This is a genomic window from Winogradskyella alexanderae (assembly GCF_020166335.1).
Classification (GTDB): domain Bacteria; phylum Bacteroidota; class Bacteroidia; order Flavobacteriales; family Flavobacteriaceae; genus Winogradskyella; species Winogradskyella alexanderae.
Genome location: NZ_JAIUJR010000005.1, coordinates 1 through 57,671, shown reverse-complemented (window position 1 = coordinate 57,671; position 57,671 = coordinate 1). Strand labels below are relative to the sequence as shown.

General features: G+C 34.6%; 53 protein-coding genes and 3 tRNA genes (1 of these 56 running past the window's edge). 22 read left to right on the top strand and 34 right to left on the bottom strand.

All coding sequences use genetic code 11. From position 1 onward, the window contains the following. The 7 genes in view from LBU54_RS08665 to LBU54_RS08635 are tightly spaced (at most 60 nt apart) and all read right to left on the bottom strand, a layout consistent with a single transcriptional unit that may run on beyond the window. Positions 1 to 14, bottom strand: the start of a protein-coding gene (locus LBU54_RS08665; protein ID WP_224528373.1) for a hypothetical protein. 1,681 nt of this gene lie to the left of the window's left edge; the window shows 14 of its 1,695 coding nt (coding positions 1-14); its start codon is at positions 12 to 14; the stop codon falls past the left edge of the window. 38 nt (positions 15 to 52) lie between these two features. Further along, positions 53 to 589: a hypothetical protein gene (locus LBU54_RS08660; RefSeq protein ID WP_224528371.1), complete on the bottom strand. Its 537-nt coding sequence runs from the start codon at positions 587 to 589 to the stop codon at positions 53 to 55. Positions 590 to 630: 41 nt separating this feature from the next. Then, positions 631 to 1,866: a DUF6638 family protein gene (locus tag LBU54_RS08655; RefSeq protein WP_224528368.1), complete on the bottom strand. Its 1,236-nt coding sequence runs from the start codon at positions 1,864 to 1,866 to the stop codon at positions 631 to 633. Position 1,867: 1 nt separating this feature from the next. After that, positions 1,868 to 2,449, bottom strand: a complete 582-nt coding sequence (locus LBU54_RS08650) for an NUDIX domain-containing protein (protein ID WP_224528365.1) — start codon at positions 2,447 to 2,449, stop codon at positions 1,868 to 1,870. A gap of 6 nt (positions 2,450 to 2,455) precedes the next feature. After that, positions 2,456 to 4,414: an AAA family ATPase gene (locus tag LBU54_RS08645; RefSeq protein WP_224528363.1), complete on the bottom strand. Its 1,959-nt coding sequence runs from the start codon at positions 4,412 to 4,414 to the stop codon at positions 2,456 to 2,458. A 37-nt stretch (positions 4,415 to 4,451) separates the two neighbouring features. After that, positions 4,452 to 5,498 carry a hypothetical protein gene (locus tag LBU54_RS08640; RefSeq protein ID WP_224528697.1) on the bottom strand — a complete coding sequence of 349 codons (1,047 nt, stop codon included), beginning with the start codon at positions 5,496 to 5,498 and terminating at the stop codon, positions 4,452 to 4,454. 60 nt (positions 5,499 to 5,558) lie between these two features. After that, positions 5,559 to 6,899 (bottom strand): microtubule-binding protein, encoded by a 1,341-nt coding sequence (locus LBU54_RS08635; RefSeq protein WP_224528360.1) that lies wholly within the window; start codon positions 6,897 to 6,899, stop codon positions 5,559 to 5,561. Between the two features lie 166 nt (positions 6,900 to 7,065). Here LBU54_RS08635 and LBU54_RS08630 point away from each other — a divergent pair, with 166 nt between their 5' ends. Then, a complete protein-coding gene (locus LBU54_RS08630) occupies positions 7,066 to 7,842 on the top strand; it encodes an MBL fold metallo-hydrolase (RefSeq protein WP_224528358.1) in 777 nt (258 codons plus the stop codon). Between the two features lie 194 nt (positions 7,843 to 8,036). After that, positions 8,037 to 8,261: a hypothetical protein gene (locus LBU54_RS08625; RefSeq protein ID WP_224528357.1), complete on the top strand. Its 225-nt coding sequence runs from the start codon at positions 8,037 to 8,039 to the stop codon at positions 8,259 to 8,261. A 55-nt stretch (positions 8,262 to 8,316) separates the two neighbouring features. Here the strand turns inward: LBU54_RS08625 and ettA are convergent, their stop codons facing one another. From ettA to LBU54_RS08585, 8 genes are all read right to left on the bottom strand, one after another. Beyond that, positions 8,317 to 10,008, bottom strand: coding sequence for an energy-dependent translational throttle protein EttA (ettA, locus tag LBU54_RS08620; protein WP_224528356.1), 1,692 nt, complete (start codon positions 10,006 to 10,008; stop codon positions 8,317 to 8,319). A 2-nt stretch (positions 10,009 to 10,010) separates the two neighbouring features. Then, on the bottom strand, positions 10,011 to 10,193 hold the full coding sequence (locus tag LBU54_RS08615) for a CAL67264 family membrane protein (RefSeq protein WP_224528354.1): 183 nt from the start codon (positions 10,191 to 10,193) through the stop codon (positions 10,011 to 10,013). Between the two features lie 104 nt (positions 10,194 to 10,297). Continuing rightward, positions 10,298 to 11,014, bottom strand: a complete 717-nt coding sequence (locus LBU54_RS08610; protein WP_224528352.1) for a pirin family protein — start codon at positions 11,012 to 11,014, stop codon at positions 10,298 to 10,300. A 25-nt stretch (positions 11,015 to 11,039) separates the two neighbouring features. After that, positions 11,040 to 11,942 carry a pirin family protein gene (locus LBU54_RS08605; RefSeq protein WP_224528350.1) on the bottom strand — a complete coding sequence of 301 codons (903 nt, stop codon included), beginning with the start codon at positions 11,940 to 11,942 and terminating at the stop codon, positions 11,040 to 11,042. 25 nt (positions 11,943 to 11,967) lie between these two features. Continuing rightward, entirely contained in the window at positions 11,968 to 12,405 is a 438-nt protein-coding gene (locus LBU54_RS08600; protein ID WP_224528348.1) for a MarR family winged helix-turn-helix transcriptional regulator, read from the bottom strand. A 1-nt stretch (position 12,406) separates the two neighbouring features. After that, positions 12,407 to 12,688: a GNAT family N-acetyltransferase gene (locus LBU54_RS08595; protein ID WP_224528347.1), complete on the bottom strand. Its 282-nt coding sequence runs from the start codon at positions 12,686 to 12,688 to the stop codon at positions 12,407 to 12,409. 3 nt (positions 12,689 to 12,691) lie between these two features. Further along, a complete protein-coding gene (locus LBU54_RS08590; RefSeq protein WP_224528346.1) occupies positions 12,692 to 13,222 on the bottom strand; it encodes an NADPH-dependent FMN reductase in 531 nt (176 codons plus the stop codon). Between the two features lie 9 nt (positions 13,223 to 13,231). Beyond that, positions 13,232 to 13,822 carry an FMN-dependent NADH-azoreductase gene (locus LBU54_RS08585; protein ID WP_224528344.1) on the bottom strand — a complete coding sequence of 197 codons (591 nt, stop codon included), beginning with the start codon at positions 13,820 to 13,822 and terminating at the stop codon, positions 13,232 to 13,234. 156 nt (positions 13,823 to 13,978) lie between these two features. Here LBU54_RS08585 and LBU54_RS08580 point away from each other — a divergent pair, with 156 nt between their 5' ends. Then, positions 13,979 to 15,622, top strand: coding sequence for an acyl-CoA carboxylase subunit beta (locus LBU54_RS08580; protein ID WP_224528694.1), 1,644 nt, complete (start codon positions 13,979 to 13,981; stop codon positions 15,620 to 15,622). On the opposite strand, the gene LBU54_RS08575 is transcribed toward LBU54_RS08580, so the two are convergent. From LBU54_RS08575 to LBU54_RS08550, 6 genes are all read right to left on the bottom strand, one after another. Beyond that, a complete protein-coding gene (locus LBU54_RS08575; protein ID WP_224528342.1) occupies positions 15,619 to 16,956 on the bottom strand; it encodes a M24 family metallopeptidase in 1,338 nt (445 codons plus the stop codon). The genes LBU54_RS08580 and LBU54_RS08575 overlap by 4 nt on opposite strands. Positions 16,957 to 17,042: 86 nt before the next feature. Next, positions 17,043 to 17,225: a hypothetical protein gene (locus LBU54_RS08570; protein WP_224528340.1), complete on the bottom strand. Its 183-nt coding sequence runs from the start codon at positions 17,223 to 17,225 to the stop codon at positions 17,043 to 17,045. A gap of 105 nt (positions 17,226 to 17,330) precedes the next feature. Next, positions 17,331 to 18,194 (bottom strand): N-acetylglucosamine kinase, encoded by an 864-nt coding sequence (locus tag LBU54_RS08565; protein ID WP_224528339.1) that lies wholly within the window; start codon positions 18,192 to 18,194, stop codon positions 17,331 to 17,333. Between the two features lie 74 nt (positions 18,195 to 18,268). Then, entirely contained in the window at positions 18,269 to 19,270 is a 1,002-nt protein-coding gene (gene gap / locus LBU54_RS08560) for a type I glyceraldehyde-3-phosphate dehydrogenase (RefSeq protein WP_224528338.1), read from the bottom strand. 29 nt (positions 19,271 to 19,299) lie between these two features. Continuing rightward, the gene (gene pfkA / locus LBU54_RS08555) at positions 19,300 to 20,286 is read right to left on the bottom strand and encodes a 6-phosphofructokinase (protein ID WP_224528337.1); all 987 of its coding nucleotides are present in this window, start codon (positions 20,284 to 20,286) and stop codon (positions 19,300 to 19,302) included. A 136-nt stretch (positions 20,287 to 20,422) separates the two neighbouring features. After that, positions 20,423 to 24,802 (bottom strand): translocation/assembly module TamB domain-containing protein, encoded by a 4,380-nt coding sequence (locus LBU54_RS08550; protein ID WP_224528336.1) that lies wholly within the window; start codon positions 24,800 to 24,802, stop codon positions 20,423 to 20,425. Positions 24,803 to 24,993: 191 nt separating this feature from the next. On the opposite strand from LBU54_RS08550, the gene tsaD reads away from it, so the two are divergent. The 7 genes from tsaD (at position 24,994) to LBU54_RS08515 (ending at position 30,984) form a co-directional block, all read left to right on the top strand. Further along, entirely contained in the window at positions 24,994 to 26,016 is a 1,023-nt protein-coding gene (gene tsaD, locus LBU54_RS08545) for a tRNA (adenosine(37)-N6)-threonylcarbamoyltransferase complex transferase subunit TsaD (protein WP_224528335.1), read from the top strand. Positions 26,017 to 26,112: 96 nt separating this feature from the next. Continuing rightward, positions 26,113 to 26,739, top strand: coding sequence for a peptidylprolyl isomerase (locus LBU54_RS08540; protein ID WP_224528332.1), 627 nt, complete (start codon positions 26,113 to 26,115; stop codon positions 26,737 to 26,739). Continuing rightward, on the top strand, positions 26,739 to 27,446 hold the full coding sequence (locus LBU54_RS08535) for a 16S rRNA (uracil(1498)-N(3))-methyltransferase (RefSeq protein ID WP_224528331.1): 708 nt from the start codon (positions 26,739 to 26,741) through the stop codon (positions 27,444 to 27,446). Before LBU54_RS08540 ends, LBU54_RS08535 begins: the two co-directional genes overlap by 1 nt. Next, on the top strand, positions 27,446 to 28,081 hold the full coding sequence (locus tag LBU54_RS08530; RefSeq protein ID WP_224528329.1) for a DUF4159 domain-containing protein: 636 nt from the start codon (positions 27,446 to 27,448) through the stop codon (positions 28,079 to 28,081). The genes LBU54_RS08535 and LBU54_RS08530 overlap by 1 nt, the downstream gene beginning before the upstream one ends. A gap of 11 nt (positions 28,082 to 28,092) precedes the next feature. Then, complete coding sequence (locus LBU54_RS08525; RefSeq protein WP_224528327.1) at positions 28,093 to 28,593, top strand: TrmH family RNA methyltransferase; 501 nt, start codon at positions 28,093 to 28,095, stop codon at positions 28,591 to 28,593. Positions 28,594 to 28,713: 120 nt separating this feature from the next. Next, a complete protein-coding gene (locus LBU54_RS08520; protein ID WP_224528325.1) occupies positions 28,714 to 29,802 on the top strand; it encodes an AI-2E family transporter in 1,089 nt (362 codons plus the stop codon). A gap of 3 nt (positions 29,803 to 29,805) precedes the next feature. After that, positions 29,806 to 30,984, top strand: a complete 1,179-nt coding sequence (locus LBU54_RS08515; protein WP_224528322.1) for a THUMP-like domain-containing protein — start codon at positions 29,806 to 29,808, stop codon at positions 30,982 to 30,984. Here LBU54_RS08515 and LBU54_RS08510 read toward each other — a convergent pair. From LBU54_RS08510 to LBU54_RS08485, 6 genes are all read right to left on the bottom strand, one after another. Then, positions 30,974 to 31,390, bottom strand: coding sequence for a hypothetical protein (locus tag LBU54_RS08510; RefSeq protein WP_224528318.1), 417 nt, complete (start codon positions 31,388 to 31,390; stop codon positions 30,974 to 30,976). The genes LBU54_RS08515 and LBU54_RS08510 overlap by 11 nt on opposite strands. Before the next feature lie 112 nt (positions 31,391 to 31,502). Next, a complete protein-coding gene (gene pdeM / locus LBU54_RS08505) occupies positions 31,503 to 32,150 on the bottom strand; it encodes a ligase-associated DNA damage response endonuclease PdeM (RefSeq protein ID WP_224528316.1) in 648 nt (215 codons plus the stop codon). 92 nt (positions 32,151 to 32,242) lie between these two features. Continuing rightward, positions 32,243 to 34,693 (bottom strand): ligase-associated DNA damage response DEXH box helicase, encoded by a 2,451-nt coding sequence (locus LBU54_RS08500; RefSeq protein WP_224528315.1) that lies wholly within the window; start codon positions 34,691 to 34,693, stop codon positions 32,243 to 32,245. 307 nt (positions 34,694 to 35,000) lie between these two features. Further along, positions 35,001 to 35,213 (bottom strand): GIY-YIG nuclease family protein, encoded by a 213-nt coding sequence (locus tag LBU54_RS08495; protein ID WP_317196321.1) that lies wholly within the window; start codon positions 35,211 to 35,213, stop codon positions 35,001 to 35,003. Positions 35,214 to 35,241: 28 nt separating this feature from the next. Next, complete coding sequence (locus LBU54_RS08490; protein WP_224528313.1) at positions 35,242 to 36,831, bottom strand: ATP-dependent DNA ligase; 1,590 nt, start codon at positions 36,829 to 36,831, stop codon at positions 35,242 to 35,244. After that, entirely contained in the window at positions 36,828 to 37,865 is a 1,038-nt protein-coding gene (locus LBU54_RS08485) for a ligase-associated DNA damage response exonuclease (protein ID WP_224528311.1), read from the bottom strand. The genes LBU54_RS08490 and LBU54_RS08485 overlap by 4 nt, the downstream gene beginning before the upstream one ends. 193 nt (positions 37,866 to 38,058) lie before the next feature. Here LBU54_RS08485 and LBU54_RS08480 point away from each other — a divergent pair. The 6 genes from LBU54_RS08480 (at position 38,059) to LBU54_RS08455 (ending at position 41,309) form a co-directional block, all read left to right on the top strand. Then, positions 38,059 to 38,145, top strand: a tRNA-Ser gene (locus LBU54_RS08480). Positions 38,146 to 38,223: 78 nt separating this feature from the next. Then, positions 38,224 to 38,298, top strand: a tRNA-Pro gene (locus LBU54_RS08475). 234 nt (positions 38,299 to 38,532) lie between these two features. Beyond that, positions 38,533 to 38,606: transfer RNA gene (locus LBU54_RS08470), tRNA-Arg, on the top strand. Positions 38,607 to 38,939: 333 nt separating this feature from the next. Then, positions 38,940 to 40,172 (top strand): tyrosine-type recombinase/integrase, encoded by a 1,233-nt coding sequence (locus tag LBU54_RS08465; protein WP_224528309.1) that lies wholly within the window; start codon positions 38,940 to 38,942, stop codon positions 40,170 to 40,172. Further along, positions 40,169 to 41,038: a hypothetical protein gene (locus tag LBU54_RS08460; RefSeq protein WP_224528307.1), complete on the top strand. Its 870-nt coding sequence runs from the start codon at positions 40,169 to 40,171 to the stop codon at positions 41,036 to 41,038. Before LBU54_RS08465 ends, LBU54_RS08460 begins: the two co-directional genes overlap by 4 nt. 40 nt (positions 41,039 to 41,078) lie before the next feature. Beyond that, positions 41,079 to 41,309 carry a hypothetical protein gene (locus LBU54_RS08455; RefSeq protein WP_224528305.1) on the top strand — a complete coding sequence of 77 codons (231 nt, stop codon included), beginning with the start codon at positions 41,079 to 41,081 and terminating at the stop codon, positions 41,307 to 41,309. Here LBU54_RS08455 and LBU54_RS08450 read toward each other — a convergent pair. After that, on the bottom strand, positions 41,266 to 41,655 hold the full coding sequence (locus tag LBU54_RS08450) for a hypothetical protein (protein ID WP_224528304.1): 390 nt from the start codon (positions 41,653 to 41,655) through the stop codon (positions 41,266 to 41,268). The genes LBU54_RS08455 and LBU54_RS08450 overlap by 44 nt on opposite strands. 228 nt (positions 41,656 to 41,883) lie before the next feature. Here LBU54_RS08450 and LBU54_RS08445 point away from each other — a divergent pair, with 228 nt between their 5' ends. Genes LBU54_RS08445 through LBU54_RS08420 form a run of 6 tightly spaced genes read left to right on the top strand, consistent with a single transcriptional unit; the run spans position 41,884 to position 50,452 of the window. After that, the gene (locus tag LBU54_RS08445) at positions 41,884 to 42,771 is read left to right on the top strand and encodes a phospholipase D family protein (RefSeq protein WP_224528300.1); all 888 of its coding nucleotides are present in this window, start codon (positions 41,884 to 41,886) and stop codon (positions 42,769 to 42,771) included. A gap of 8 nt (positions 42,772 to 42,779) precedes the next feature. Next, a complete protein-coding gene (locus tag LBU54_RS08440; protein WP_224528299.1) occupies positions 42,780 to 44,342 on the top strand; it encodes a type I restriction-modification system subunit M in 1,563 nt (520 codons plus the stop codon). A 3-nt stretch (positions 44,343 to 44,345) separates the two neighbouring features. Beyond that, positions 44,346 to 44,834 (top strand): hypothetical protein, encoded by a 489-nt coding sequence (locus LBU54_RS08435; RefSeq protein WP_224528296.1) that lies wholly within the window; start codon positions 44,346 to 44,348, stop codon positions 44,832 to 44,834. Next, positions 44,835 to 46,061: a restriction endonuclease subunit S gene (locus tag LBU54_RS08430; RefSeq protein ID WP_224528293.1), complete on the top strand. Its 1,227-nt coding sequence runs from the start codon at positions 44,835 to 44,837 to the stop codon at positions 46,059 to 46,061. It begins immediately after the preceding gene. A 38-nt stretch (positions 46,062 to 46,099) separates the two neighbouring features. Next, complete coding sequence (locus tag LBU54_RS08425; protein WP_224528292.1) at positions 46,100 to 47,569, top strand: hypothetical protein; 1,470 nt, start codon at positions 46,100 to 46,102, stop codon at positions 47,567 to 47,569. A 9-nt stretch (positions 47,570 to 47,578) separates the two neighbouring features. Next, positions 47,579 to 50,452: a type I restriction endonuclease subunit R gene (locus LBU54_RS08420; protein WP_224528290.1), complete on the top strand. Its 2,874-nt coding sequence runs from the start codon at positions 47,579 to 47,581 to the stop codon at positions 50,450 to 50,452. 247 nt (positions 50,453 to 50,699) lie between these two features. Here the strand turns inward: LBU54_RS08420 and LBU54_RS08415 are convergent, their stop codons facing one another. The 6 genes from LBU54_RS08415 to LBU54_RS08390 form a co-directional block, all read right to left on the bottom strand. After that, positions 50,700 to 51,395 carry an HNH endonuclease gene (locus tag LBU54_RS08415; RefSeq protein ID WP_224528288.1) on the bottom strand — a complete coding sequence of 232 codons (696 nt, stop codon included), beginning with the start codon at positions 51,393 to 51,395 and terminating at the stop codon, positions 50,700 to 50,702. Between the two features lie 162 nt (positions 51,396 to 51,557). Then, positions 51,558 to 52,667 carry a hypothetical protein gene (locus tag LBU54_RS08410; protein ID WP_224528286.1) on the bottom strand — a complete coding sequence of 370 codons (1,110 nt, stop codon included), beginning with the start codon at positions 52,665 to 52,667 and terminating at the stop codon, positions 51,558 to 51,560. 1 nt (position 52,668) lies between these two features. Then, on the bottom strand, positions 52,669 to 53,847 hold the full coding sequence (locus tag LBU54_RS08405; protein WP_224528284.1) for a hypothetical protein: 1,179 nt from the start codon (positions 53,845 to 53,847) through the stop codon (positions 52,669 to 52,671). Positions 53,848 to 54,016: 169 nt separating this feature from the next. Beyond that, positions 54,017 to 54,526, bottom strand: coding sequence for a hypothetical protein (locus tag LBU54_RS08400; RefSeq protein ID WP_224528282.1), 510 nt, complete (start codon positions 54,524 to 54,526; stop codon positions 54,017 to 54,019). 15 nt (positions 54,527 to 54,541) lie between these two features. Beyond that, positions 54,542 to 54,745, bottom strand: coding sequence for a hypothetical protein (locus LBU54_RS08395; RefSeq protein ID WP_224528281.1), 204 nt, complete (start codon positions 54,743 to 54,745; stop codon positions 54,542 to 54,544). Between the two features lie 105 nt (positions 54,746 to 54,850). Next, positions 54,851 to 57,550 (bottom strand): ATP-dependent DNA helicase, encoded by a 2,700-nt coding sequence (locus LBU54_RS08390; protein ID WP_224528279.1) that lies wholly within the window; start codon positions 57,548 to 57,550, stop codon positions 54,851 to 54,853. Positions 57,551 to 57,671 lie beyond the last annotated feature (121 nt).

Below are 57,671 nucleotides of genomic sequence, written 5' to 3'. Positions count from 1 at the left end.
TAAGATTTTATCATAGTTAAGTTTTTGAAATAGAAAAAAGTGTGCTTTCAAATTACATTAAACCTTTATCCTTGAGACGTTCTCGTGCTGATTTTTTGTCTGGTTCAGGATCATTATGATCTTCTTTTTTAACCTCTTCGATCGCCCTGTTATCTTTATTCTTTATGTCCTCGACTATATCTCTACCTTTTTCAACAGCATCTTCTACTAAATCTCCTAAAGTATCACTTTTCTCTTCAACCAACTCCGAGGTTTTTATTACAAAGTGTGCAACATATGTACCAATTAATGTTCCCACGGCAAATGACGAAAAAGCCGATATACCATTATAACTACTAAATACGGCAAGTGGTGTTAAAAATTCAACGACCAAGGCTGTGATTAAAACCAATGCAAATACAAAAATTAATCTTGGTATAAAAGACTGCTTATAAACAAAACCCTTTGGGTCGTCAGGACTCATTTGAAGCTCCTTACTATTTACGATTTTATTTAACCGTCTATAAGCGCCATTGCCATTAGACTCTCGCCAATAAATAAAGATTCCAAACAATATAGCAACAATGAAAATTACAAGTTCTAGTCCCATGACAATGATTTAATACGTCTTATAAAATTAGTCTAAAAAACTTAAATATTGTTACGTATTTGTTCTATAACCCAGTCTCTGAAGGAATCATTCCACATCTCATAGTTCTTATAGAATTGTTCTTTATCATACCAATAAAGGAATAAAACATCTTTTGGCGCAATATTTACAAGTAGTTTGTGGATTAAATCCCTTTGGCCTGCAGAAAGCGAAGAGTGTGGCTGATGTAATGCAAAATAAAGTGGCTGGTCTACAATATCTTCAATCTTATGAGCATTACTTCGCTCTAACTTTTCAAGATATATCTCAACGCTCATCACTCTTTTACGGTCATTTATTTCCAGTTTATTGAGGTATTTTTTGTAGAGTATTTTACTATTTAATATTTCTCTAATAGGATGTTCGGTTTTATCCAACAGTTGGTATAGTTCAAATTTTTTGATTCTATCATAATTTGAAGTCTTTACTACCTCCTCTAGGTTGCAATCAATAATAATATGATCCTTAAGTTTATCAATTAATTGCGGTTGAGAAATATGATAAATTAGAACATCATGTATAGTATCTTTTATGGCCTCCTTATAAACGTCCTTACTTTCAAAGACAACTATTGGTTTAATAAAGTCTCTCAGTAGATAAACCCCTTCAAAAGCTCTAGTATAAAATGATCCTGTTGAAAAATGTAAAGGATGCAAGTGTAATTCTCTTTCTCTAAGGTCTCCATAAGATTTTGCAGACTCTAGAAGTGCTTTATGCAAATCTTCATCTATGAAATTATTGCCTTGGTTAAACTTATCTACCAAGGCCAATTGTTCCTTTTGTTTTTCTTCAAGATTATCAATAAGTCGAAATGTTATACTAACATCCTGATATTTTAAGACATCTAAAGGTTCATAAAATACATCGATATCTTGGTCAAAATCAATACAAATTGCAGAATCCCTTGTTATGTCGTTTATTTTTTTTCCATGTGTCCTAAAAACGTGTTGCATCATCTCCCTATCGAAAGAATGAAATGGCAAATACACAGGTTTTCCTTTTTGTAATGGCGATATGATAATACCGTGTGGATTGGCATCACCATGATTCAAATATTGAACATCTCCTTTCTCCTCTGCGATTTCTGGACTCCAACCAACACCATCTATTGAGAAAGACTTGAGCTTAGTAGCAGTAAACCCAAGTGTATTTAAGCATTTATTATAACGCTCAACTAATTTACCGCTTACTGGGATCAGTTCACTTCTGTATAAATTAGCTTCTTTTAATTTCTTCATCTTATCCCAACAAATTGTTTATTTGAGCATATTGAATTAACATAATGCTTTTTGCATCAATGATTTCTTGGTCTTCAACCATTTTTAGGACGATATTAAAAGGCAGTTCTAAAACTTCAATTTCTTCATTTTCTGACGCAAGTCCACCACCATCACTAATCTTCATTTTAGCACTATATTCTGCAACGTACAGAAACATTTTTTCTGTTAGTGCACCTGGTGAGGTATAAGCACTTAAAACATGTTTTGCCGTTTCGATCTTGTAACCTACCTCTTCCTCTACTTCAGCAATTATAGTATCTATTGGTGAATCTGACTTATCAATAGCACCAGCACAGACTTCAATAGACATACCTTCATTTTTATTATTTTCATAGATAGGCATTCTAAATTGTCGTGTAAGTATAACAGTTCCATTCTTTACATTATAGAGTAAAATTGCAGCACCGTCACCTCTATTATAGGTTTCTCTTGACAGACGTTTCCATTCCCCATTTTTAAACTTAAAATCATAGTCAATTCTATCCAGTTGTGCCCAAGCTTTAGATAGTTTTATATGTTCTATATTTCTCAGATTTTTCATTAAAATCTATCCATTTCCAAATTTATCCCTCGCTTCGGCCTCAATATTAAGCTGATTAATTCTTTCATCCACTTTGCGCTTAAAGTCTGTATCAGCTATAGTGGCTACATTGTCCAAATATCGGATAACCTCCTGACGCCTTATATCAGAGAAATTTAAGCCCTTCATGTTGGCTTTCATTAATTCTTGCAACATATCCAATTTGGTTTGGTAATCCTTTTTAAAATACTTATCTGGATTTTCAAACCAATCTTCTTCCAAATCAAAATCAGTTAAGCGCAATGAGATGGCAGATTGGATATTTCTAACATCTCTTGATGAGAAAAATGGAAAGATATGTTGTATCTCTTTGTACAATGTTGCATAAAACATATGGTCATCCTCTTTGTGCATTTTTTCAACTTTTTCATAGGTCTTAAGTACACGTTCCTCCGTTGGTTTTTCGACAATCTTTAAAATTTCACCCATACTTCTAGCTAGACCTTGATCTGCAAGGTATTGATAAACTTCAGGGTCGTCCATATTTATAAAACCAGGCATTGTATCTTGTAATTTTCGCCACCATAGAAAATCTTGATCCAGAAAATCGTGCTCTGAACGAGCTCCATCAATTTTGAACCTCCCTTGAACTCGTGAAATGACAGCTTTATCTAGCATCTCTGGCAAATTTGTAAAAAGCCCTATTGAACTATTACCATAATTTACCGCGTATGCACCTTCTGTATACCTCAGGAATACGCCTATAACTTCCTTTACACCAGCTGAAACGCCTTGTGCTGTGCGTTCTTGCAGATTGTTTTCGGCGTCATCAATTGGTGCAAATATTAGACGTGTTGGGTCTTGAAGTGGTTTCATCCATTCCACCATTTTCTCGGCAGAACCACCTTGAAAGGTACTTATCAACGTGTCTGGCATAGGATGGAATAAAAATGGGATGTCTAAATTATCACAATGCTCCTTAAGCCGTGTTGCAATTGCGGCAATAAGCATACTCTTACCTGTTCCAGGAATACCATAGCCCATAAAAACCGGCATAAAACCACCCAATTCTTGAAATGGATTCTTCTGTGCCTCAAAATCATAGCTTAACATTCGCTCCGTTAATCGTCTTGCAAAATGCTTGGCATGGCGATTACCAACAATCTCCTCAAATTTAATTTTGTTAAATTCAACGCTTTTGGCTGTTCCTTGGAATGCGTTGTTCCAACCATCTATCGCAAAATCAGAATTCTCGAGTTTATAGGCTCTATCTACAATAGTTTCAGTGTATTCAAGACTGCTTTTACGCAGTTGAATTTCATCAATGAGGGATTCAAAATAGACCACTGTAAAATCGATAACATCCTTATCTGATTTAATGATTTCGGGATGTCCTAAATATTTATCGTAATAAAATAACTGACAGGAGATTCCTTTTAAAGGGGATAAAAGTGAAACCTCAGGAATACCAGCAAACTTTTGCTTCATTACGGATAAATCATCTGACGCATATGGTTTTAAATCATGTAAAATCTTATAAGCGGTCGCAAACAACATAAAGGCTGTTGCGGTATGCATTTTACTCTCGTACTCACGTTTACCTGCTCTATCCAATGCAGATTTGTTCTCCGATAAACTTGATAGGCCTGATGCATCATAGTAGCTATCCTTGATCCATATTCCCATGGTCAATCCTTCTTGTACTGCGAATAAGGTCTGATTTAAATACAAAGGAATTGCAACAGACTCCGGTAATAAGCGCTTCTTAAGAGCTAAAACGGTTTTAGAAACTGATGTAACCGTTACATTGCTGCCATTGTTGGCTCTCGATAAATAAAGTAAAATGGATTCATCCTTATCCTTATTGTCCAAATTTTTTGCACGTTGGCTTTGCTCCCACTGTACGGATTTTAAATAGGAAGTTGCTTCATCGCGAAGCATATCGAGTTCATTTTGTTTTATTGGAAAGGTTGAGTTGTGCTCCATTTAATTTCTTGTTCAGATCGCAGACTTTATACTGCGCTTAATTTTTAACTGATAAATCCGAAAGTTGAATTGGTGCCTGAGCAAGGTTATTCATAATTTCGGGCGTCTTATTATGCAATAATTGTATAATTCTATGTGGTGCAAATACATAGCGTTGTCTAAAGATATTATCCCATTTTTGAAAGGTTTGCTTACTAAAAAAACCGCCTTCCTTAAATTCACTCTTAGATCGTATTTCGTCAATCTTAAATGAAACCGCATAAGATTCAAGGGGTATGGTTTTCTTAGAAATACCTGTTAGAATTGCATGTGTTATTTCGTTTTCATCCTTAGCGAAAACATTGTGTACAGGACCAAGATCAATTCGCTTTACTAACTTTGGATACACTTTTGGTAATCGTTTGTCAATAGCGTACGCCATGGTATCTAAAGCCATTTCTCTGTCTGATGTATTCTTAAGGACATTGTAAATTTCGCTTTTATAATCTTGTACGTTGCGACCATCATAATTAAAGTACATATAACATATAAAAGGTCTATTGTGTGTTACATCATAAAAGCTCCAACTTACCATATGCGCAGCTAGTTTAGACTCAGGCACATCTAAGATTTTTCCTTGAACAAAACGATTGAATATGTATTCTTTTTTAGCTGATGAATAGTAAACAATTGAGGCGGCCTGAAAGAGTTTGCGTTTTGAAATTAGTTGTTTCTTTCGCATAAGTGTATCAAGAAACTCTTTCTTTAAATCTTCTACATTAGTAAGCTTACCCAAAAATTCTTCTCTTAGCTCTAAGTCATTAAAAAGGTATCGAAACTCTAAATAATTTGGAAAACTAGAATCCGTTAAATCCACTTTCATATTATCCTCATCGTCATACATATATTTGACACGCATGGCTTCAATGGAATATAGTAACAAGTCACAGTATTGTTTAAATAACAGTATTTCTTTTTCTTTAATAAGTTGTTTTTGCTGTACGGCAACAATTAGCTCTTTAAGAGAGAAATCTACCAATTTATGATAAAACACATACTGTTCCTTAGAGTCAAGTTCTGCGGAATCTAAAGGCGTTACAATCATCTTCAATCATTCAATTTTAGAATAACAAGGTCATAAGTGGCCTTGCATAAATGTTCTCATCTACCCTAACAGGTCATCATCTTTGGCTTCTGGTTTTGTTTCACCTTCTGGTTCGCCATCATCAGATGGTGCATTAGGGTCTGCTTTATAGTACTCTTCGAAAATTTCTTTCATATCGATACCATAACGATCGGCAAAGTTTTTTTGAATTTCCTCGTCTTTGGCTCTAATATCCTTTAAAGCCTCTGCATAACTACCGTAAACGCCTTGCATAACTTTTTCATGTACTGGAATATTATCCATCATTTCTTGACGGGCTTTTGCACTAGCTGAATGCATCGCTGCTAAAGTCTCTCCAATATGTTCATCGGTTTTAACACCAAGATGTTCTAAAATTGCGGCAAATTCTTGATCCGTGCGCGCTTTTAAGGCCACCACATAACCATCGTAATACTTGAGACGCTCGTCTGTATCACTTTTAAGTTTGGCTCTATGTGTTTGCAAATTGCTCCTTAGAGAGGTTAAAACTTTTATAGTTAGATTATGCTTATGGACAAAGCTATCCTTTGATGCAGCCAATGTAGTGTAAGCATTTTTTAAACCCTCTAACTCCTCAACCTTTTGTTCTAATTGTGTAACTTTTTCTAAGGCTTCTGAGTATTCTGTCGACTGTTTATCCGCTACTTCCTCCAAAGCTTGTCTAGCTTGTTTCAGCAAAGCATATTGTTCGTCAAGCCTAGCTTCTACTTCTTTCTTTTTTTCTAGAGCCTTCGTATGGTTGTTACTAGCTTCTACAATAGCTATTTTTAAACTCTCCTCAACTTCTTTAATCTCTAGCTCTCTGTCTTTTAGGCGCTTTATTGCTGCCTGACTTTTAAATGATAACTCATTTAACAGTGTTTGAACATCGGCGGTTTCAATACGTTGTTGAAACATTGCCTTGGCCTTGTTGTCTGCCGAATTACGTTCTTTTTGAGCACTTTCTAATTCGTCTTCCGCTCGTTTGATTTTACTTTTTCTTCCCCAGAGGTTATTCCACCATGTATCAGGTTTACTTTTCGCATCATCAAGTTCAACTTTAGCACGTTCCAAACGTCTAACGGCATCATCTATGACCTTTTGTTCTTCTGCATTTAAAGCCGAAAATCCTTCAAACATAATCCCTACTTCATCCTGATAATCTGTTAAATCCTTAATTGCATCTAATAATGTGGACCTATCTTTTTCGGCCATATCAACAACCGAATCTAATGTGGCATTGAGTATTTTTTGTCGACTTTCAGGATCGTCCTCTTGAGCCAATTTAGACTTCATCTGGTCTATGGCCTTGCCCCAATTAACGTCAACTTTTTCGGTTTTTTCGTTGGAGTTTGTTTCTAATAAATCAAAATCATCAGACATAGTTAGTAGTGTTATTTGTAGTTGAACATTTTAATACTAAGCAATTTCGTTAATTTTATAAGAGAATAAAAATTTTATGCTGTAAATAATAAGTAGTAAATGTTATTAAAATGTTACACTATAGGTTTGACCAAAGCAGATTAATATCTTTAAAAAAACAAATCCTATGAAAATTTTAAGACTATCACTTTTTTTGTTGTCAATTTCGCTTTTATCAAGCTGTTCAGAAACAAAATCAAAACAGATAACCGAGAAAATAAATCAAGATGCACAGAATGCAGATCCAGTAACAGTCAAGCCAATAAAACATGGCACCTTGGTAATTGAAACAAAAGACCTAACCATTTACGTTGACCCAACAGGTGGAAAAGAAGCTTTTGCAGGTCAGCAGAAGCCTACACATGTATTAATAACAGATATTCATGGTGATCATTTAAATATGGAAACACTTGAAAGTATAGAATTGTCTGAAGCAACTCTAATTGGGCCTAAAGCCGTTACAGATAAAATACCATCTACTATTGCACCTAAAGTCGTTACCCTTCCGAACGGCGAATCTTTTAAAGATGAATCGGTTAGTATTGAAGCTATCCCTATGTATAATTTAAGAGCAGAAGCCTTAAAATTTCACGAGAAAGGTAGAGGAAATGGTTATGTAGTTTCACTTGAAGGACAACGTATTTATATTTCAGGCGACACGGAAGATATCCCAGAAATGCGAAACCTAGAAAACATAGATAAAGCTTTTGTTTGCATGAACCTTCCCTATACGATGCCAATTGAAAGTGCGGCGAGCGCGGTATTGGATTTTGAACCCAAAACAGTATATCCATATCATTATAGAGGCACGAATGGTTTAAGTGATATAGCGAAATTTAAATCCTTAGTGAACGAAAAAAATGATAAAATTGAGGTGAAACTGTTAAAATGGTATGGAAATTAAATGTTAAAATTTAATTTGTTGATAAGTTGGTGAATGGCGTATTTTGCCCGAATTTAGTGTTGTTAAACGACGTTTATAAACATTTCATCGGTAAAATTGTTAATTAAAAACTGAAATTACTTCATAATTAGTGGTTTATCAACTGCTTTTTTTTCTATCTTAGCTTAGTTTTAATCCAAATCTATTAATTAATCATGATTGCGAACCTGCTTACAAAGGCTTTAGTAGTGACAACCACACAGCTTACTATGATTCTTATAGCCGTTGCCTCTATATTTCTTGTTTTCATCATTATTGCCATATTTAAGATGTACAAATTGAAAGCTGAAAATAAGAAATTAATGGAAACCAACGCTTTTAAGGATGTTGACGAATCCTATAAAGATTTCACCGGTGGACACCTTTACGGTGATAACTAAAAATAAAAAAAAACCTGTTAATCAACAGGTTTTTTTATTGGTCTTAACTTGCAATTTATCTTACTAGCTTTTTATACTTAATTCGTTTGGGCATTATATCTACGCCGAGACGTTTCTTTTTATTCTCCTCATAATCACTAAATCCGCCTTCAAAGAAATAGACTTGCGAATCACCTTCAAACGCAAGTATGTGTGTACAGATACGATCTAAAAACCATCTATCGTGCGATATGACTACTGCACAACCAGCGAAGTTCTCTAAACCTTCTTCTAGAGCTCTTAATGTATTGACATCAAGATCATTAGTAGGCTCGTCTAAAAGCAATACATTACCTTCTTCTTTAAGAGTCATTGCTAAATGTAAACGGTTTCTTTCACCGCCTGAAAGCAATTTTACTTTCTTATTTTGTTCGCTACCAGAAAAATTGAAACGGCTTAAATAGGCTCGAGAATTCACCTGACGATTTCCCATCATGATAAGCTCTTGCTCGTCACTAAAATTTTGCCAAATGGTTTTCTCAGGGTCAATATTAGAATGGCTTTGGTCTACATATGCAATTTTAGCAGAATCTCCAACCGTAAATTCACCTTTATCTGGTGTTTCTTCACCCATAATCATTCTAAAGATTGTGGTTTTACCAGCTCCATTAGGGCCTATTATCCCGACAATACCTGCTTGAGGTAAATTGAAATTTAAATCGTCATAAAGTAATTTGTCTCCATATGCTTTTGCGACACCTGTAGCTTTAATCACATTAGTTCCTAATCGTGGCCCGTTTGGAATATAGATTTCTAGTTTTTCGTCTAATTGCTTTTGGTCTTGACTCAATAACTTATCGTAATTCTTAAGACGTGCTTTTTGCTTGGTCTGCCGTCCTTTAGCTCCTTGTCGAACCCATTCTAGCTCGCGCTCTAATGTTTTCTGGCGTTTAGAAGCTGATTTACTTTCTTGAGCCAATCGTTTTGACTTTTGGTCTAACCAAGAAGAGTAGTTTCCCTTCCAAGGAATACCTTCACCTCTATCGAGTTCTAAAATCCAACCAGCAACATTATCTAAGAAATATCTATCATGCGTTACAGCTATAACAGTTCCTTTATATTGTGCTAAATGATGCTCTAGCCAATGAACAGATTCAGCATCTAAGTGGTTTGTTGGCTCATCTAACAATAATACATCTGGCTCTTTTAAGAGCAAACGACACAAGGCCACTCGACGACGCTCACCTCCGGATAAAACACCTATTTTCTTATCTCCTTCGGGCGTACGTAATGCATCCATGGCGATTTCTAACTTCGTATCTAGTTCCCAAGCATTAGAAGCATCTATCTGGTCCTGTAACTCAGCTTGGCGATTCATAAGTTTTTCCATCTTATCAGCATCACTATACACCTCTTCTAAACCAAACTGATCATTAATACTGTTGTATTCATCTAAAATAGCTACCGTCTCAGCGACGCCTTCTTTAACAACTTCTAAAACTGTTTTATTATCATCCAAATGCGGTTCTTGTTCTAAATACCCAACAGAATAGCCTGGCGAAAAAACCACATCACCTTGATAGTTTTTATCCACACCTGCAATTATCTTAAGCAATGTAGATTTACCAGAACCATTTAAACCTAATATCCCAATTTTAGCACCATAAAAGAAACTGAGATATATATTCTTTAATACCGGAGTATTTGCAGACTGAAACGTCTTAGTTACACCAGACATTGAAAAAATTACTTTCTTATCGTCACTCATAACTATACACGTCCTTTTAATGCGTTAAACACCCATGCTATTGCAAAAAATCCTATGCCGACTGTTGCAAAACCCCAACCTGCAACATCATCATATCTATAGGCGCCCATAAGAATTAATACAATACCCATAATGATCATAAGTACCGTAGCCCAAGCTAGTACAGTATTTTTATTCATTGCCATAATCTTAATTTTTATTAGCTAGTTAGTTGAAACACAAATATCGTGAATAAAAAGAAAAAAGCATCCATTGTAGGATGCTTTTGAAAAAGGTATTGAAATGCTTACTATACCATCGGGACCTCAATAATCACTAAATCAGCATCTTTAGTAGAATTTATTTCTATAAAATCTGCCTCAGAGATACCGATGGCATCACGCTTAGATAAGGGCTTTCCCGAAACTTCTACCGCACCATCAGCAACAAACACATATAATCCATTATCTTCTGACCTAGGGCTTAATTTCAATTTATTGTCAGCTTGCAAAGTACTTCTGTAAATATACGCTTGCTGACTTATTGGTAAAGCATCTCCTTCAAGTTTATCTTTTGGTGCAACGACAGTTTGAAGTTGGTTTAATCTACCATCATCTGAAAATTTACGTTGCTCGTAATTGGGTTTTACACTTATTTCTTCGGGAATTATCCAAAGTTGTAGAAAGTTGACTTCATCAGTTTTACTATCGTTAAACTCAGAATGTGTTAAGCCTGTGCCTGCACTCATTACCTGAACCTCACCAACTTCAATAGCACGTTTATTTCCCATACTATCCTTGTGGGACAAAGCACCCTTTAAAGGAATAGAAATAATTTCCATGTTCTGATGCGGATGCGTACCAAAGCCCATTTTTGGTTGTACAACATCATCATTAAGGACACGCAACATACCAAAATTCATACGTTCTGGATTTTGATAACCTGCAAAACTGAATGTGTGATGTGACTTTAACCAGCCATGATCTGCATAGCCGCGCGTGTCTGATTTGTGAATTATGGTTTTCATAGTATTTATTAATTTGAATTTTTTTTTAATTAACTGGAAGAAATCCCATTTTACCCATTTGATAGTCCCGCATGGCTTCTAACAATTCTGTTTGGGTGTTCATTACATAAGGTCCATATGTTGCAACTTCTTCATTAAAAGGCTCACCAGATAGAAATAGTAACAAACTATCTTCTTCTGCCTCAATAGTAAGGCCTTGGCCATCTGGATAAAACTCTACAAGTTGATTTGCATTTAACTCAAGTTCCTCCGTTCCATTTACAAGTACTTTTCCATTTAAAAGGTATAACAATGCTTGGTGCGTATCAGGAAATTGAATTGTTTCCTTTCCACCTTGCATGGCTTCAATCATAAAGGCATTGACAGAAGTTTGTGTCCTAATTTTACCATTAAATTCATTTAAATTACCAGCTACGATTTTAGTGATAACCTTTCCATCGGCAGATGGTTTAATATCAAAATCTTCACTTTTAATATGTTGGTAATTCGCCGAAATCATCTTCTTGTCAGAAGGTAGGTTCAACCAAAGTTGAATACCTTCAATCGTACCACCTTTTTTCACGAAATCCTTTGTAGGTCGCTCAGCATGCACAATACCTCTACCAGCTGTTGTCCATTGTACATCACCTGCCTTTACCACGCTTTCATTACCCAAAGAATCACGATGCAATTGCTCACCTTGAACTAAAAAAGTCACAGGTTCAAATCCACGATGCGGATGTGGTCCTAAATCAAATGGATTATTCCGCTCACTTATTTCATAAGGTCCATAGTGGTGCAATAATATGAATGGATCAATCATATCAATATTTTGCGTTGGTAATGGTTGCCGTAATCGAATTGGTCCCATATTGACAAAATCACTTCGCCCTACTCGTTTAATATTATTTGTTTTCATTTTAAATTCTTTCATTACAATATATTCCATGGAAAATATTAAGTTAAAAAAATGCCTAACGCATCTTATCCAGTAGATCACTCAAAAGTTTTCCATCTTCTTCAGAAAGATTCTTAAGTAAATCCTTATTTAAATTATATGGAATAGAATCTAAAAGATTCATTCCTTCTTTTGTGATTACTATTTTGACCACGCGTCTGTCGTGCTCAGAAGGTAATCGTTCTATATAGTTTTTAGCACAAAGCTTATCCATTAAACGTGTTGCATTTGGTGAACGCTCTAACATTCTATCCTTAATGGTCTGTACTTTAAGTGGCTCACCTGCACCTCGTAATATTCTTAAAATGTTATACTGTTGTGGTGAGATCCCAAAGTCCTTAAAGAATTCATTTTGACAACTCGTAATCCAATTGGCCGTGTAAATGATATTTAACAATGCTTTTACGCGGTTATTAGGAAATGTCGAGTTAATATCTTTGGCTAAATCTCCCATGTTAAAACCTTAAGTCGTTATACTCCTTCTTTTTATTGAATACCGCATTTGCAAATGGGCAAAGTGGCATAATTTTCAATCCCTTTTCACGTGCAAAATCTACTGAGGCTTCGACTAATTTATAGCCAACGCCCTGGCCTTTTAATGATTCATCAACTTCAGTATGATCTATGATTATCTTATCGTCACCAGCATAACTGTAGGTCATACTTGCTAGCTTGTTGCCATCAGCTTCAAGATAGAATTCGCCTTTATTATTGTCTTCGTGTTGCTTAATGGTCATTATCTATAGACTTTCTTCAAATTGCTTTACCTGCTCTTGTAATGCATTGTTTAGATCTTCATTGCTGATTTTTCCATCACCAAAGTTGTCGTTAAATGACGGTAAAGAAAACTTACCTACAATATTAGCATCGTGTCTTGGAAATCGATCTGAAGCCATGTCAAGTACGGACTGACCTCCTCTTCCTCCTGGCGATGTTGCCATAAGCAACATTGGTTTACCAAGAAAGGTTTTTGCTTCGACTCTAGATGCCCAATCGAACACGTTCTTAAATGCGCCTGAATATGAACCATTGTATTCTGCCAATGAAATAATAATACCATCTGAGCTTCTTATTTCATTTACAAAATCGACTGCTTCTTGGGGCTGTCCGGATGCCTTTTCACGATCGACACTGTAAAGTGGCATCTCATAATCATTAAGATCTAGAACCTTTACTTCTGCATTCTTTACCAAACTTGAAGCATAAATAGCAAGCTTTCTATTTATTGATGCGCTACTAATGCTTCCGGCAAATGCTATTATCTTTTTCATTTTATAATATTAAACAGTTTGCAATTCTTCGATTAAGTTATTTGCTTGTTCTTGCTTTTCTTCTGCGTTAAACATAAGCTGATCTAATTTAATCATTTCGATATCAGAAATACCTATGAAGCTCAAAAAATGTTTTATGTAGCGTCCTGCAAAATCGATATCACTGTCAATCTCTGTACCACCACTGCTTACAATAACATAAGCTTTCTTACCCTGCAATAACCCAACAGGACCATTCTCGGTATACTGAAACGTTAAGCCGGCTCTAGCAATGAGGTCAAAATAGGCTTTTAATGACGCTGGAACTGAAAAATTGTAGATTGGTGCTGCTATTATAATAGTGTCAGCATTTAATATTTCATCTACCAATTGTTGTGATGTCTTTAAAGCCTCTTCTTGTTCGGCTGTACGCTCACCTTTTACAAAAAGTGAGGCTAACATCTCCTCATTTAAAAAAGGCAAATCCGAATATGTTGTGTGCCTTTCCTTGACAGTTACATTGGATTCTACCTCTTTAATCCGAGTAATCAATTTTTCTGCATAAGTTGTAGAAATTGAATTTTGTCTATTACTACTCGAGTTGATATTTAATATGGTCATGTCTTATAATTTTTATTACAGTTCAAATTTATACATAATTATTTTATATTCCAAGGAATATATTTCCATGTTACATATATTTAACGTTTCATTTAGAAAATACCATTAACAATAAAACTAATGTTTCGTAAATTCGTGGCAGACAAATCACTTTCAATGGATATTAAATTCAACAAAAACGAAGACCACAATAAATTGCTTGTTTCTGATCTTAAATCTAGACTTACAAAAGTTAAATTAGGAGGTGGTACAAAAAGTATTGAAAAACATCATAACAAGGGAAAACTAACTGCGAGAGAACGGATTGACTATTTATTAGACTCGGATAGTAGATCTATTGAAATTGGTGCCTTTGCAGGAGAAGATATGTACCCTGAGTATGGTGGTTGCCCATCAGGTGGTGTTGTTGTTAAAATTGGATATGTAAAAGGTAAACAGTGTATTGTTGTTGCCAATGATGCAACTGTAAAAGCTGGTGCATGGTTCCCAATAACTGGCAAGAAGAACTTGCGTGCCCAAGAAATTGCTATAGAAAATCGTTTACCAATAATATACCTTGTTGATAGCGCTGGTGTTTTTCTGCCAATGCAAGACGAAATTTTCCCGGATAAGGAACACTTCGGACGTATTTTTCGAAACAATGCTATTATGAGTAGTATGGGTATTACTCAAATTGCTGCTGTAATGGGTAGTTGTGTAGCAGGCGGTGCTTACTTACCAATTATGAGTGACGAAGCTTTAATTGTAGATAAAACAGGCAGTATTTTCCTCGCTGGTAGTTATTTGGTTAAAGCTGCTATCGGAGAAAGTATTGATAATGAAACTTTAGGAGGCGCAACAACCCACTGCGAAATATCTGGTGTTACTGATTATAAAGCTAAAGATGATAAAGACGCATTAGATACTATAAAGAACATTGTGGATAAAATTGGTGATTATGATAAAGCTGGTTACAACCGCATAAAAGCATTAAAGCCAAAGGAGAATCAAGAAGACATCTACGGTATTTTACCTAACAGTAGAGCTGATCAATATGATATGAAAGAGATCATAAAACGACTGGTTGATAATTCTGAGTTTGAAGAATATAAGGAAGGTTATGGTAAAACAATTATTACCGCTTACGCTCGTATTGATGGTTGGGCTGTAGGCATTGTGGCTAATCAAAGACAAATCGTAAAAACCAAAGGCGCTAAAACCAAACCAAGCGAAATGCAGTTTGGCGGTGTTATCTATAATGATTCTGCAGATAAGGCAACACGCTTTATTGCCAATTGCAACCAGAAGAGAATTCCACTTGTATTTCTGCAGGATGTTACTGGATTTATGGTAGGAAGCAAATCTGAGCATGGAGGCATTATTAAGGATGGCGCTAAAATGGTGAATGCAGTTAGTAATTCTGTTGTGCCAAAATTTACTGTTGTTATTGGTAATAGCTATGGTGCGGGAAATTATGCCATGTGTGGTAAAGCCTATGATCCAAGACTTATATTTGCCTGGCCAAGCGCTGAATTGGCAGTGATGAGCGGTAAATCTGCCGCGAAAGTTCTACTACAGATCGAAACCGCCTCTTTAAAAAAGAAAGGTGAAAAAATCACAAAGGAAAAAGAAGAGGAACTCTTCAATAAAATAAAGTCGCGCTATGATAATCAAGTCTCCCCTTATTATGCGGCCGCGCGTTTGTGGACAGATGCGATCATAGACCCATTAGATACACGAAAATGGATAAGCATGGGTATAGAGGCTGCCAACCACGCTCCTATCGAAAAGCCCTTTAATTTAGGGGTTTTACAGGTTTAATTCCCTTGATGATTCTTTACTCTTGGAATGGTCAGTAACTTGGTTTGTCTTCCATTTACGTAGCGGAAACCATCTGACCCCCAAAACCCAGCTTCTTCAAGCATTACTCTAATATCGCGCTTCCATTCTGGTATAGTTACCGTTGTATTCAATTCAATGGCATAAACCGTATTTTCTTGTAAGGGGTAATCACCATTAACAGGAACGCCTCCTTGAGAATCCCACATACCTAATGTCGTGCCAGAACTGTGCCCATAGGTACCCAAAGGATGGGTATAAATAGCTGGCCTTAAACCTTCTGCTTTACCTTGACTTAGCGACTCCAATAAAATTTCATTTCCTGTTTTTCCAGATTTGAAATTAGAGGTAAAAATATCTTGAACTCTAATACCATCTTTAAGCGCATCTTGCAAAAACATTGGAGGTTCTGTTTCGTTTGGCTTTAGAACATATGCCAATTCCTGGCAATCTGTATTTAACCTAAGATAGGTTATACCGATATCACAGTGCACTAAATCTCCAGGTAGTATTACCATATTATCAGGTCTATTTGAAAAGGCATATAAATGATTTCCTAATTCTTCGGCTGTTCTTTGTACATCTACTGTTGGATGAAACCAGGTCTCTAAGCCGAGAGCAGTAATCTTGTCGCGCATCCACCACTCTACATTGGTAGTGGTTGTGATGCCAGGCGTAATTACTTTTTCTGAAAATGCCTCGGCTATAATACCATGTGTAATATCAACGAGTTGATTATATATGATCATTTCCTTCTCCGTTCGCGTTTCAATCCAACTAATAGCCAACTTCTCAGCGGATACTACCTTTGATTTGAATTGTTTTGGGAGATTTGCCATAAAGGCTTCATAATCGGTTTTTACTATACCATCACATATATTAAAATGATCCGAATAGTTTAGTCCAATTTTATTAGGCTTACGTTCTTCAATAATCTGCATTAAACGCTTCCATTGATTTGGCTCTTTTTCCTTGTCCCAGGCAGAGATAATATTCTCCCCAAAATTATAACGCGCTACGGCTAATTTCTCTATGGTTTCCTCAGCCTTATTACGATAGAATACCAAAATCGTTCTTCTCCTAGCATTTAACCACGTTGCTGGCAACATGGTTTTAAGCACTGGGTCTTCATTATATTCTCTAGAAATCAGTATCCACATGTCTATACCAGTTTTATCCATTAAATCTGGTAATAGATTATTAAATCTGTCTTTTAAAATATCATCCACAACTTCAGCACGTTGTTGTTGTGGCAAAATCTGTTGTGCATTTATATGAAGACTAAATAAGAAGATGAATAAAAGGAAATACTTCATGGAAATTAATTTAACTACAAACTTACCCAAATTCAGGCCATAAAAAAAGAACGCATTTAGCGTTCTTTTTTATGTTTATATTTTAATTAGTGAGACATACTCTCGCGTTTTGCCTTCTTCTCTGCTTTAATTTCTTTTAAACGTTCTATTGTAGCACCGAACACCCAATAAGGAACAACAAATGTCAAAAGAAATATCATTAACCAAAACCCAATAGTTAGTATAGTTAAAAATGCTAAAAAGCCTAAATACTGATCAAATTCGAACATAATTATATTTCTTTTAATATTTGTTAACGCAAAGATAAAACCAATTTATAAGTTTTACAATAGCAAGCTGTAGATTTATTAACAGCTTTTCAATAGGTATTGTATCTAAAGATTTTTTATGTGATAGTCTACCAATCCATCTATTGGTCGCCTTACAAAGTTGCCCACTTTAAATTTATATTCTTTTGCAATTTCGTTGATTTCTTCCTGTGAAAAGTAGGCAATAGAGCCTGCAAAATGAACTGGAATTCCTGTGTCTAACTCTTGTCTATACTGAAGAATCATATGTTCGGTAAATCTTCTTATTCCTTTTTTTATCAATTCTTTTATGTATTCAGATTCTTTGTTTAAGAACATAAACTCAGCAAAACTCGCTAAATAAGCGTTTGGATTTGGTTGCTTATAAAGATTATACTTAATAAAATCTGCCTCAAGCTCATATTTATGCTCGAAAGCAAGTTTTATGGTTTCTGGCATTTTATTAAAATAATAATCTCTAATTAATTCTTTACCGTAATAATTACCACTTGCATCGTCCATTAAGGTATATCCAAGACTTACAACACGCTGATGTAAATTGACACCGTCAAAATAGCTGCAATTTGAGCCCGTACCCATAATACACACAACAGCTTTCTCATCATTTTTATTTATAGTAGCCCTTACGGCAGCAAGGGTGTCCTCTCTTACCTCTACATGCGCTTTTAAGAAAACTAATTTCAACACATGGGTTAACATCAATCTTGGCTTTTCTGTACCACAACCGGCACCATAAAAGAAAATATGCGTAACATCATCTCTTATAGTCATTAATTCCGGACTTTTCTTAATAATCTTTGCTATTTTCTTTTCAGTAAGTATGGCCGGGTTTAAACCTTTGGTTCTTATTTTTTCGGCAAGTCGCTTACCTGTATTGTCTATAACAATCCAGTCGCATTTTGTTGAACCACCATCTGTAATCAATATCATAAAGCCAAATGTAAAAAATCCGTAGGACTAGCAATTACCTTATCCTACGGAATTTAATTATATCATCAAAATAATTATAAGCTGTTAACTTTCTGTGCTAAATCAACAAGTTTATATGAATAACCATATTCGTTATCGTACCAAGAAACAAGTTTGAAAAACTGCGGGTTGAGTTCTATACATGCCTCCGCATCAAAAATACTTGTACGCGCGTCGCTCACAAAATCTTGTGATACCACAGCGTCTTCTGTGTAACCAAGCACGCCATTCATTGCGCCCTCTGAAGCTGCCTTAAATGCTTTTTTAATTTCTTCAAGAGAGGTAGCTTTTGTTGTTCTAACAGTTAAATCAACAACTGAAACATCTGCAGTTGGAACACGAAACGCCATTCCGGTTAATTTTCCGTTTAGTTTTGGAATAACTTTACCCACTGCCTTAGCCGCTCCCGTGGTTGAAGGAATTATATTTAATAATGCCGAACGACCTAATCTATAATTTTTTCGAGAAGGGCCATCTACAGTTAATTGAGTAGCCGTACTGGCATGAATCGTAGTCATTAACGCTTCTTCCAAACCAAAATTATCGTCAATCACTTTAGCTATCGGAGCTAAACAGTTTGTAGTACATGAAGCATTTGAGACAATTGTCTGATCTGCGGTTAATTTATCATCATTTACACCCATAACAAACATTGGTGCATCTTTACTAGGTGCTGAGATAACTACTTTCTTTGCACCAGCCTGGATGTGATAATCCGCTGTTTCTAGAGTCGTAAAAATACCCGTACATTCAGCAACAACATCAACGCCAACCTCATCCCATTTAAGATTCTTTGGGTCTTTTTCTGCAGTAACTCTTACGGTCTTACCATTTACTACTAAATGGCCGTCTTTGACCTCCACAGTACCATCAAAATTACCATGTACTGAATCGTATTTTAAAAGGTATGCAAGATGCTCAACATCCAACAAGTCATTAATAGCAACAACATCTACATCGTTACGTTTTACAGTAGCTCTAAAGACTATTCTACCTATTCTACCAAATCCGTTTATTCCTAACTTTAAGTTTGACATTTTTCTTTATTTTAAATTTTAGTGTATAATTATATTGTCATTATATCTGAAACTCTAAGGAGTTCCATATTAATTTTTGATTTTCCTTTTACTGCTTGATCAAAAGGTGTAAGTTCCATTATATCGTTCTTTAAACCAACCATATAATTACTCTTTCCTGTAATTAAGCTTTCGACAGCTTTTACACCCATACGACTTGCCAATACCCTATCAAAACAAGATGGAGAACCGCCTCTTTGCATGTGGCCCAATACCGAAACCCTTACTTCATACTCGGATAAGTTTTGGTCTACATAGTCCTTTAGCTCAAAAACATTCTTACCTATTTTATCCCCTTCGGCAACCACCACAATACTCGACGACTTTCCCGATTGCTTACTTCGTCTTAACGAATCAAGCAACCTATCTAATCCCAGATCCTCTTCTGGTATAAGTATCTCTTCTGCTCCTGCACCAACACCAACATTTAAAGCTATATGACCTACATCACGGCCCATTACCTCGATAAAAAATAATCTATTATGTGAACTCGCAGTGTCTCTGATTTTGTCTATTACTTGTACAACTGTATTTAAAGCAGTATCAAAACCTAAGGTGTGAGTAGTACCGAAAATATCATTATCTATTGTACCAGGAATTCCCATTACTGGAAAATTAAACTCCTGATTGAATATCATAGCACCGGTAAAACTACCATCGCCACCAATAACAACGAACGCATCAATATCTGCTTTTTTTAATTGGTCGTAAGCTTTTTGTCTACCTTCTTTTGTTCTGAATTCTTCGGAGCGTGCAGATTTTAGTATCGTGCCTCCCTTATCTATAATTCCTTTTACACTACGCGCATCCATTTTTACAAAATCACCATCAATCATACCTTCATAGCCTCGGTAAATCCCAAAGCACTCAATGTTATGAAATGCACATGTTCGAACTACAGATCGGATAGCGGCATTCATGCCTGGAGAATCTCCTCCCGAAGTCATGACACCAACTCTTTTAATAGTTTGCAGCATTATAATGAATTAATTTCAGTAAAATTAATAAAGAATAGACACATAAAAGTGACTATTGTCATAAAAATCAAAACACGAAAACAATTCAAACGTTTTCGTTGATAACTATTTTAACAAATGAAAAAACTAGAGAATATTAGGATTTAGATTTGGACTTTTTATCCTTCATCGTTATATATTCGGGTAAAAAACTATCGCTTTGTTCTTCTATTTTCTCCTCAACATTATTTTGAATTTTATCCTTTCTATTTTTTCCCGAAAAAATAATTTGAAGCAACTCCTTGAAAGTATCAAATTCTACATTATACGATAAACCAATGCCTTGGGTATAACCAATTTCCTCACCAAAGTTTCTAATGGTATTTTCTCTATTAAACACCTTTGCTCTAAAGGTACCATCGTCATTGAGCAACCAATCTACCTGAACATCTCCTGTAATTGTGGTCTGTTGTGCAGTCCCAAATGGAACACCAAGCTTACCATTTACAAGTATTTTATCACTTATTTGAGTTTGAAGTGTAAGTCCAAATCTATTATCCGTTTGAAGTTCTGGTGTGTTCTCACCGAGTTCAAGGTCTATACCAACATTTAAATTATCATTATCGCCTCCAATTATATTATTCACAATACCAGAAAGTCGCTCTGAAATCGTACCCGTAAAATTAATTCCTCTGATTCCACTAGAAAAACTTCCTGTTCCAAGTAAAGTCAAGGCTTGATTATTTCGCTCATCTTTAGAAGATAGTCGGTAATCAAGTTCTGATTTTACTGTTGACGTTACATTTGGAAATCGTAAATCAAAATCGGGTTGTGGTTGCTCCAAATCGCCTGTCAGATAAATGTCTACCTCAACTGGAATACGCTGTGTGATTGGATTGTCCAAAAGAACAGATGGATTCGCAGTTGTTTTATAAATTGCTTTGAGATTAATTTCAGCACCCATTGGGTCTCCTTCCCAAACAATGCTTCCTCCTTGTTCAACTTCGAATTTCTTTTCAACAAAACCGCCATATTTAAAATTATAAATTCCCTCAAAAACTGAGAAATCGCCCCACATATTAAATGTGCCATTGGTATTTATCAGGAATTTCAATCCTCCTTCTCCAGTTCCTTTTATGGTACTTCCGGCTTCTTTATCTATAACAATTTCTATGGTTGCATTTTGGTTAACATCTAAATCAAAATCTAATTCCAGGCCTGTAACTTCAATTTGTTCAACTATTTCACCATTTATCCTTGCTTGTTTTTCTTCAGGCGTTAAAAAATGAATGAATGAGTTATCACCAAAACTTTCAGAATCATTAAGTGGTATATTAAAAACAGTTCCTGGTGCTGTGCTCCCAACGACTTTAATAATCAATTGGTCTGTTGGTCCTACAATCGTCGCTTCGCCAGCTACAAAACCATCTCCATAATATAATGAATCCTCTTTCTCATCTGTATTTAACACTAACAACCTGTCGGTAATTAAATCGAGACCCAATACCCAATCGGAAAAATTATCATGCTCAATATAACCATTTAAATAACCTTGGGAGAAGAATTTAGAATCAGTCATGGCAACGTTATTAAAAATAAACCGTTGTTCTCTCAAGGTTACTTTAGAATCGAAATCAAAACCATAGTCTACATTAAGGTAGGGTATGGACAGGCCTGCCCTGTCCATAAATAACTCACCATTAATATCTGGTTTGTTGAGACTTCCAGTAACTGTTGCACTACCAGAAACCAAACCTCTTATATTGCTAATTACCCCTTCACCTAACGGATTCAAAGGGTCCAATAAGAATTCTTCAAAAACTACATCTAAATCTATACTCGGGTTGTCTTTTGCTACATCTAGAAATCCTTTTGCCCCAAAGGACTTAAGATTATCATTAACCAATTCTATATCAACGTCATAGTTGGTTATCGAGTTATTTCCTTCAATTTTCGCCTTAAGATTACCAAGGTCATAATCGTTTACAAATAAATTGGAAACTTCTATATCAGATTTCGGCAGATAAACACCATTATTTTGCTCGATGTCAATCTTACCATTCACTACGCCTTGAAGAGCCAAACTATCTATACGTGGCGTAATTTTAACCAATTCTACATTGTTAAAATCTACCTCAAGGTTCTTATTGCCACCATCATACAATGATCCCGAAACAACTATTTCTTCTCTTCCTTGGTTTATTTTTAGTGGGAAAATATCAAAGTTTTTGAATTCCTTGTCGAAACGGACTTTATTAAGCGTGTCTTTTTCAGAGTTAACTTCCCATTCAAAATTTTTGAATCTTATATCAGATTTACCAAATCCAACCACAGAATTATTGGTCTCATCGATAGTATAGAATAAGTTTAAATCAAAATTATCTTGGTTGCTTGTTCCACCAGAAAATTCTGTCTTTATTAAAAGTGTATCTCGTTTAGTGACATTTATTAAAGTAAAGTCAGATGCATTATAAATTCCAGTACTTAGGGAATCTATTTCAATAAATGTATTGTAGATAGGATTACGATTATCAACAGTAAGTTTTATGTCATTGGCAAAATACTTCTGAAATTTAATTTCAGGCGAATTAAAGGATAAGTCAAATCCTTGATCATCAGATTCAATTTTTCCTTTTATAAACGTGTTCTTGCCTAAGAACAAATCCTTATAAAATACCGCTGCGATTTTAGAGTATATATTGAAATTAAAGTTGAGGTATTGCCCCTTTTCGACTTCATATGGTATGTAATTAGTGTATATGCTTCCTAGCGAATTTTCTACTAACTTAATAATATCGCGTATTCTATATTTTCCTATTATTCTACCACTTACAATATCCGGCGAGTTAATCGTTAAAGTCCGTTCTTCATTAGCAAAGGCAGATACTATATCAAAATCCTCAAATCTATACTCACTATCCTGGTTCTTATAAACCGTGTTTTTGATATTAATTGCTCCAGTAGCATTATCATAACTCGAACCTCTTGCAGTCATTCTAACTTTTCCTTTAAACTCAGAAAGGCTATCTCTGGTAACAAAATTTAATGTTCTGAGATTAGCATAACCGACGTTAGCGTTAAAATCAAAATTTTTAATTTCTTTTGAAAAATCGGCTAGCCCATTAAAGTCCAAGAGTAAATTTGGGTCATTAGCCCTTAAAATACCATTAAATACCTTATTACCTAAATTGCCAGAGACTTCGATATTTTGATAATCGTAATTGTTATAATTAAGTCTATAAACTTGACCCTTTACATCTGTTCTAAGATTTTCAAGTCTAAAACCTTTACCGTCTAAATCTAAATTGGCAGATATTTTCTTCAAGGTAGGGTCATTTAAAAATGTACCAATATCAAACTCCTCAAAAACAATATTTCCAATATAGCTTGCATTGTCAATACTATTTATTCTATTAAGCTCTAAGTCAGAATCAATCAGACCAAGGTCTGTATCTATTTTAATTTTGGCATCAACAGAACTCTCTGTGATTTTCGATGTCCCAGAAATCCTAAAATTTCCAACATTAGAAAAGACGGATGGTATTACCTTTCCAAGAATTCTGGGCAATAAGGCCGTTAAGTCTTTGTAGTTTGAAGCTAAATTTTGAAACTTACCATTTAAAGCAAAGCTATTGGGCTCATTACTAAATAGATTTACAAACGTTATATCACCAACAATCTTAGTGTTTCTTGTGGTGCTAACATCAAGATTTGTTGCTTCCAAATTATTTAATGTTCCTTTTAAATCTGCATTAATATTTGCCTTTTGGTTTATGCCAAATTCATCAAAAAAAACATTTAATTCAGTCAATGACAGACTAGAGTCTCTAAAACTGGCTGTAACATTTACCTTATCCGTAAAGTCTTTCAGATCTTCCCGTTTGTAATCAAATCTTAAATCGCCTTTTAATTCTGAAGCCTTCGTTTTAATATTTAGCTTGTTAAAAATCATGTGGCTAAGCGTATACTCAAAATTTGCCATAAGATTTTTTACCATAATACCTCTACTGTCTGTAAAGCTTAATTTGTTAATCCTTGAACTCACATTTGGACCACTAATTACAAAATCGGTAGTATTGGCATCAAGACCACTAAATTCAAAAACTTCAGAATTATCAAGATTTTCATCCGAAAGTCTAAACGCACCATTTTCGATAGAAACATCGCTCGAAGAAAATAAAAATTCACTTGGGCCTTGCCTTGGATTGTCATCGTCAAATTTTGCTACAAAAACATCCAGATTGGTATCCTCCTCGCCCTCATAGGTTTTTAAATTAAATAGCAAGTCCTCAATATCAATATCCCCAAAATTTAACTTACTGTTATACAGATTTTTGAAACTAATTATCGAAGTATTTAATTCACCTATACTAATAAGCGTATCTTTTTTGTAATCTCTGATTAAAATTTCTTTTAGTTCTACATCGCCATTTAATTGCAGTCCAACTCTGCCTATATTTATATCCGTATTAAAGTCCTTGTTGATTGTTTTTGTGGCATATTTACCAAGTCTAGTTTGTACGGCAGGTATGGCCAAAATCAGAAAAATAATAAAAAAGACAAGCAGAAATATGCCTATTATTTTTCCAATTATTTTAAGTATCCTTTTGATAGAATTAAAGCTTCTTAATGAATGAAATCTCCTTACCTTTGTATATACAATACGTTGTTATGTATACATTTAGACTATAATGGTAAAATTAACAATTATTGTGCCTAAAATTAGCCATGAAAAACGAAAATATTTATATTCTTGGAATCGAATCCTCATGCGATGATACATCGGCAGCTATTCTATGTAACGATACCATTTTAAGCAATGTTGTGGCAGATCAAAAAATTCATGCAGAATATGGTGGCGTCGTTCCAGAACTAGCATCACGGGCACATCAACAAAATATAGTTCCTGTGGTACATCAAGCAATAAAAAAAGCAGGTATTTCAAAAAGGCAATTAAATGCCATAGCCTTTACAAGTGGCCCTGGTTTAATGGGTTCTCTGCTTGTTGGCACATCCTTTGCTAAGTCCTTAGCACTTGGCTTGAACATCCCTTTGATTGATGTTAACCACATGCAAGCCCATATCCTAGCTCATTTTATAGAAGAAGACGGTCATAACAAACCACCATTCCCATTTCTGGCGCTTACTATTTCAGGAGGACATACCCAAATTGTAAAGGTTAAAAACTACTTTGATATGGAGGTTTTAGGAGAAACCATTGATGATGCGGTTGGAGAAGCGTATGATAAAAGTGGAAAATTACTAGGGCTGGGCTACCCTGCAGGACCTGAAATTGACAAACGTGCTCAAATAGGTAACCCTAAAGCCTTTAAATTCACTAAACCAAAAGTAGATGGACTTAATTTTAGTTTTTCAGGATTAAAAACAGCCATACTCTACTTTGTGCAACGTGAAACAAAAGCTAACCCGGATTTTATTAAAAAAAACCTAAACGATATATGTGCCTCTATTCAATACACCATTGTAGGTATTCTAATGGATAAGCTTAAGCAAGCAGTAAAACAAACAGGTATAACCCACATTGCAATTGGTGGTGGTGTTTCTGCAAACTCTGGTATAAGAGAAGCGCTTAAAAGTGCAGAACAAAAACATGGCTGGAAAACTTATATTCCAAAATTTGAATACACTACAGATAATGCGGCAATGATAGCAATTGTTGGATATTTAAAGTACCTAGAAAAAGACTTTTCAGATTTTGATGTGATGGCTAAAGCCAGGCTAAAAATTTAAATTGTTAAAACATCTGTTGATAAGCCGAGTAATTACTCTCCCTGAATAAGATTAAAATTTAGTTGTTTTGTGAATAAATCAATCTCAAATCATGTTATGAAACAACTTTTTATTGCATTCCTTTTTGTTCCAATCGTTTTATACGGACAGAATAAATACGAAATAAAACTTGATTCTATAGTGTCTCCTGAAGATGCTAAGTCGTTCATTAAGGACAATAAAGAACTAAAGGGAAAAGTAATTGTATTCAATAAGGAAAAACACAAAACCCTACTAGCCGACGATCTTTTTAAGCTTTCTAGAGGTGGAAAAAAAGTAGTTAAATCAGAATACAATAATACTTATTACAAGATTGTAGATAAGAAAGCAATACCGCATAATAGAGTAAGTTACATTTTTTTAGATGGCAATAAAATGTCTTTTGGAGAAATTATTTCCAAACGCCAAAATATTATTAGACTTTATAAAAATGGGTATCGTTTTGAGGATTTAGCCAAACGTTATTCAATGGATAGAAATGCAAGCCGAGGAGGTGACTTAGGTTGGTTTGAAGACGGAAAAATGCATCAAAAGTTTGAAAAGGCTGTAAAGTCCCATAATACTGACGATATATTTACAGTAGATATCGAGAACAAAAAATGGCACTATGTTATTCTAAAGACACATGAGCCAAAAAATATTGAAGAAATCACCGTTTTAAGAATCACAGAAGCTAAACCTTAGTGCAACTTTTTTATAGTTCAAATATTAGTGGCGAAAATGACATCTTTACTTTTAGTAAAGAAGAAAGCAGACATATTGTAAAGGTACTTCGAAAAAAGCTCGGAGAATCCATTAATATGACCAATGGTAAAGGTTGGCTTTTTACTGGCAAATTAATTGAGATAAACCCTAAACGATGCTCAATTAAAATAAAAAATAAATCCTTTCATAAACCACGGGGTTTTAAGCTTCATTTGGCAGTGGCTCCAACTAAAATGAACGATCGTTACGAATGGTTTTTAGAAAAGGCTACCGAAATTGGTGTAGAAACCATAACGCCCGTTATCTGTGATAACAGTGAAAGAAAAGTTGTAAAGTCTGAACGATTTGAAAAGATTATTCAGTCGGCTATGAAGCAGTCCCTACAGTATTATCTTCCAGAATTAAAAAACGCCATTTCATTTAGAGATTTTATAACACAAATTGACACAAAACAGAAGTATATTGCACACTGTAACCACACAGACAGAAAAACACTCAAGACTTGTTTAAACCCAAATGAAGATTGTATAATATTAATTGGTCCGGAAGGTGATTTTAGTGTTAAAGAAATCCAACAAGCACTGCAAAATAATTTTATTCCTGTAACTTTGGGAGAAACACGGTTAAGGACTGAAACCGCTGGTATCGTAGCCTGCCATTCAGTAGCATTAATTAATGAATCGTAATGAAATATTTTATTGTTTTTTGCTTCATTTTCTCCATAGGGAACGCTCAAGAAGTAGCTGTTTTAAAATATAGAGGTGGTGGCGATTGGTACAGTAACCCTACCGCACTTCCTAATCTTATTGCCTTTTGTAATGACAATATAGATACCAACATAAAAGAAAACGTTCAAGCTGTAGACGTTGGGAGTATAGATATATTTCAATTCCCATTTATTCACATGACAGGTCATGGCAATGTTTTCTTCAGTGATGACGATGCAGAAAACCTTAGAAAATATTTATTGTCAGGTGGTTTTCTTCATATTGATGATAATTATGGCATGGAACCCTATATCACTAAAGAATTGAAGAAAGTTTTTCCGAATAAGGAGGTGTTAGAAATCCCAAAAAATCATCCAATTTTTTCATCGGCTTATGAATTTCCAAACGGATTGCCAAAAATTCACGAGCACGATGGTAAAGCACCACAAGCATTCGGTATTTTTCATGAAGGTAGGCTGTTGTTGCTGTTTACTTTTGAAAGCGATCTTGGTGATGGCTGGGAAGATCAAGAAGTACACAACGACCCAGCAGAGGTTAGAGAAAAAGCACTTAAAATGGGTGCTAATATCGTAAAATATGCCTTTGAGAACTAAATTGTATCCAATTGCAACTTACCCATCACGATAGCAAGTTTAAACAATATCGGTTCCCGATTATTCTTGTTTGTGATAATGTATCAAATGCACCAAATATTGGCAGTTTATTCAGGATTGGAGATGCATTTGGAATTGAAAAAGTTATTTTTTGTGGTGAAACTATTCCTATTGGAAGGCGAATGACAAAAACCTCCCGCTCTACTGAAAAATATGTCCCATTTGAAATTTCTAATTCTATTGAAACGGTTATCGATACTCTGAATAATTATCAATTGATTGCCTTGGAAATTACAGAAAACAGCACCCCTTTAAGCACATTAAATATTGATGGAAAAAAACCAATTGCGCTCATAATAGGAAACGAAAACTTCGGCATACATAATTCTATTTTAAACAGGTGCGATACCGTTGTACATATCCAAATGTATGGCAAAAATAGTAGTATGAACGTTGTTCAGGCAACCAGCATTGCATTGTACGAAATTACTAATCGACTTAAACAATTTTAAAGAATTAATGCCAAGTGACTACCCAAAAGTACTTTTGAATTATCCTTTAATTTTAATTTTTGACATTTTGATTATACACGAAAATTTGTCTTGCTGAATTTAATTCGGCATCTTTGAAATATGAATTCTAAAGTAATCGCAAACGGCATATTAAGGGCACTGGCAATACTAGTTGGCATCGCTCTAGTCCTTTATTTTCTAAATGAGATACAAGCCGTTATTGTATATATTGCTGTTGCTGCGGTAATTTCACTTGTTGGCAGGCCTATAATACTTTTTTTAAGACGGCGCTTAAAATTCAACAATACCTTGGCCGTAATCGTAACAATGGTATTGTTTATTGCCTTATTTATTGGGTTAATTGGACTGTTTATTCCATTAATCGCCGAACAAGGACAAAATTTGGCTTTATTAGATATTGAACAATTACAAGAAAATGTACAAAATCTGTACAATCAAGTGGTTAACTATTTTGAATTTAACAATATTGACGTTGAACAATCAATTAAAGATTCTGGTTTACTGTCCAAATTAGACTTTGCATACATTCCTGAATTTTTAAATAACCTTGTTAGTGGGCTAGGTAGTTTTAGTATTGGGTTATTTTCGGTGTTGTTTATTTCGTTTTTCTTTTTAAAAGACAGTCAATTATTTGAAAATGGCATTTTAACTTTTGTCACTAAAGAAAATGAGTCACGGACAAAGCGCTCAATAGCATCTATAAAAGATCTTCTATCTCGATACTTTGTAGGTTTAATTTTTCAAATATTAATTCTGTTTGTCATTTATACAATCGTTCTCCTAATATTCGGCATAAAAAATGCCGTTGTCATAGCGTTTTTGTGCGCTTTGTTAAACTTGGTGCCATACATTGGCCCATTGATCAGCGGTTTTTTAATGTTGCTTTTAAGCATGTCCAGTAATCTAGGAGAAAGCTTTAGTGAAGTTATATTGCCTAAAACGACTTATGTAATGATAGGTTTTATAATTGCCCAATTAGTTGATAATTTCTTCAGCCAGCCTGTCATTTTCTCCAAAAGTGTAAAATCTCATCCGTTAGAAATTTTCTTGGTAATTGTCATTGCTGGTATTTTATTCGGTATTGTTGGGATGATTGTTGCAGTACCAACTTATACAGCCATAAAGGTTATTCTAAAGGAATTCTTGTCTGACTACAAGGTAGTTAAAAGTTTAACCAAGGGACTTTAAAAAGTGCATCCTGAAATTCTCAATAGTAAAATTCAGGAGTTTATTGGCTCCAATCTAAATACTGATATCGCAAATCTATTACTGCGAGGTATACCTTTCACTGAGGTCGATACCAAACTAATTGTTGAACAAATTGAAGCAAAGAAGCGATGTGAAAAGAAACTACCAACATGGTTTCAAACTAAAAATATTTACTATCCAAATAAGCTTAATATTGAACAGACATCGTCAGAGATTACAGCAAAATATAAATCAGAACTGATTTCTGGAAAAACTCTAATTGATCTAACTGGTGGATTCGGTGTGGATTCCTTTTATTTTTCTAAAAAGATTAAAACTATAACACATTGCGAAATAAACACTGAACTATCAGAAATTGTAAAACACAACTATAAATCCCTAGGTATCCAAAATATAACCTGTTTAAACGAAAATGGTATCGATGCCTTAAAACGAATTGATTCCCAATTCGATTGGATTTATATAGATCCTTCGCGTCGCGACGATAGCAAAAAGAAGGTATTTTTACTATCCGATTGCACACCAAACGTAAAAACGTTTCAAGGCTTATTTCTAAAATATGCAAAAAACGTGATGATAAAAACATCACCTCTATTAGATATAAAGGCTACACGAAATGATTTAAAACAAGTAAAGGCATTACACATCATTGCGGTTAATAATGAAGTAAAAGAATTACTTTGGATTTTAGAACGCGATTATGAAGCTGACTTCAGAGTAAAAACAGTTAACATCACAAAAACCAAAAAGCAAGAATTTAATTATGCCTTTGATGATGAATCCAAAAGCAATGCTCAAATAAGTATGCCGCTCACTTACCTATATGAACCAAATGCAGCTGTATTAAAAGCTGGCGCTTTTGAAATTCTAAGTAATATTCTCGATATACCGAAAATTCATAAGCATTCACATCTATACACCTCTGAAAACCTCATTGACTTTCCAGGTAGACGTTTTAAAATTGAAAAGGTCATCCCTTTCAACAAAAAATTAATTGCAAAAGAAAAGCTTAGTAAAGCCAATGTAACTACAAGAAATTTTCCGTTATCAGTAGGCGATATTCGTAAAAAATTTAGGCTAAAAGATGGTGGGTCATTGTATTTGTTTTTTACTACAAATATTACCAATGAAAAGATCGTTGTGATATGTACTAAAATATGATTGGATCGAAGGATTCAATACTATTATCTGGTCCAATCACAATTTCATAACCCATGCATGTATCCATATCTAGCACAACTTTTTCGTCATTTATCATTGGTGTATCGTTAGATACTGAAAAAACCACCTCTCCAACTTCAAATTCATTCCATGTGGTTGTTATTCCTGGATCTATACTCAAAATTGTAATTTCAGCAATACCATCTGCGTTTATAACTTGCAAGTCAAATGCGATAGTTCCGTTATTAATTAAGCGCGTTTTGGGTAAATCGCCAGTACAATTAGTATCAAATGTACTTGAATTGAATTCCTGATTGGTAACTGCACTGTCTAAAGGCTCAGTAATACATGCCTTAAAAACTAAGGCAATACCAAAGAATGGGATAAATTTAAGTAGGTTTCTCATAGGTTAATAGTTTTTTGAATCAGTTAGACTGATACAAAAGATTTGGAGGACAAACATATAAAAGTTAATTCAATTATCGATAAAAAGTATTAATTATTCGATGAAATGCAATTTAAAGCTTAAAAATCGAAGTATCTGTAAAAGCGTAACACGACGCATCCTTTGGAATATTTCTTGTATTTAAGCCAGTAAATAAGCTAAAAGCTGGTAATATCAATTGATTCACTGTGACTTGGTAGCATGGTAACTTTAATTTTTGTTTTCCCCTACCTTTTATTAAAACCCCTGGATGAGTATGCCCTGAAATCGTAAATAAATTTAGAGTGTTGTCCATAGGCTCATGTAAGAAAATGAATGGTTCAATTTCCAATTGGGCCATAACTACAATGCCTAAATCATCCATTAAGCGCAAAGACTGTGTGTCGTGATTGCCTTTAATTAGGACGAGATTTAAATCTTCAAACTGCGTCAACCATTGTTTGAAGGTAGCCATGTCACTATTCGTTTCTGCATGAAATAAATCACCAACTATAAATAATTCTTTAGCATTAAAATGGAGAATCAACTCCTTTAAACGATTTAAATCCTTTTGCAAGATACCATCAGGTATTGGTATACCATGACGTCTAAAATGGGCGGTTTTACCTATGTGAATATCTGAAAGTATCAAAGCCTCTTCTCTTTCCCAATAAATCGCGCGCTGATTGGTGAGGATGACATCCTCATTTTTTAACGTAATATGTTCGGTTACAATTTGCATTTTGTATCATGTCGAACGTATGTGTGACATCACATAATCAATAGAAATCAAAATTATGTGATTTCTCAATCACTTTGCTCATTTCGTAAGGACTATTCGATTTTAAAAGCTTGTTCTTTTATACGCTGAATGCGTTTGTCTAGTTTCTCATTGCTCATGGTACCTCGTAAACTATCTACTTTAAGCGGAAAACTCAATGGTGTAAAGGACTTGGCATGCTTTAAGATGACTTTACTTTTTGAAATACGCTCAAATGCCTGTTGTAGTCTTGCTTCTTCTAATTGTTGATTAAAAACTTCTGTATAGGCTTGTCGCAATAGCAAATTGTCAGGCTCATAATCTTCTAAAACCCTAAAAATCAAACCCGATGAGGATTGCAGGCTTTTATTGTTCTTTCGTGTTCCTGGTTGCGATTGCACCACTAATCCAGCAATAACTGCAATATCCCTAAACTTTCGAGATGCCATTTCCGAAGCGTTAATACTCGCAACAACATCGTCCATGAGATTTTCCTTACGCAGTAATGCTTCAATATTGTTTGCATCTACGGGAATTGGTTGATCGCTCAACAATTCAAAACCATAATCGTTCATGGCAATGGTGAAGGTAATTTGTTTTAACTTACTGATACGATAAGCCATTAAAGCCGAAAACACTTCGTGCACCAAGCGACCTTCAAAAGGATACATAAACAAGTGATGACCATCTTTGGTTTCTATCATTTCTACTAAAAACTCATCTGATTTCGGAATGTGTGAATGTTCGTCTTGTCGGCTTATCAGAGGATTTAAAAAGCGTAGTTCCTTCTCTAAGCGACCAGGCTGAAGCGCATCAGATAGCTTCAAACGTAAATAATGGCTTAGATGAGACGTTAAAGGTAAACGACCACCTAACCAACTTGGGGATACCGCTTTTTTGGCCTTACTTCGTCTTACCAAAGCCGTCATATCTTTTATCTGTACCAATTCCAAAATTCGTCCTGCCAAAATAAAGCTGTCACCAGGTTTTAACTTTGAAATAAAAAACTCTTCAATCATACCTATATAGCCACCAGAAATATACTTCACCATCATATTGACTTCACTTACAATGGCTCCAATATTCATACGATGCAACATGCTAATACGTCGACTTTTCACCTTATATAAACCATCTTCATCCAAAATCACCTTATGGAATTCTTCATAAGAATTTAAAGTCTTTCCGCCTTTGGTAATAAACTGTATACACCATTGCCATTCATCTTTTGTTATATATTGAAAAGCATGAATTTCTTTAATTCGAGCAAATAGTTTCTCAGAATCAAATCCTTCACCAACCGCTAGCGTTACCATGAATTGCACCAAAACATCGAATGTCAATACCATTGGGTCGCGTGATTCGACTTGTTTATTTTTTATAGCTTCCTTTAACGCTGAAACTTCGACCAATTCTAAAGAATGTGTTGGAATAAAGTAAATCTTTGAACGCTCAAATGGTGAATGACCACTTCGTCCTGCACGTTGCATAAATCTGGCTACACCTTTCACAGAACCAATTTGAATCACACAATCTACAGGTTTAAAATCCACACCTAAATCTAGCGAGGATGTGCATACCACGGCCTTTAAATAACCTGAAGCAATATTATCCTCGATCCAATTACGTAATTTTTTGTCAATAGATCCATGATGAATGGCCAAAAGCCCAGCTAAATCCGGTTGTGCATTAAGCAATAGCTGATACCATAATTCGGCTTGTCCTCGGGTATTCGTAAAAATTAAGGTTGTGGTATTAGAGGCGATAATCGGTAGAATCTTATCAACCATCTTTGCACCCAAGTGCCCTGCCCACGGTAAAACTTCAATCTCATCCGGAAGTACTGAGATAATATCCAATTTCTTTCGTTGCTTTGCCGTAATTTGAGTGATGTTTAAATCTGAATACGGTAAAAGGACGTGCTTGGCGTCTTCCAAATTTCCAATAGTTGCAGTGATTCCCCAAATTCTGAGCTTAGGTGAATAGTATCTTAATTGCGAAATAGCCAATTCTGTGAGCACGCCTCGTTTATTTCCAATCAGTTCGTGCCACTCGTCTATGGCCACACATCTTACACCTTTAAACCATCTCGAGTTCTTTTTCTGAGAAAACAGTAAGTGCATGGTTTCTGGTGTGGTAAGCAAAACATCTGGCATCATTCGTTCTTGCTTACGCCTAACAGCTGTTGGCGTATCACCATTTCTAACTTGTACTGTCCAATCTAAACCTATATCATCCACAGCTTCTGTCATAGCTTTGGCCAGGTCTTTTGCCAAGGATCGCAAAGGACTTATCCATAATAGTTTTAAACCTTTAGGATACTTTTCGGGATGATTAAGATAGTCAATAACAACTCCTAAAAACACTGAAAAGGTTTTACCAAATCCTGTTGGTGCCACCACCATACCTGAATAACCATTGGCATAACGTTGCCAAGTCTGTAATTGAAAAGGAAAAGGGGCAATACCTTTTTCTGCCATCCAATTGTTGATTATTCTTAAACCTTCGCTATCTCTAAAATTCATAATTGTCACCCTGAACTTGTTTCAGGGTCTAATTTATTTGGTGTTGAGATGCTGAAATTAATTCAACATAACAAAGTTCTGTCATTCCGAACTTGTTTCGGAATCTAAAATTTATTATCGCTGATTTAGAGATGCTGAAACGAGTTCAGCATGACAAAACCCTAATCTTTTTCCTTTAAAACTGTCATTCCGAACTTGTTTCGGAATCTCATTTTTAGTTATTTCCTAATGGTGTCCACAAATTATCCCAATTCGGATTTTCTTTTTCGATCAGGTTTATTTTCCACTCTCGATGCCAATTTTTCAATTATTTTTCTCTTTTAATGGCATCTTCAATAAATTGATATTCTTCATAATACACCAATATTTTCAAATTATACTTTGAAGTAAACTTACTGCCTTCATTATTGATATGTCGTTCCATTCTATCATCCAGACCTCCTGTAACACCAATGTATAATGATCCTTTTGGTTTGTTAGTCAAAATGTAAACCCAATAATTGTGATAGGCTCTTTTCATTGAAAAATTAATAGATGCTGAAACGAGTTCAGCATGACAAAATGAGTGCTTTTACAGCTTCAATAGTATCTATCTCTTCTACAGGTTTATCTTTTCGCCATCTTGCAATACGTGGAAAACGCAAGGCGACACCAGATTTATGACGATTGCTCAATGCGATGCCTTCAAAAGCGATTTCAAAAACAAGCTCTGGCTTTACTGTTCTTACTGGCCCAAATTTTTCAATGGCATTCTTATTCACCCATTGCGAAATCTCGGTAATTTCTTTATCCGTTAATCCTGAATAGGCCTTAGCCACTGTAACCAAAGCATCATCCTTCTTTACCGCAAAGGTATAATCCGTATACTTCGAACTTCGACGTCCACTACCCTTTTGCGCATAAATCATAACCGCGTCTATGGTCAATGGATCTACTTTCCATTTCCACCAATCGCCCTTTTTACGACCCGTGTGATACGGTGATTTTTTCTGCTTCAACATTAAGCCTTCGCTATTTATGGCCCTGGAATTGTTTCGGATTTCATGAAGCGTTTCCCATTCCGTGAAATCAACAAGAAAGGATAATTTAATATGTTCGGGTAAAGCCACAGCATTAAAAAGAGACTCTAACCGTTTGCGACGTTTGTCAAAAGCAGTTTCGCGAATATCATCACCATTGTATTCGAGAATGTCATAAGCATAAAAACCGATAGGCACATCCTCTAAGAGCTTCTTTGTGACGTTTTTACGATTAAGACGTTTCTGCAAATCGTTAAATAGCAATACGTCGTTATCCTTTAAAGCAAGAATCTCACCGTCAATAACAAAATCGTCCTTGAAATTCTGCATCGCTTCTACCAACTCTGGAAATTGTTGGGTCACCAATTCTTCACCTCTAGACCAAATATAGATTTCGTTATTACGCTTTACAATCTGCCCGCGAATACCATCCCATTTTTGTTCTACGATCCAGTCCTTTGGTTCACCTAAATCCGGTAATTCTTTTTCCAAAGCATAAGCCAAACAAAACGGGTAGGGTTTTGAATTATCATAATTAATATGGTTACCATGAATCAACTCTTCAAAAGTTATGGACTCAACGTCCCAATTCCCTATGATACTATGCATTAATTGGTTGGCATCAATATTGGTTAGCCTTGCCAAAGCGTTGACCAAAGTTTTTTTAGACACACCAATTCTAAAACTACCGCCAATAAGTTTGTTGAAAATCAATCGCTCTTGTTGGTCCAGTCCAGACCAAGCTTCTAAAACAAATGCTTTTTTTTCGTCATCGGTTTTAGGTTTTAAAGCTTTTAATTCGGTCATCCATTCGTGCAAGGATAAGTCTAATTTATGGCTTGGTGATGGTAATAATAACGCCATGGTTTCCCCTAAGTCACCTACCGCGCTATAACTTTCTAAAAACAGCCATTCTGGTAATTTGGTGATTTCCATACACCATTCGCGCATTAAGGTGGTCTTAACAGGACGCGACGGTCTTTTACCGGTAAACAAAGCGATGAGCCACAATTTGTCCTTGTCTGGTGCTATTTTGAAATAATTGACCAAGGCTTCAATTTTAGCATTGGTCTTATTGGTGATTTCTATGGCACTTATGAGGTCTGAAAATAACTTCATTTTACCGTAGCTTTATCCGTTTCTGCTTCTGCTTTAGCTAAGGCTTCATCACCGTATTCAGTCACTAATTCATCTGCTTTAATGCCAAGCTCGTTTAAGTATTTTGAAAACACGGCTTGCGAACCATGCGTAACATACACCTGTTCAGCCTCCGAAGCTTTTACGGCAGAAATTAAGCCATTCCAATCGGCATGATCACTAACCGCAAAACCAGCGTCAACTGCTTGCCAGCGTCTATTTCCACGAATTTGCATCCAACCCGAACATATCGCTGTCGCTGGATTTGGCACACGTTTGAGCATACGTGATCCTAAAAGTGCTGGTGGTGCAATGATTATTTCATTCTGAAGTGTTTTCTTATCCAAGTCCGCAGACCATAATTTAGTTTCAGGAAGTTCAATTCCGGAACTAGAAATAGCCTCATTCAAATTATGAATAGAACGATGCACATAGATATCATCACCTCCTTCTAATAAAGACATAAGGCGCTGTGCTTTTCCTAGAGAATAACCAAGAAAAACGGAAGTACGATTATTTTGTTGATTCGTTTTTACCCAAGAATGCAGGTCTTCTTGTAATGCTTCTTCTGATTTCCAGTTGTAAATAGGCAATCCAAATGTACTTTCGGTAATAAAGGTATTGCACTTTACAGGTTCATAAGGTGTGGTAATAAAATCGGGTTGGGTTTTGTAATCTCCTGTAAAGACGACTACATAACCCTTATACGCTAGGCGAATTTGTGCCGATCCAATAACATGGCCTGCAGGATGAAAACTTATCTCAACCCCATTAATAGTAGTAGCCTTGTTATAGGGCATACTTTCAATTTTAATAGCGGCACCTAAGCGATGTTGTAATATAGCTTTTGAATCGTCTGTACAGAGATAGCGTTTCATACCCCAACGTGCGTGATCTGCATGGCCATGGGAAATAATCGCATAATCCACTGGATACCAAGGGTCCAAATAAAATTTTCCTTGTGGGCAATAGATGCCTTTTTTAGTGAATTTAATAAGTTGGTTTTCCTTGGACATAGCAAGACGAAGCTATTGAAAATGTAAAAAAGTGAGTAGTAAAAATACGTTAAAGTTTCATTTTGAAATTGATCTTAAGATTAATCCCTTAATTATGCCAAAAGAATTAAAAAATCGAATAAATTTTTTGCGTTCTTTAATATGTTAAGTTACATTTGCATCCGCAATTTTAAGAAACGTTCTTATAAATTTAGGAGAGGTGCCAGAGTGGTAATGGAGCAGATTGCTAATCTGTCAACGCGTAAGTGTTGCCCGGGTTCGAATCCCGGTCTCTCCGCCAGAATGAGAATAGAAAGGCCAACACACCGGCTGGCCCTTTCGCTAAAAATGTCTACAAGACATTTTTAAACGCTCAGTCCGGGGTGTAGCGTAGCCCGGTTATCGCGCCGCGTTTGGGACGCGGAGGTCGCAGGTTCGAATCCTGCCACCCCGACAAACAAAGCAAACGAGGATTTTTCGTAGAAGGCTCGCTTTCTTAAGGAAAATGAGAGTTTGCTTTAATTGGCAACGCCAATATAGGATCACGGAGCATAGCGACGTAATCCTAAAAAGTTTTCAGGATCAACGTAGTTAATCCTTTAAATTGAGTGCCTTAAATGGCGTGGCCTAGCGCAAGCTGGCCCCTTCGTTAAAAATGTCTGTTAGACATTTTCTAGACACTCGGTCCGGTCGCGTAGCTCAGCTGGATAGAGCATCTGCCTTCTAAGCAGACGGTCACAGGTTCGAATCCTGTCGCGATCACTTTTTTATTTTCAGTATTTTTCACTTCCCCGCGTTACACCAGTAACGACGGGGATTTTTGTTTCTCTTGGTTTCGGTGAAGTTCATTTAAAACCACTAAAATGATTCACCAAAATTTCACCAAAAACGCATGTTTCACCAAAAAGGCGAAACGATTTCACCTTTTCCTATTTCTCCTTAAGCCTTTAGGGCACAAGACTTTGTCATGTTCGAGGTCAGGTTTAACGTTTCACCAAAACAGGGTAAAGATGTCTATGGTGAAATTTTACGTGTCCATTTTTTCTTCCACAATTATCAAATCGATTTAATTACGTTTCACTAAAAATTAAAACCATGTCAATTTCATTGAAATTTTACCCCAACGTCCATAAGAAAAGTGTAAAAACCAACAGAATCCCAATTTATCTTTGGATACTGCTTAATGGTAAGAAAGCTGAAGGAAGAATTAGCTTAGTACCAGTTTCCAGTGCTGCATTAGAGTATTGGGATAAAGAAACCCAGAGGTTTAAAAAACAATTTGAACAATACAAAGCCTATAATCTCATGCTAAATACTCTGGAAAATGAATTCCATAATTACCTCAGGGAATATCATAACGAATTGGCCTATATCAAACCAAAGGATATTCGAGATCATTTATTAAACAGAAAAAGCGAAGTAGATAACTCTAACTTGTTAGAAGCCATTAGAGGCTACTACACCAATGATATATTACCAGACAGAGATAAAGCACTTGGCACAAAGAAGAACTACAAGAAGTCTATTAACCACTTCTGTTCCTTTTTGAGTATTCATAAACTCGAAGATTTAAGAGTTGAAGAGTTTAGAAGAAAACATGCCAATTGGTTCTTAAATTATTTAAAGCAGCCAAATCATGAGATTGGTAAAATTGGTCTTAAAGGGCAATCCATTAATAGCGTTATTAAAAATATTAAACCGTTTTTTGTGAAACTTCAACATGAAGAACGTATAAATAGTAACCCTTTCATGGGGGTTAGAGCCACACCAAAAAAATCGTTTAAACCCAGATTAACCAATGAAGATTTTAGACGTATTGTGGAACTTGATTTAAGTCAAAAACCAAAACTTCAACCGTATAGAGACATATTTTTGTTTCTGTGTTATACAGGGCTAAGCCATTGTGATGCAATTAATTTGACCACAACTGATATAAAAAATGGTTATATTCAGCTTTACAGAAAGAAATCAAATGTTAGCGTAAAACAATTTCTTACAAAACAGACAAAGAATATTGTGAAAAAATATTCTGGTAATATCCCTGAAGACCGGATTTTACCTAAGCGTAGCTTGGATAAAACTAACTTGAATTTAAAATTAATTGCCATTTTAGCGGGTATAGACTATAATGTTACTAGCTATAGCGCTAGACGATTTTTTAGGCAGTCCATTCATGAATCAGGAATTAGAGAAAGCCTCGTTGTAAAGACTCTCATGGGGCATACCCAGTCTCAAGACATGGACAGCCATTATTTATTTGTTAATGATCAGATATTAAAAGACGCCAAAAAGAAGTTACAGAAGCATTTTAAACACCTAATTAAATGATTGAAGAAAAGTATATAAACAGAGGGATACAGCACATTAATTACATGACTGGTCTTTCTGGTTTCAACATAGCTTATTTAAACTTTAAAAGAAGCGAATTATTACTTCACTGGAAGGGTTTTGCTGAGGACTATCTAAAACTTCAACCTGGCGAGAAGCTGATGAATTTAAACGCGGATATTATAATTTTCTCAGTATTTAACGATAATGAAGTATTAGATTTAATGACCAACCTTAAAGTTAGTAGCTCAGTAACAAATTACTTTATTGATGGAGAACAAACAAGCAAAATGGTAAAACAGTTTATTGATAGCTCTAAGTTTGAGTGGGACTTTCACAATATCATGAGCATTTTTAACATCTATAGTTATGCCTTTTTCTCAAATAAACTGAGGGAGGATTCCGAAATTAGTGACACTGACTTGAATAACCATTTGCTTGGTATTCATAGACGTGAAATCAAAGGAAAACTGACTAGAGAGGAACAGGTATTAAAAAATACCTTCAACAAAATTGAAAGTGAAGCCAACGCTGAAAATGAAGACTATAAATTGTTAAGAGCTAAAAACGGCTTGAGAAGTATAGTGAAAAAAGCATATAATTTTCCTCATAAGCTACAATTTCATCTAATGTACATCCATGATTTAGAAAGAAATAAGGAGTTAATTGGTGATAGTTTTAATGAGTCCGACTATAAGTGCGAATTTTTCGATTTGGTGAATTTATTAATTCGAGATAAAGAAATATTATGGGGAAAAGAAGGTGACGACTTAGAACTAACCTATGGCCCTCCTGGCAACAGAAGGTTTAAAATAAAACGTGTTGAACAATTGTTTCTAAACTTGTCTGATTTTTATTCCATTTAGGTTTATTTATTTGAACGACCTTAGTACTAAAATAGATACTATGGAAACAAATGACAATAAGCAGCGGGAACTTAAGGAGATATCAATCATTGGTGATTGGATACCGCGTAAGGTCGTACAAGAGTTTTTTGGTTATGGTAATACCAAGATGGCAAACTTTGCCTCAGATTATAAAGTGACAGTGTCAAAAGTCGGTAAGCGTATATTTTACAAGTATTCTGACTTACTTAAATTATTTGACGATGGTATAATGAACGATAATTTGCAATAAGTTCATTCGCACTACTATCGCTAATAAACTTGATACTATCTAGTATTTCAATAGCCAGTTTCATTTGTGTTATAAGTAACTGTGCGGAGCGAGGATTGTCCCCAGTTCTCCAAATTTCAAGTTTTTCCAGTAATTGCGTAAGAAGTAACATCATTGTATCCACTAGTTCGTTGCCTTCAGCTGACAGTTCGTCGTTTTCAAAATTATGTTTGTGTGTAGATAACAAAACATTGCCCCAGCTAGATTTGGTTAAGCCATTTGAAGTCGCTATTTCACTAAACTCCTTGTATTGATTTTCGGTTACTTTTATTGTAAAATTTTTGTTTTTGGGTTTCTTCGATTCCATGTTCCTGTTATTTCTTTCGAAATTATTCCAATATTTTAAAAACAAGTGGAATAAAAAAGTGACACCTTAATTAGTATTTATTACTCTTGTTTAATGTCACAATTTTTAGTGTTATACTTTCTTAAAGATTTTGATTTGTTTTTGCTTTTCATATCTTTAGCCTATTCCCTTAATTGATAATAGCGACTCCTAACCGAGGCGCTTTATTTATGAAGAAAATTTAAATAAATGGCCAAGTTTATCACAGGAAAAAAACTAACCGATGAATTATGCAGTATTATTAAAGATGCCAAAAAACAATTACTTATTGTATCGCCTTATATACAGCTAGATGACTATTTTAAAAATGAATTATTTAATAGATTAAAAGGTAACTCTAGCCTACATATATTAATCGCTTTCGGTAAAAATCAGCATAATCCATTGAGAAGTATCAAAATGGAGGACTTAAATTATTTCAAAGAGTTCCCAAATATATCGATAGTATATATTCCTAATCTACATGCAAAGTATTATGCCAATGAAGATAGAGGATTAATTACTTCGGTGAATCTTTACGATTATTCATTCGACAATAATGTAGAGTTTGGTGTGGTTAGTGAAGCCTCATTATTTCGTTCGTCTGATATCGATGCACAGGCTTGGAATAAGACTATGAAAATATTAGATAGAAATTATGCCGTTTATATTAGAAGACCTAACTTCAAGAAAAAAATACTTTTTGGAAAAGACTATATGGGTTCAGACACTCAACTTGATTTGACTGAAGAATTAGTAAATGGAAAATTAACCACCAAAGTAAATGTGTTTGAATTTATGCCTGAAAATTATATCAATGATGATAATTATAGTGATGAGGTCTTAACTAGAGATGAATATCAGGCACAAAAAAAAGTAGTGAATCACAAGAAGCAGAAAAAGTTATCTGCAACTAACTTGGGTAAGATAAAAGGCAAGTCTTTCAATGAGGTAATACTTACCATGCAAAAACAGGGATACATCCTGGATAAAAACACAATAACCAATAAAGGAGCCTCACAAGGACTGGCCTATAAAGAAAATAAAAACGGAGCTAAATGGATTGTATATCCAGAATCATTAGCAAAAATATTATAAAACAACACATGTCCGAAGACCAACAACAACTACATCAAACCCTCTGGAACATCGCCAACGACCTTCGTGGAAACATGGACGCCGATGATTTCAGGGACTACATACTAGGCTTTATCTTTTACAAATACCTAAGCCGAAAAATGACACTGCACGCCAATAAAGCCTTGGCACCAGATGGACTCACGTACGACCAAGTGATGGGTCATCCACAGGAAGCAGACTTATTAGAGGCGATTAAGTACGATGCTCTGGATGCGCTAGGCTATTTCCTAAAACCAACCGAACTCTTTAGCGAGCTCGCCAAACGCGGTAACTCAGGTGGAGTGAACAAGTTCATTTTAGAAGACCTACAAAAGGTATTGACCAACATCGAGCAAAGTACTATGGGAAGCGAGAGCGAAGACGACTTTGGTAACCTCTTTGAAGATCTCGATTTAACCTCAAGCAAACTCGGTAAAACCGAAGAAGCCAAAAACGAACTCATTGTTAAAGTGCTCACGCATTTAGAAGGCATCAATTTCGATTTAGAAAATCAGGAAAGCGATTTGCTTGGCGATGCTTACGAATACCTTATCGGGCAATTCGCCTCAGGTGCAGGAAAAAAGGCAGGTGAATTTTACACGCCACAGCAAGTCTCAAAAATATTAGCACAGTTGGTCACTACAGGTAAAGACAGACTCAAAAGTGTGTACGACCCAACCTGTGGTTCGGGTTCGTTGCTCTTACGTGTCGCCAAGGAAGTTAAAGAAGTAGGTGGCTTCTACGGACAAGAAAGTAACCCAACCACTTATAACTTGTGTCGTATGAACATGATAATGCACGATGTGCATTACAAACGCTTTGATATTTATAACGAAGACACCTTGGTGAACCCATCACCAAAACACAGCGACATGAAATTCGAAGCCATCGTTGCCAATCCACCATTTTCAGCCAAGTGGAATCCCGATGCCATTATCAGTGACGAGCGCTTTTCACCTTACGGTAAAATGGCACCAAAGTCCAAGGCTGACTTTGCCTTTGTGCAACACATGATATACCAGTTAGATACCAACGGTACCATGGCCTGCGTACTGCCACATGGCGTGTTGTTTAGAGGCGCTGCCGAAGGCCATATACGCCAATACCTTATAGAAGACACCAACCAGCTCGATGCCGTCATTGGTCTACCCGCCAATATCTTTTACGGTACAGGCATCCCAACCTGTATTTTGGTCTTAAAAAAGCAACGGCAAAACGCTAACGACATCCTGTTTATAGATGCCAGTAACGATTTTGAAAAGGTAAAAACCCAAAACGTCCTCTTGCCAAAACATATAGACAACATTGTAAGCACCTACCGCAATCGCGAAACCAAAGACAAGTACAGCTATTTGGCGAGTTTGGACGAAGTACGCGAAAACGATTACAACCTCAACATCCCACGCTATGTAGACACCTTTGAAGAAGAAGGACCCGTAGACCTACAAACCGTTTCTCAGCAGTTAAAAGATTTAGAAAAAGACATGAAGTCAACCGATGCTACCATTGCCGACTTTTGCCAGCAATTAGGAATTGATACACCTTTTTAAAAAATGATTTGGGAAATTGACCATAATATAATTAGAACAGCTGCCATTACAATAGCTTCTGGATTTGGAATATTTACTTTTTTTAGGGGTTATCGTGAGTTTAAACGTAATATTAAAATTAAGCGAATAGAACTTTACAATGAATATCGGGATAAAATGATTTCCGATAAAAACATAAAAAATATATTGAACCTCCTTGAAGAAGATAGTCCAAAGATTAAGGAATTGCCAAGGATAAATCGTTATAAATTTATAGGCTATTATGAGGATATTGCTCTGTTATTAAATTCAAAATTCATCAAACCTGAAATTGCCCATTATATGTTTGCCTACTATGCAAAGTTATGTTGGGCGAATGAAGATTTTTGGCATGATATAAATAGAGATAGTCATTACTGGAGAGTTTTCAAGGAGTTCGTAGATAAGATGCAAAAATTAGAAGAGAATAAAATGACCATTTCTACCAACAAAGAACTAAAATTTAAATTGTAATTGATTACCGAAACACCACATACCAATCCAACTGTCACTTCGAGCGCAGTCGAGAAGTCTCAAACTTTAATACCGCAATTACGCTTCGCCGAATTTGATAGTAAATGGGACATCTTAAAACTAGGTGAGATTGGAAAGTTTAAAAATGGACTTAACAAGGATAAAAAAGACTTTGGTTTTGGTCACCCATTTGTGAATTTGTTAGATGTATTTGGAAAATCGATACTCGAAGAAGAGAATTTGGACTTGGTAAATGCAAATGAAAAAGATTTAAAATTATATGATTTAAGAAAGGGTGATGTTTTATTTATTAGGTCTTCTGTTAAAAGAGAAGGCGTAGGTGAAACTACTCTTATTTTAAAGGATTTAAATGATACTGTTTATAGTGGATTTTTAATTCGTTTTAGAGAACGATGTAGTAAATTAGAATTACATTATAAGAGGTACTGTTTCACTAGTTTTGGATTTAGAAAGGAACTGCTTTCTTATGCGACCTCTAGTGCCAATACCAATATAAATCAAGATTCCTTATCTCAGGTAAAACTAATATTCCCAACCCTTCCCGAACAACAAAAAATCGCCAGTTTTTTAAGTACAGTAGACACCAAACTACAGCAACTTACCAAAAAAAAGGAGCTTTTAGCGCAGTACAAAAAAGGCGTGATGCAACAACTCTTTAACCAACAACTACGCTTTAAACAAGAAGATGGTAGCGACTATCCAGATTGGGAAGAGAAGAAGTTGGGAGATGTATGTTTCAAAGAATCTTCAAGTCTCACAATCAAGATGGCTGAAGGGCGAGAAGGAGAATATTTATTATATGGTGCAAGCGGAATTCTTTCTAGAATCGATTTTTTCGACCAAGAAGATGAATACATCTCTATTGTAAAAGATGGTTCGGGAGTGGGCAAAATCTTTTTATGTGAAGCCAAATCTTCTTGTTTAGGAACAATGGACATTATAAAGTTGCTTGATAATAATGACCTGTACTTTGTTTATTGTCTATTGGATAATTTGAGATTCGAAAAATATATCGTCGGTGGAGCAATTCCTCATATTTATTTTAAAGACTATTCAAAAGAAAAAATTGAAATCCCTTGCACAGAAGAACAACAACAAATCGCCATTTATTTATCTGCCCTCGATACCAAAATAGAAACCGTTACCCAACAAATCACCCAAACCCAACAGTTTAAAAAAGGGCTGTTACAGCAAATGTTCGTATGAGATTATTGAAAATAAAAATACGTAAACCCTAACCAACAATGAAGAAAATTATCTTATTGCTAGGCTTATCCTTGATAACTGGTCTTGGATTTTCTCAAAAATCTCCAAAAGAAAAAGCTAAAGATACCATTCTAAGTTTTTGGAAAGCCTATGAAAAAGACATTCAACTGCAAATATATGAATCCTATCGTAAGATGATTAAGAGCAAACTGGGTAAAAAAGCTGCCGAGGAATTTGCTCAATTAGATAATAAAGAACTTTTTTTTGATACCTCTACTTATAAAACTTTTAACCTAAATGTTGATGATACTGAAGCATTGCAAGATGCTCTATTCTCTAATGCCATAAAACATGGCTTTTACAACCGCAAAATGGTTGAAAAATTCAAAGCGAATGAAATTTCCTCCTATTTTGGAAATGTGTCTGACCTCGCCATTCAAGAATATTATGCTACATATAACACAAATGACAAGACCATTTCAGTTGGCAAAAACACTAGTTTGTTGGGTAAGGAAAAACTAAATCGTTTAGATTGGATTTTAAAGACGGGATTAACCATAAATACTAATGATGAATTTGGTGCCATAATTAAAAATGGTCAGTTGCAACGTAATAATATTGTTCTAAATCTAGGTATAAATAAACTGTCTGATGGATTTGTAAATTTTGAAAAAACAGAAACCGTAAATTATGCGGCTCTAATGGTTGACCATAGAGACAATATTCTAAAGGGTAAAATGTTTAAAAAAGTAAATACCTATTTAAAGGAGCACTTTGATGTTACCGTAGATTCTATACAAAGGTTAAATAGAAAATTTCATAATGGAGATGGAGACTACGAAACTAAGCTTAACAAATTCGCGGTGGGCAAAAAAAATAAATATTATAGCGAAACTGCTACCCAAGAAATTAAATTTATCAAGGAAAATAATCTTTATAGGTCTTTTGAAACCAGTTGGTTTAGCTTTAACGTCAATATACCACTTGGTAACACCGAAGTTCTAAGTGCTAATAGTGCATCATCTAGTACTATAGAAACGAATGAATTTAGCGCATACAATGCAAATTTATCCTGGAATTATTTATGGAAAAAACCAAAAGGCATTTCTTACTTTGTGAGCCCTTCCATTGCAATGAAGAACAATAACAATTTCTTGGCTAACAATATAAACTCTACAACTTTTCAGACAATAATAGACCAAGGAGATTCTCAGCAATCTATTAGTGGGCAATCTCAAGTTTTTATTGGTGAGTTTGAGGAGTTTGTTACAACAACCATAAAAATTCAAGCAGCATCGCTTTTTATTGCGGAATCTTTAGGGGTGAGATTTACATTTGAACAGAATTTTGGTGAGTTTAATGCGACCAACTGGTCTTTTGGTGTACCTATTATTGTTAAGGAGAAAGGGAAACCAGTTCTTAACTTAGAGTTACAATACCGGCTTCAAAATGGCGATAATTTGTTTGGTATAGGAACCAGCGTATTATTAAAAAGTCTTACAAAATAAATGTAAAAAATGACTAAACAATCCGAAGCCATATTAGAACAGAACCTTATTAACCAACTGGTTGGTTTGGGTTACACGTCTGTGGTAATACCAGATGGTTCAGCTTTGGTCACCAATCTCAAAAGTCAGTTAGAGGCATTTAATCAATTATCTTTTTCAGATAAGGAATTTGAAAGTATTCTCAACCATTTAGCCAAAGGTAATGTCTTTGAGAAAGCCAAAACCTTACGTGGTCGTTTTCAATTTAACAATGATGCTGGTGAGCCTACCTACATTCGTTTTTTTAATTCAGAAGATTGGAGAAAAAACCTATTTCAAGTCACGCACCAAATCACCCAAGAAGGCACTTACAAAAATCGCTATGATGTCACATTGTTGGTCAACGGTTTACCACTAGTACAAATAGAACTCAAGCGTCGTGGTTTAGAAATTAAAGAAGCCTTTAATCAGATTAACCGGTATCAACGGCATTCGTTTTGGAGCAATCATGGTTTATTTCAATATGTGCAATTGTTTGTCATCAGTAATGGCGTTAACACCAAATATTTAGCGAATAATGCCTTGCAATCGGTAAAGCAAACCTTCTTTTGGTCTGATGAGCATAATAAAAACATCAAGGAACTACCAGATTTTGCCAATGCGTTTTTAAACAAAGACCATTTAGGTAAAATGATTGCCAAGTATATTGTGCGTAATGAGACACACAAGATTCTTATGATTCTTCGTCCTTACCAATTCTATGCAGTTGAGAAGCTGGTGGAGCAAGTAAAATCATCAACAGAGAACGGTTATATCTGGCACACTACAGGTTCTGGTAAAACCTTGACTTCGTTTAAGGCGAGCCAAATCATCATGGATTTACCTTCGGTTGATAAAGTCCTTTTCGTAGTAGACCGAAAGGACTTGGACTACCAAACCATGAAGGAATTCAATAGCTTTAAAAAAGATAGTGTAGATGTTACCAACAATACCAATAATTTGGTTAAGCAACTCACAGACGAGTCTAAATTGGTATTGACCACCATTCAAAAGCTTAATAACGCCATTTCTAAAGAGCGTTATGAAAAGCGCTTATCTGCCTTAAAGGATAAACGCATTGTTATCATATTTGATGAATGCCATCGCTCACAGTTTGGCGAAACGCATCAGCGTATTACAGACTATTTTACCAACAGTCAGCTTTTCGGTTTTACAGGAACACCAATCTTTGCAGACAATGCCTCTAAAAATGATTTGGGTAAACGCACCACCAAGGACCTATTTGGAGAATGTTTACATAAATACGTCATCACAGATGCTATTGCAGACCAGAATGTTTTAAAATTCGGTATTGAGTATGTTGGTAAGTACAGGCAAAAAGGAAATACGTTCATCGATATTGAAGTTGAAGATATCGACAAGGCAGAAGTGTTCGCAGATGAAAAACGACTAGAGAAAATTGCAGATTATATCATAGCTTATCATGGTCAAAAAACATTTAATAAGGAGTATTCGGCTTTGTTTGCCGTAAGTAGTATTGACACGCTTATTAAGTACTATGATATTTTTAAACGTAAAAAAGAAGCAGGTGAACACAATATTAGAATTGCCACCATTTTTTCATATGGTGCCAATGAGGAAGATAAGGATGCTATGGACTATTTACCTGATTACGACTTTGATCTGGCTGCAGAACCCGCTTCAAAATATAAAACCAGTCACACCAGAGAAAAATTAGACGAATACATTGCAGATTATAACGCCATGTATAATACCAATTTTTCAACGAAGGATAGTCAGCAGTTTGAAAACTACTTTAAAGATATTAGCAAACGTCTAAAAGATCGCGAAAAGGCAACCTTTAACGATCATAAAGACCGTTTAGATATTGTCATTGTGGTAAATATGATGCTCACAGGATTTGATGCTAAAAAGGTAAATACATTATATGTCGACAAGAATTTACGGTATCATGGCTTGATTCAAGCTTATTCCCGTACCAATCGTATTCTAGGCGAAAAGAAATCGCAAGGGAATATTCTCTGCTTTAGAAATCTTAAAAACGTCACTGACGAGGCTATTACTTTGTTTTCAAACAAGGATGCTAAAGAAGAAATAATCATTCCGCCATATGAAGCGATAGCATCAAAATTTGATGAGGCTTTAGCCAATTTACTTCAAATCACACCAACCTATCAAAGTGTAGATGATTTATATGGTGAAGAACAGGAATTGGAATTTGTACAAGCGTTTAGAAAGTTATTACGTGCCAAGAATGTCCTAGAATCTTATGTGGATTTTGACTGGGATGATATAGACATAGACGAGCAAACCTTTGAGGACTACAAGAGCAAATATTTAGACCTCTACGATAAACATAAGGGTAGTCAACAAAAACAAAAAACATCCATTTTAGATGATATCGATTTTGAGTTAGAGTTGATCCATCGAGACCAAATTAATGTTGCCTATATATTAAAGCTTCTAGCAAAACTTAAAGACGCAAAACAATCAGAGGCACAAGCACAGAAAAAGGCCATCATTGATTTATTGGCCGGAGAAGTAGAACTTCGAAGTAAACGAGAATTGATAGAAAAATTCATTGAAGAAAATCTACCGCATATTGAGGATGTGGACGCTATACAGGATGAGTTTGAAAACTACTGGCAAGAACAAAAAGTATTAGCTCTGGCAAAATTATGTGAAGAGGAAAACTTAGATAAAGCCCAATTTAATGCCTTAATGGAAAGTTACATCTACAGTGGTCAAGAGCCTATTCGTAATGATGTTTTCAAATGTCTAGATAACAGGCCAAGCATTCTAAAAGCGCGTGAAATCGGAGAACGGATTATCAATAAAATGAAGGAGTTTATTCAGGTGTTTGTTGAGGGCATGACAGGATAGAATTGCCTGTTTTAGGTAGAACAACAAAATTGTTCTAAAACATAAAATTTTACATATTACGTACAACAATGCCGACTTGTAATAAGCACGAGTATTGCTTTGTGATATAAATGTATACATCTATGTACTAGATGCTTACAAATGTATACATCAAAAAACAATCTAGCCCCTAACCTACTCTAATAGTATCCTTTACCTTCAATGCAATGTCTGATACCGCAACGCGGATTTTTCACAACAGTATATTCTACTTTTTAGCCTCTATTATATTTTTTAATTCTTGCACTGTGAAAGAATCTAAACCTCTATGCAGCATTCGATGGCAGTTTGCACAGACCAATGCCAAATCTTCCATGGATGTTTCAGATTCTTCATTTATATCGTGTAAAGGTGTTCGGTGATGGCATTCAATAAATCCATTTCCTAATTCCCCGTACTTTTTATAAAAGTCAAATCCGCAAACTTCACAATCCAGCTTGCTATACTTCTTCAGATAAATTTCCTTCTTCTTTTTATTTATTTTCGAGTTTCTTTCGATGTGCTTGTGAAGTTTATATATGACTTTTCCTTCCTTTACTGTGAACGACTCTTGATCATCATCATCTTCAATTTTGTACAGCATAAATCGAAGGTTTTCATTAGAAATTGTTTTTTTGATTTTTGAAGCGATTGTTGAAAGATTAATTTTATTGTTCACAAATTCGTCAAATACCTGCTTATCTAACTTGCTGTATGATTCCATTCCCTTACCCTCATAATTTGGATCTATAGCAAGAAAATTACTCAGTTTTAATCCTACACCGTTGGGGTTTCTAAATTTTACTTGGTCTGGTCTATATTCATGTATCGGGAGTTTATTCAGAACCTCTGAAAGTTTTATTATTTTAGGATTTTTCGCATGAATCTGACCTGGCTCTAACTTAAAATACAATTCAAGTGCCAATATTATTTCATCTCTATGCCATTTAGGGTTTCTAATCGTCTTTATTAATGTCTGTGGTCTAGTGTATGAGTAGTAGCGGGTTTCTACTCACTAACTTTTCGGTTAAACACAGACCTTTGTTTTATGTTTATACTCCCCTTTTATCACTTAAACCGCTATTACTTATAAACATTGTTGTGGGCAGTATTTTTCTATGATATTTATTGTCAATAATTCTAATTCGTGTGTTATATTTTCAATTATTTCAATTTCCTCATCTTCGATATCTCGATAATTATGAACTATTAAATTTCTAACATCATAAATTAAATCACCGAGAGTGTTTCTGATTTTTTTCTTATGAGCAATTAATAAGTCTTTACAATCTCTTTCTAAATTTGGAATGTTAAAGTCAGTTTTATTTTCATTTAGACAGTCAACCACTTTTTTAATGTTACTCCTTTCTTTTCCAAGTTCATTAATCTTTTCAATGAAGTCATTTTTGACAATATCTCCATCATTAAATTCTTGAATCAAGTTATTGAATACCACATCGAACCTTTCAGTAAGAATGTATTCGATAATTTGATAAAGTATATGAAATCTTATCAAGTGGTGACCTAATGACTTTAAATGTTTAGAAAATAATTCAGTAAAAAATCTATCGCTTTCAATGTCTCTTTGAGATTTATAAAGATTTAATTTTACTTTCCCTCTATATCCTAAGCAATAAGTATTTTTTTGACTAAAATTCAGTAAATTCTTAATCTCATTCTGCTTATAATACCCATACTTAGATAGACTTGGGATGTAGTTTTTAATCGAAAAATCTGGAATTTTAGATGTGTTTTCTTTTGAGAGTATAAGGATGATTGGATTATCCTTATAAATGTCTGATATATTAAATTCTTCTAAATCATCTTTCAAAGTAATAGATTCTTCATTTGCTAATAGTAGTAATTGAAATGCTACATACTTATACTTATTCAAATGTTCATTATCATAAAAATCATTTTCTTTACCCTCCAAATTTGATAAAGGAAAAATCCAACCTAATCTAATTTTTGCAAGTTTATCAAAGATTTGAAAAACATCATTTTCAGCGTTTAAGTAATTGTTTTCGAAAAGAATTAATTCAAAATTAATATAAGAATATTCCTCATCTAAAATTGGTTGATATTCGACTAAAATTGAATTTAAACCTTCTTTATCCGAAACTTTAAAGAAAGTATTCGTGCCATCTTTTATTAATTCAAGGTTGGATAAACCTTTCCCTGTATAATATATCGGCATACTATTGTGTTTTTCTTAAATAGGTAGAAAATGCCTCATCAATTGATTTATTAAAATCGAGATAGGAATCACTTTTTCTATCAAATAGTTCTCGGAAAAAATGATGAAAAAACATTCTTTGGTCATTACCAATTTTCTTGGCAACTCTTCTAATATAATCCAGTTTTGTTATGTAATTATTAAAAGTAGAATTTACATCACCTAATTGAATGTCATTATATAGATTTGGAATATCATTTAAGTCTTCTATTGAATTGAAGTCAATTAATTTACCAATTGCAGAACCAAATCCGGTCATTAACTGTGTTCTTTTGAAAAGTTTCATAGCATCTTTTCCGAAAGGTTGACCAGATAGGGTAGAATCCAATGTTTTTTCATCAAACTCCCAGTCATTTGCTTTTTCAACTAAGGTTTGTACTAAACCATCATATGCTTTTAAATAATCGACAAATAAATCATTATCTAAATTTTTGGTAGATAATTTTTCTAAACTTTCAATATTCTCTAATACAGAATTCCTATCCATAGGCAGGTAATCACGGTCTAAATATGAGTTGAATCCTTCTACAATTTCTTTGAATTTATATTCTTTTATGCCTTTAGGTGTCTTATCTTGTGATTCTAATAATAAAGTTATACCTCCTAAATCTTGCTCTAAATAATCCGAGTAAAGAATTTCTATTTGATGCCTCATAGACATTGGTGTTTGACCAGTGTTTAGTGTCAACATACGATACAAGATTCCAATCTTATTAATTCCCAAATAAATTTCAATTCTTAATTTTTGTGAACTAAGTTTTTTTAAGGATTCTTCATCTTTTGAAGATTCTAAATCTTTAAATAAATCACGTATTGTGAAAGTTCTTTGAAGTCCATCCAATATTATTAATCGATTTTGTTCTTTAATTATATAATCTGTTATTTGTTTTTCTTCAAATCCTTTTTCTGGGTCAAAATCTTTGTCCGATAAAGCAAGTACGATTGGTGGAACAATACAGCCTTCTAATAAATCCCTTTTTAATAAGCTATAAACAGTTGAAGATGATTTCACTCTTCGCCTTTGAAATTCATTTTTGTCTAAAATTGATTTGGACATCTGATAATAATCCTCAAGATTAATTTCAAACAATAGATTGTAAGCTTTTATTCGATTATCAAAAATTTTGTTGATTAATTTCATATTCTGGTTTTTTTATATTGCCCACAACGTGTTTGTGTATGGCTCGTTGCGGAAAATCAGCTATGATTTTCCGATTAAGGAAACAAGATAGCAAATTGCGCAAGAATTTCCGAGTAGGAATTTCCAAAGCAATGAGCTATACACGGTGTCGTATGTAGTTTTTTATTCATTACTTTGTTTTTACTGAAACGAACTCCTTTATTGGATTTGGGCATTTCCAAATTGTTTTTGACTGAATTGAATTATAAAAGCATTTGTATTCAACAATAAAAACTAATCCTTCGAGAAGGTTCCAATATTCTATTACCTTTTCTTCACTGTTCAATTGTTTTTCAGAGAAAATCAGCCATTTCAAATCAGTTGTTGTTATAGTTGAACCTTTGTTAGCGATATACATTCCAGAAGTAAATCCTTTTTCATGAAGGTGATTTGTCAAATCTTTGGTCGTGATGATTTTACCATCATGTTTTATTGAGAACGCTGTAATTATTGCAGGTCCTAGACCAACATTTTTTAACCAAATTCCATCTATTTTTTCATCTGTTGTCCAACCAATTTTAAGAAGAGGCCTTATTCCCAATCTATTATGTTTTCGAGTAGCATATATTTGATAAATTGTTAGAAATATTGCGCAGATAGCTATAATGACAGTAGCAATATTTGTTATGTTTTCTTCCATTTTATCAAGTTCAGTTTAACTATTATTTTCAAGATATGTTTCAAGGTCTCCCTTATCTAACAAATGGCGATAGCCACCAAAAAGTGCACCACAAAGAAAAGAAATACAAGCAATTATCTTTTCATATTCTATTAACTTTATGTTCTTTGTTGTTTTCCATGATTTGTTTTGCTTGTGCCTAACGGTGTCGTGTATGAGTAGTAGGGGATTTCTACTCACAAACCTTTCGGTTTGAACTAACCTTTGTTTTATGTTTATACTTTCGTTTTATCACTTAAACCGCTATTACTTATACACAATGTTAGCAACTGGCTTTTTCATTTTTTACAGATTATACTTTTTCTTCAGCAAAGAATAGTCCTTTCTATTAAACTTGGTTTTAAAACTCCCAAGAATTTTCTTTTCAGATTCTGGTGTCCAATAAATCTTCAGTTTTTCCTTTGCTCTCGTAATTGCTGTGTAAAAAATATTATGCGAAATCATTTCTTCCACTTCGTCAGTTATAACAATTTTCACAGAATTATATTCTAAACCTTGTGCTTTATGAATTGAAACTGCATAAGCAACTTGGAAAGGTATTATATTACTAGAATCGTCATCATCCTCATCTGTACTCTTGTATTTGTCTACTGTGAATCGAATGACAGAGTAACCACTTTCTGCATTCTCTAAAAGTTCAAAATCGTACCATTCGGTATCAAATTCATTAAGTACAAGAAATACTTCTATGTCGAATTGAATTTTATCTTCAAGTAATTTTATACCAAAAATTCTACCTTTGAGATTATTATAAATTAAGGGTGAAAACCTACCTGATTCATTAAAAATGATAGGGTCATTTACCTTATATGTATGAGTACCCCAAACAAAAGCCTGATTGTTATTACTACTTTGAAGAAATGAGTTTATGTTGTTAATACCATAAAGTCCATCGTAATTGAGGCAAAGAATTATTTCGTCATCTTCTGTACTTTGAAAAATCGAGTTGTCAAGAGTAGTTGAATATTGATTTTTTGTTAAAGTTTCTAATATAGAATCTTCGATGTTCCTAACTCTTTGCCAAAGGCGTAGTAAATTTTGATTATTACTTCTATAGGGTTTTTCTAGTTCAAAAACAGATGACTCTGGAATGAAATATTTAATTAAAGTGAACCAATTGCCAAATAATATAGATTCAATTTGAAAAACGTCTCCAACCAATATAAGCAACCTAAATTTTGCCTTATTAAGTATTTTAAGCATGTCAGAGTTACTGACTGTACTACACTCATCGATAATTAGAATATCGTATTCATTATCGTGACTCCAAGAGAATTTTGTTATCGTTTTAAAACTACAGTTTGCCACTTTTATGTTTCTCTTTAAATTGTCAACAGCAGGATTTGTATTTGCTAAATAAAGTTTACTTTCTTTGTCAAAAAAGTTAGAAATATGATTAATCATTGTTGACTTACCTGTTCCTGCAGCACCATAAATCAAAGCAACTTTAGAATGCTCAAACAAGTTTTTAAGAGCTAACTTTTTTTCGTCACAATCAATAACGTATGAAGTCGATTGAAGCCAAGATTCTATAGATTTTTTGTAATTTTTGATACCATCCGATGATACCTCTTTCAACTTTTCTATGATATTATAAGTATCGGCTTCATAACCTTTTATGAAAGCATGTTTTTTGTAAATTTCAATACGTCTATTTTTGTGTTTCCAGTACAAATTATTATTCCATTCATCAATTAGTTCTTCAATATTCTCAAAATTTTCAATTTCATTAATTTGAGTGTATAGTTGTCCCTTTTGCTCAGTATTGTTCTTAATGTGTCTAGCTAAGATTTCATGTTTTCTGTCATCGGTATTAATAGATGCAAATAGGTCACTGAGTTTAGGATTATGATTGATTAAAGCTGAATTGAACGGCATTTGGTCAAAAGGAATGCAACCATACTCTAATTTTAGATTTGATAACAACTCACAAGAAGCGTGATTATACTGCTTCTTAATTATTTTATTATTAAGTCTAAGTAGTAAATATCTAATAACATTAGAGCCATCACTTTTATTTTTGCTCATTTCTCGGCATTTATCTAAAAGCTTGAAAATGCGAGAAACCCTTGCCTTTTCAGTTACAGTCTTTTTTACATAGTTATAATACCAATCATTCAAGTTTATGACTTCAATCAAGTTCAATCCTGAAGAAGTTAAGTATTTCATTAGCTCATATGACTCTTTACCACTACTGATTTTAGAGCTTATGCCAAATATTTTTGCGACGTTGTCTATTTCACATGGTCGAATTGAAACTTCCCATTCATCGATTATTTTTATTGGCATTCTTTTGTCCAAAATCTCAATGTAGTCCGTACTAATGGATAGCTTAACTGCATAATTGCCAAGAATGTCAATATTTGTAAACGCTATAATTCTGTCAAACTTGCTAGTGTAATCGTTCGCTCTCTTAAAAGTTACTTCATAATATATTCCACCGTTGATAAAAAACGGCTTTATCTTTTGAATATAGTATCTGTCTTTATAATCACTTTTAACTCGACTCTCTTTGGATTGATTTATTAAATGAGATATTTTCTCATAATATTCTTTAAGATTAGAATCAGTTTGAATTGGAAATTCTTCAAGGTTATGCAGGACTTCCAAATTAAATGTATCCTTTAGGAAGGACTTTATTTTTATTAAATACTCATAGTATTTTAGTAATAATCTTTCTGAACTTTCTTCATTTAATGTGTAATGAGAAGCTGTAATTTGTAAGAGTTTATGGAACCTTGATAAGAATTTTAAGTCACCTCTTGCTTTTATATATTCAATAGCATTTTGGATGTTCTTGTAATCATTGTTTAATTCTGTATTTTGAACGTCTTCAAGAACTTTTAATCCAATGTGCTCAACGAAATTCCTGAGTTGGGATAATATATTCTGCGATAACAACCCTCTTTCCTCTGCATCGAATTTTTCTATGTTTTTACATATGGCTTTATCGATATTTATTATATGAGAGGTTATTTCATTCATTTGTAATTTTGATTTGGCTTGTTGCTAACTCAAGGGTTAAACGTAGTTCTGCTTTGAGAATGAAAAGATAATAAATTCCTTAGCAATAATTAGAGAATAGGTCTTCCTTATACTCTCTAAT

Excerpts from the sequence above, each read along its gene's own strand:
- LBU54_RS08425 (WP_224528292.1), top strand. The coding sequence starts at position 46,100 with ATGAAGAAAATTATCTTATTGCTAGGCTTATCCTTGATAACTGGTCTT.
- ettA (WP_224528356.1), bottom strand. The coding sequence starts at position 10,008 with ATGAGTGACGATAAGAAAGTAATTTTTTCAATGTCTGGTGTAACTAAG.
- LBU54_RS08450 (WP_224528304.1), bottom strand. The coding sequence starts at position 41,655 with ATGGAATCGAAGAAACCCAAAAACAAAAATTTTACAATAAAAGTAACC.
- LBU54_RS08635 (WP_224528360.1), bottom strand. The coding sequence starts at position 6,899 with ATGTCTGATGATTTTGATTTATTAGAAACAAACTCCAACGAAAAAACC.
- LBU54_RS08490 (WP_224528313.1), bottom strand. The coding sequence starts at position 36,831 with ATGAAGTTATTTTCAGACCTCATAAGTGCCATAGAAATCACCAATAAG.
- LBU54_RS08540 (WP_224528332.1), top strand. The coding sequence starts at position 26,113 with ATGAAACAACTTTTTATTGCATTCCTTTTTGTTCCAATCGTTTTATAC.
- LBU54_RS08565 (WP_224528339.1), bottom strand. The coding sequence starts at position 18,194 with ATGATATTGATTACAGATGGTGGTTCAACAAAATGCGACTGGATTGTT.
- LBU54_RS08530 (WP_224528329.1), top strand. The coding sequence starts at position 27,446 with ATGAAATATTTTATTGTTTTTTGCTTCATTTTCTCCATAGGGAACGCT.
- LBU54_RS08640 (WP_224528697.1), bottom strand. The coding sequence starts at position 5,498 with ATGATTGTAACGCCTTTAGATTCCGCAGAACTTGACTCTAAGGAACAG.
- LBU54_RS08625 (WP_224528357.1), top strand. The coding sequence starts at position 8,037 with ATGATTGCGAACCTGCTTACAAAGGCTTTAGTAGTGACAACCACACAG.
- LBU54_RS08435 (WP_224528296.1), top strand. The coding sequence starts at position 44,346 with ATGATTTGGGAAATTGACCATAATATAATTAGAACAGCTGCCATTACA.
- LBU54_RS08510 (WP_224528318.1), bottom strand. The coding sequence starts at position 31,390 with ATGAGAAACCTACTTAAATTTATCCCATTCTTTGGTATTGCCTTAGTT.
- LBU54_RS08445 (WP_224528300.1), top strand. The coding sequence starts at position 41,884 with ATGGCCAAGTTTATCACAGGAAAAAAACTAACCGATGAATTATGCAGT.
- LBU54_RS08610 (WP_224528352.1), bottom strand. The coding sequence starts at position 11,014 with ATGAAAACCATAATTCACAAATCAGACACGCGCGGCTATGCAGATCAT.
- LBU54_RS08400 (WP_224528282.1), bottom strand. The coding sequence starts at position 54,526 with ATGGAAGAAAACATAACAAATATTGCTACTGTCATTATAGCTATCTGC.
- LBU54_RS08590 (WP_224528346.1), bottom strand. The coding sequence starts at position 13,222 with ATGAAAAAGATAATAGCATTTGCCGGAAGCATTAGTAGCGCATCAATA.
- LBU54_RS08655 (WP_224528368.1), bottom strand. The coding sequence starts at position 1,866 with ATGAAGAAATTAAAAGAAGCTAATTTATACAGAAGTGAACTGATCCCA.
- LBU54_RS08575 (WP_224528342.1), bottom strand. The coding sequence starts at position 16,956 with ATGAAGTATTTCCTTTTATTCATCTTCTTATTTAGTCTTCATATAAAT.
- LBU54_RS08390 (WP_224528279.1), bottom strand. The coding sequence starts at position 57,550 with ATGAATGAAATAACCTCTCATATAATAAATATCGATAAAGCCATATGT.
- LBU54_RS08465 (WP_224528309.1), top strand. The coding sequence starts at position 38,940 with ATGTCAATTTCATTGAAATTTTACCCCAACGTCCATAAGAAAAGTGTA.
- LBU54_RS08660 (WP_224528371.1), bottom strand. The coding sequence starts at position 589 with ATGGGACTAGAACTTGTAATTTTCATTGTTGCTATATTGTTTGGAATC.
- LBU54_RS08460 (WP_224528307.1), top strand. The coding sequence starts at position 40,169 with ATGATTGAAGAAAAGTATATAAACAGAGGGATACAGCACATTAATTAC.
- tsaD (WP_224528335.1), top strand. The coding sequence starts at position 24,994 with ATGAAAAACGAAAATATTTATATTCTTGGAATCGAATCCTCATGCGAT.
- LBU54_RS08405 (WP_224528284.1), bottom strand. The coding sequence starts at position 53,847 with ATGAAATTAATCAACAAAATTTTTGATAATCGAATAAAAGCTTACAAT.
- LBU54_RS08600 (WP_224528348.1), bottom strand. The coding sequence starts at position 12,405 with ATGGGAGATTTAGCCAAAGATATTAACTCGACATTTCCTAATAACCGC.
- pdeM (WP_224528316.1), bottom strand. The coding sequence starts at position 32,150 with ATGCAAATTGTAACCGAACATATTACGTTAAAAAATGAGGATGTCATC.
- LBU54_RS08410 (WP_224528286.1), bottom strand. The coding sequence starts at position 52,667 with ATGCCGATATATTATACAGGGAAAGGTTTATCCAACCTTGAATTAATA.
- LBU54_RS08585 (WP_224528344.1), bottom strand. The coding sequence starts at position 13,822 with ATGACCATATTAAATATCAACTCGAGTAGTAATAGACAAAATTCAATT.
- LBU54_RS08455 (WP_224528305.1), top strand. The coding sequence starts at position 41,079 with ATGGAAACAAATGACAATAAGCAGCGGGAACTTAAGGAGATATCAATC.
- LBU54_RS08580 (WP_224528694.1), top strand. The coding sequence starts at position 13,979 with ATGGATATTAAATTCAACAAAAACGAAGACCACAATAAATTGCTTGTT.
- LBU54_RS08605 (WP_224528350.1), bottom strand. The coding sequence starts at position 11,942 with ATGGAATATATTGTAATGAAAGAATTTAAAATGAAAACAAATAATATT.
- LBU54_RS08520 (WP_224528325.1), top strand. The coding sequence starts at position 28,714 with ATGAATTCTAAAGTAATCGCAAACGGCATATTAAGGGCACTGGCAATA.
- LBU54_RS08630 (WP_224528358.1), top strand. The coding sequence starts at position 7,066 with ATGAAAATTTTAAGACTATCACTTTTTTTGTTGTCAATTTCGCTTTTA.
- LBU54_RS08500 (WP_224528315.1), bottom strand. The coding sequence starts at position 34,693 with ATGAATTTTAGAGATAGCGAAGGTTTAAGAATAATCAACAATTGGATG.
- LBU54_RS08645 (WP_224528363.1), bottom strand. The coding sequence starts at position 4,414 with ATGGAGCACAACTCAACCTTTCCAATAAAACAAAATGAACTCGATATG.
- LBU54_RS08615 (WP_224528354.1), bottom strand. The coding sequence starts at position 10,193 with ATGGCAATGAATAAAAATACTGTACTAGCTTGGGCTACGGTACTTATG.
- gap (WP_224528338.1), bottom strand. The coding sequence starts at position 19,270 with ATGTCAAACTTAAAGTTAGGAATAAACGGATTTGGTAGAATAGGTAGA.
- pfkA (WP_224528337.1), bottom strand. The coding sequence starts at position 20,286 with ATGCTGCAAACTATTAAAAGAGTTGGTGTCATGACTTCGGGAGGAGAT.
- LBU54_RS08420 (WP_224528290.1), top strand. The coding sequence starts at position 47,579 with ATGACTAAACAATCCGAAGCCATATTAGAACAGAACCTTATTAACCAA.
- LBU54_RS08440 (WP_224528299.1), top strand. The coding sequence starts at position 42,780 with ATGTCCGAAGACCAACAACAACTACATCAAACCCTCTGGAACATCGCC.
- LBU54_RS08495 (WP_317196321.1), bottom strand. The coding sequence starts at position 35,213 with ATGAAAAGAGCCTATCACAATTATTGGGTTTACATTTTGACTAACAAA.
- LBU54_RS08570 (WP_224528340.1), bottom strand. The coding sequence starts at position 17,225 with ATGTTCGAATTTGATCAGTATTTAGGCTTTTTAGCATTTTTAACTATA.
- LBU54_RS08595 (WP_224528347.1), bottom strand. The coding sequence starts at position 12,688 with ATGACCATTAAGCAACACGAAGACAATAATAAAGGCGAATTCTATCTT.
- LBU54_RS08650 (WP_224528365.1), bottom strand. The coding sequence starts at position 2,449 with ATGAAAAATCTGAGAAATATAGAACATATAAAACTATCTAAAGCTTGG.
- LBU54_RS08485 (WP_224528311.1), bottom strand. The coding sequence starts at position 37,865 with ATGTCCAAGGAAAACCAACTTATTAAATTCACTAAAAAAGGCATCTAT.